Source organism: Arthrobacter sp. HS15c (assembly GCF_040812005.1).
Classification (GTDB): Bacteria; Actinomycetota; Actinomycetes; order Actinomycetales; family Micrococcaceae; genus Arthrobacter.
The window spans coordinates 57,672-115,342 of the sequence record NZ_JBFOHM010000013.1 but is presented as its reverse complement, the minus strand read 5'-3'; the positions used below and the strand labels follow the sequence as shown (position 1 = coordinate 115,342).

Here is a 57,671-nt window from a genome sequence, read left to right as displayed (position 1 = left end):
CAGCCTCTCGCTGACACCGGCCCAGCGCGCCTGGGCGGACGCCGAGGCGAAGGCGCGCCGCGCACGGTGAATGTCCTGGCATCTTGCTAGGGTATTCGTAGATATGTTCGGATAGCCGGTCCTACCCCCACAGAGCCCGGCAGTACACCAGGAGCCCGGCCTTGATCAGTTTCCTTCGCGGAACCGTAGCGCACATTGGCCTTTCCACGGCTGTGATCGACCTCAACGGCGCGGGAATGAGCGTCAACGCCACGCCGCAGACGCTCAGCCGCCTCCGGACCGGGGAAGAGGGCAAGCTCTTCACCTCCCTGATCGTCCGCGAGGATTCGCTAACCCTGTTCGGATTCGCCTCCGACGACGAACGCGAAGTCTTCGATGTCCTGCTCAGCGTCAGCGGCGTCGGTCCCCGGCTCGCACTGGCAGTCCTTGCCGTCCACGAACCTGAAGCCATCCGGGTTGCCGCCCACACGGGCGACAGCAAGACGTTCACCAAAGTGCCCGGGATCGGCCCCAAGGTGGGCGGCCGGATCGTGCTGGAACTCGCCGGCAAGCTGGTTCCGCACGGAACTGCCGGTGCAGCCAGCGTGGCCACCCCGGCCGAAGCCGCCTGGAAGCCGCAGGTGGTGGCGGCCATGACCAGCCTTGGCTGGTCGGAGAAGGACGCCACGTCCAGCATCGACAAGGCCCTGGCCGACGACCCCGAGGTCTCGTTCCGCGGCAACGTGGCCGAAATCCTGCGGACCACGCTCCGCTGGCTGGGCCAGGACGGCGCGCGGGCCGGCAACCGCGTAGGCAGCCGTGGCTGAAGCGTCGGTGGTGGCGGCAGCGGAGGAGCCCGAAGACCGCGTGATAGAGGCCGCCCTCCGGCCCAAGAACCTGGATGACTTCGTGGGCCAGCACCGCGTCCGCAAGCAGCTCTCGCTCGTACTGCAGGCCTCGCGGATGCGCGGCCGCAGCGCCGACCACGTCCTGTTTTCGGGGCCCCCGGGCCTGGGCAAGACCACGCTGGCCATGATCGTGGCAGCTGAAATGAACGCGCCGCTGCGCATCAGCAGCGGGCCCGCCATCCAGCACGCCGGCGACCTCGCCGCCATCCTGTCCTCCCTCTCCGAAGGCGAAGTCCTGTTCCTGGACGAGATCCACCGGATGTCCCGGCCGGCGGAGGAAATGCTGTACATGGCCATGGAGGACTTCCGGGTGGACATCGTGGTGGGCAAGGGCGCCGGTGCCACCGCGATTCCGCTGGACCTGCCGCCGTTCACCCTGGTGGGCGCCACCACCAGGGCCGGGTTGCTGCCCGGCCCGCTGCGCGACAGGTTCGGTTTCACCGGGCACCTTGAGTTCTACTCGGTGCCGGAACTCGAACTGGTCCTCAGGAGGTCCGCCGGGCTGCTGGACCTGAAGGTCAACTCTGCCGGCTTCAGCGAAATCGCCGGGCGGTCCCGGGGCACCCCCCGTATTGCCAACCGCCTGCTTCGCCGCGTCCGTGACTGGGCCCTCGTCCACGGCCTCGAACAGATCGATGCCCGCGCCGCCTCCGCAGCGCTGGACATGTACGAAGTGGACAAGCGGGGCCTGGATCGGCTTGACCGTGCCGTCCTCGAAGCGCTCATCACTAAATTTGGCGGCGGCCCCGTGGGCCTTTCCACCCTGGCCATCGCCGTGGGCGAAGAAACTGAGACCGTGGAAACGGTGGCGGAACCGTTCCTGGTCCGCGAAGGCCTCCTGGGCCGGACGCCGAGGGGCCGCATCGCCATGGCCCCTGCATGGACCCACCTCGGCTATGCCATCCCGTCCGGCGTGTTCAGCCAGGAGCCGCTGGACCTCTTCGAAACAGACAGCGGGGACGACGAAACCGCCGTCGACTGGGCCCCCAACAGCCAATAGCGCCGTCCTTTCAGCTTTTCCCTTTAGACTGGGTATGACGCCCGGCACGTTTGCGTCTTTGTTCCCGCAGGCGGCTCCAGCAGCTGCCGGTGGATGGCAGGCGGTTCGCCGCCCGGCCACCCGGTGCAAAGCCGACGGCGCCTTAAACCAATACGCCAGTACAGATCGGAAACATCCCTGTGGATCCCATGAACATCGTCTTGTTCGCCATGCTCGGAATTTTTATCTTCATGATGTTCCGCCGCAACAAGAAGACCAAGGAGCAGCAAGCAACGCTGCAGTCCCAGTTCGCACCTGGGGTTGAGGTCATGACGAGCTTCGGTCTTTTTGGCCGGATTGTCTCCATGGATGATGAAGAAAACAAAGTCGTACTGGAGCTCTCCCCGGGCAACCTTGCCACGGTGCACCGCCAGGCTGTCACCAAAATTGTTGAGCCTGCTGCTGTTGCTGAGGAAGAGACTGCGGTTGTCCCCGACGACGCGTCCTCGCTGACCACCCAGGACGCCGGAACGCCCACCACTCCCGCTGCCGCCGTCGAAACCCCGGACGAGACCCTCAAGCGCCTCAACGACGAGGGCAAGAAGGACAGCTAGTCCCGCCCACCGCATTCCAGCACCTCTACGGCAGCGGGCTGCCGCCGATGGGAGCGAAAGCTCGCATCGGCGGTTCCTGAAGTGAATAAAAGAAAGATCGACAATGGCACGAACTGGCCCCAAAAAATCAGGCCTCAGGGTACTCGTCTGGCTTGGCGTAGTCCTCGCAGTGCTGACGGCCGTCCTTGCTGGCGGCACTATCGCCGGACAGGCCAGCTGGGCACCCAAGCTGGCGCTGGACCTCGAAGGCGGCACCCAGATGATCCTGGCGCCCAAGGTTGAGGGCGGTTCGGACATTAACGAGGACCAGCTCAACCAGGCGGTGGCCATCATCCGCCAGCGCGTTGACGGCTCCGGCGTTGCCGAAGCGGAAATCAGCACCCAGTCAGGCCGCAACGTGGTTGTCAGCCTTCCCGGCACGCCCTCCACCCAGACACGGGCACTGATCCAGGCCTCCGCAGACATGAACTTCCGCCCGGTACTCCTCAACGGAGCCGGCGCTGCCGTGCCCACCGAATCGCTCACACCCGAGGACCAGCTGCCGAAGCCGACGGCGGAACCCGCCAACAGCAGCGACATCAACTGGATCACCGCTGAGGTGTACCGCCAGTTCGAGACCCTCGACTGCGACAACCCGGCCCAGGACAAGCAGGAGCGTTCCGACCCTGCAAAGCCGCTCGTGACCTGCGAGCCCGCAACGGCCACCACCCCGGCCATCAAGTACATTCTGGGACCGGTGGAGGTCAAGGGCAGCAACATTGTCACCTCCTCCTTCCAGCTCCAGCAGGGCGCACAGGGTGCCGTGACCAATGAATGGGCCGTCAACATCCAGTTCGACGGCGACGGAACGGCCAAGTTCAAAGAGGTCACCGAACGCCTGAACCAGTTCTACGTGGCAGCCGGCGGCGAAACAGGCACCGACCCCAAGTCGCAGTTCGCGATCGTACTGGATGACCAGGTCATCTCCGCGCCGCGTTCCCTGGCAGTCATCACCGATGGCCGCCCGCAGATCACCGGCGGCTTCACCGAGCAGTCGGCCAAGGCGCTCTCCGACCAGCTGCGCTTCGGCGCGCTGCCCATCAGCTTCGAGATCCAGAGTGAACAGCAGATCTCCGCGACACTCGGTGGCGAACAGCTCCGCATGGGCCTGCTGGCCGGCGTCATTGGCCTGCTGCTGGTGGTGGTGTACTCGCTCTTCCAGTACCGGGCGCTGGGCTTCGTGACCATCGCCTCCCTCGTGGTGGCCGGTGCGCTGACGTACCTCGCCATCGCGATCCTGGGCTGGACCGAAAACTACCGGCTCTCACTGGCCGGTGTCGCCGGCCTCATTGTGGCAATCGGCCAGACCGCGGACTCGTTCATCGTCTACTTCGAACGAATCCGCGACGAGCTGCGCGAAGGCCGCGGACTGGTGTCCGCCGTCGAAAACGGCTGGAAGCGCGCCAAGCGCACCGTCCTGGCCTCCAAGGCTGTCAACCTGCTCGCAGCCCTGGTGCTGTACTTCGTGGCAGTGGGCAACGTCCGGGGCTTCGCATTCACCCTCGGCCTGACCGCCATCGCCGACCTCATCGTCGTCTTTATGTTCACGCACCCGACGCTGCAGATGATTGCACGTACCAAGTTCTTCGGCGAAGGCCACCGGTTCTCCGGCCTCGACCCGAAGCAACTCGGGGCCGTGCCGCTGTACCGCGGCGCCGGCCGCCTGCGCACCCCCGACTCGAAGCCCGCCGTCGTCCGGGCCAAGAACACCGGTGCCGCCGCTGAGGCAGAACGCAGGATGACCATCGCGGAACGCCGCCTCGCGGAGAAGCAGGAGCAGCTCACCGGCTCCTCCAAGAGCGCAGCCAAGGAGAACAAGTAAATGTCCAGCTTTGCCACTTTCGGTAACGAGCTCTATTCCGGCAAGCGCTCGTACAACTTTGTCGGCGCCAAGAAGATCTGGTTCCTCATTGCGGCCGTTGCCGTTGCCCTGTCCATCCTCATCCCGGTGGCAAAGGGCGGCTTCAACCTCGGCATCGAGTTCCGCGGCGGCTCCGAATTCACGGTCTCCAACGTCAAGACGACGGACGCCTCCGTCGGCGAAAAAGCCGTCCAGGACATCGTCGCGGGGAGCATTCCGCGCGTGGCCAATGTGGCCGGTACCACCATGAGGATCCAGACGGACAAGCTCACGGACGAAGAAACCCTCAAGATCAAGGAGGGACTGACGGCAGCCTACGGCGTCACGGACAACGAGGTGACGTCCACGTTTGTGGGTCCCACGTGGGGTGCGGATGTGACTAAGCAGGCACTGATCGGCCTGGTGATCTTCGTGGTCCTCGCCGCCCTCCTCATGGCGCTCTACTTCCGGACCTGGAAGATGTCCCTGTCCGCGATCGCCGGCATGCTGGTGACGATGTTCATCACCGCCGGGGTATACGCCCTCAGTGACTTCGAGGTGACGCCGTCCGCCATCATCGGGTTCCTGACGGTGCTCAGCTACTCGCTGTATGACACCGTGGTGGTCTTCGACAAGATCCGCGAAAACACCGCCGATCTCGATGCCTCCACCCGCCGTACATTCGGTGAGGAAGTCAACCTCGCGGTCAACCAGACCCTCGTGCGTTCCATCAACACCATGATGGTTGCCATCCTCCCCGTGGGCGCCATCCTGTTCATCGGCGCCGGCCTCCTGGGCGCGGGCACGCTCCGCGACCTGTCGCTGGCATTGTTCGTCGGCATCCTGATCGGCACGGCCGCCACGATCTTCGTGGCAGCCCCCATGTATGCCTGGCTGCGCCAGAACGAACCCGACCTGGTGAAGCAGGCCAAGCGCGTGGAACACCGGCGGAACGAGGCGGCGTCCAAGGCCGCCGTCCCCGCCGAACCCGCGCAGGCCTGACACCCGGCGTGAACGGGCCCGCCGGCATCAGGAGACTGATGCCGGCCGGCCCGTTCGCATTTAATCGCCGGTTACATTTGTGTGCTGATCGGGGAATAGACTGGGGTAATTAAACGGGTCGTGAGGGGTGCTTCATTGGAAGAACGTTCGGCGTCGGCGCCAACGGCAGACGGAGACAACGGTCCGGGCCGCGGACCGCAGACCGGGCTGGTGCCTGCCGCACGTCCAGGGCAGGCCGTCCCCGTGGACAACTCCGGGGCCAGGCCCACCTTCCCGGGGCGCCGCGAACGCACGCGTTCCCGCCTGGCACGGCTCACCGGCCGCGGCGCGGCCAGCTATTCGCCCATCCTCGAACCGCTGCTGCGGACCGTCCGGGCCAATAACCCCAAAGAGGACTTCGACCTCATCCAGCGGGCCTTCGATGTCGCCGAACGCAGCCACCGCGGACAGAAACGCAAAAGCGGCGATCCCTACATCACCCACCCGGTCGCGGTGGCCACCATCCTTGCCGAACTCGGACTGAGCGGCACCACGCTGGCAGCTGCGCTGCTCCACGACACAGTTGAGGACACCCCCTACACGCTGTCGGACCTGAAGAGGGACTTCGGTCCCGAGGTCGCCATGCTCGTGGACGGCGTCACCAAACTGGACAAGGTCAGCTTCGGCGAAGCAGCCCAGTCCGAGACCGTGCGCAAAATGGTTGTGGCCATGGCCAAGGACATCCGCGTCCTCATGATCAAACTGGCGGACCGCCTCCACAACGCACGCACGTGGCGTTTCGTCTCCGCCGAATCCTCCGCGCGGAAGGCCCGCGAGACCCTGGAGATCTTCGCCCCGCTGGCCCACCGGTTGGGTATGAACACCATCAAGTGGGAACTGGAGGACCTGTCCTTCGCGGCGCTCTACCCGAAGGTCTACGAGGAAATCGTCCGGATGGTGGGGGACCGTACCCCGGAACGCGAAAAGAGCCTGGGTGTCATCCGCGACCAGATCACCGAGGACCTCCGCGCCGCCAGGATCAAGGCCACCATCACCGGCCGGCCCAAGCACTACTACTCGATCTACCAGAAGATGGTGGTCCGGGACAAAGACTTCGACGACATCAACGACCTGATGGGCGTCCGCGTGCTGGTGGACTCCGTCCGGGACTGCTACGCGGCACTGGGGACCATGCACTCGCGCTGGAACCCGCTGCCTGGGCGGTTCAAGGATTACATTGCGATGCCGAAGTTCAACATGTACCAGTCCCTGCACACCACGGTGATCGGTCCGGGCGGCAAGCCCGTGGAAATCCAGATCCGGACCCACGAGATGCACCGCCGCGCGGAATATGGTGTCGCCGCGCACTGGAAGTACAAGGACCAGCCCAACCGGACGGCCACCGGCCCCGGCAGCCCCCGGGACGGCGACATGGGCTGGCTCCGGTCCCTGGTGGACTGGCAGCAGGAAACCTCGGATCCGGGGGAGTTCCTGGATTCGCTCCGGTTCGAAATCAACGCCCGTGAGGTGTTTGTTTTCACGCCGAAGGGCGAAGTGATGGCCCTGCCGGCCGGATCCACCCCCGTGGATTTTGCGTACGCCGTCCACACCGAGGTGGGACACCGCACCATCGGCGCACGCGTCAACGGCAAGCTGGTCCCGCTGAACAGCGAACTGAACCATGGCGACTGGGTGGAGATTTTCACGTCGAAGGCCGAAGGCGCCGGCCCCAGCCAGGACTGGCAGCACTTCGTTAAGAGCGCCCGGGCGCGGAACAAGATCCGCCAGTGGTTCAGCAAAGAGCGCCGCGAAGAGGCAATCGACCGGGGCAAGGAACTGCTGACGCGGGCCATGCGCAAACAGAACCTGCCCCTGCAGCGGCTGATGACGCACGAGGCCCTGGCCGCGGTGGCAGAGGACTTCAAGTACGTGGACATCTCCGGCCTCTACGCCGGCGTTGGCGACGGTCACACGTCGGCCCAGTCGGTGATGGAAAAGCTCGTCGAGAGCCTCGGCGGGAGCGAAAGCACCGACGACGACATCACCGAAGTCAGCATCCCCACTCAGGTGGCCAAGACCCGCTTCTCCGATTCCGGTGTGGTGGTGCGGGGCGTCGGCGACGTCTGGGTGAAGCTGGCCCGCTGCTGCACGCCGGTGCCGCCGGACCCGATCCTCGGATTTGTCACGCGCGGCTCAGGTGTGTCGGTGCACCGGACAGACTGCACCAACATCTCGGACCTGAAGGACCAGCCGGACAGGATCGTGGACGTTGACTGGGCACCCACCCAATCAAGCGTGTTCCTCGTGGAGATCCAGGTGGAGGCCCTGGACCGCAAATCGCTGCTGTCCGACGTGACAAGGGTCCTGTCAGAGAACCACGTCAACATCCTGGCGGCCAGTGTGCACACGTCCACGGACCGGGTAGCCATCTCACGGTTCGCTTTCGAGATGGGTGACCCCAAGTACCTCAGCCACGTCCTCAGCGCCGTCAGGCGGATCGACGGCGTCTTCGACGTCTACCGGACCACCGGCAACAAACGGCGGAGCTAACAGGGCGAGCTTCTCCAGGGCGGACCTTTTGTGCGGCACGCGCGGAGTGGATTCGATGGCCAGCACCAACAGGCGCAGCCGGACATCCTTCTCCGGCCTGGACAGCAGGGCTTCCAGAGCCGGCAGTGCCCGCTGTGCATCCACATGCAGGGCAATGTCCAGCGCCGTACGCAATGGGCTGGAGACCATCAGCCCGCCCAGGCTGACGACGTCGAACGGACCCAGCCGTACCTCATGCAGGGTGCACCCGCGCGTGTTCCGCAGGCTTGAAATCCTGCGTTTGGCGTCCACGAGCAGTGCCAGCCGGTCGGGTTCGCCTGCGCAGCCGTAGATCCAGGCGGCGGTCATCCTGCCGGCCACCACCCGCTGCCGGATGGCTGCCGGCACGGCGTTGGCCGCCGCCCGCGCCCTCATCTGCGGCGACGCGGCAACGTCCGGGAGCGCATAGCCATGCTGGTGGAACTGGCTGAGCACACCGTCGCCGGCCATCGACTGGAGCTCCGGCCAGGTGAAAGGCTTTCCTGGCGAGTAGAGCTCGGGGAAGCGGGGGAGCGCTGCTGGTGCCGGGGCGGCCGCCGCGGCGGCCGAAGGGGACGGAATGGCCATTCAGCCATCCTGCCGCGTATCCCACAAACGCGTACAGGCCCGGCTGCGGTTATGTGGATAACCGGAGCCGGACCTGTGACGTGTCCGTTGGCGAAGCCCTAAGAGGGCTTCGGCCTAGGAGAGTTCGCTGGCTGAGCGCTGGATCTGGTCCAGCCATGCCTGCCGTGCGTCGAGGGCTTCCTGCGCGGCCTTGATCTTGCGCTGGTCGCCGGCCTTCTCCGCCTTGGCGAGGTCCTCCTGGAGGCCGGCAATGGCAGCCTCCAGCTGGGACAGCGCGCTGTTGGTGCGGGCCTTGGTCTCGGGGTTGGACCGCTGCCAGTTTTCCTCTTCGGCCTGGCGGACGGCGTCCTCCACCTTACGGAGGCCGGCTTCGATGCGCCCCATGTCGGCACGCGGAACCTTGCCGGCTTCCTCCCAGCGGTCGCGGACGGACTGGAGCGCCTTTTTGGCCGCAGCCAGGTCCTTGACCGGGAGGATCGCGCTGGCCTCAACGAGGAGCGCTTCCTTCACGGTGAGGTTGGCTGCGTACTCCTGGTCGATCTCTTCGTTGGCAGCCTGCCGGTTAGTGAAAAACACATCCTGGGCCGCGCGGAAGCGTGCCCACAGGGCGTCATCATCCTTGCGGCTGGCGCGCGGTGATGCCTTCCAGTCGTCCATCAGGCGGCGGTACTCGCCGGCGGCGTAGCCCCAGTCGGTGGAGCTGGACAGGGCCTCTGCTTCCGCGATGAGCTTTTCCTTGGCTGACTTGGCCGCGGAGTTGTTGCTGTCCAGCTGCGAGAAGTAGGCCCGGCGGTGGCGGTCGAAAACCGTGCGTGCTGCGCGGAAGCGCTTCCACAGGGCGTCCTCGTTGCTGCGGCCCAGGCGTACACCGCTCTTCTGGGCGGTCTTCCAGCTTTCGAAGAGCTCGTTCATCCGGGCGCTGGACGTCTTCCACTGGATCTGGGATGGATCCTGGCCGGAGATACTTTCGGCTTCAGCAACGATCTCCTCGCGGGCTGCCAGCTCGGCAGCGCGGACGGCGTCGTGCTCGGCCTTCTCGGTCTTTTCGAGTTCCTTGACCTGTTCGGAGAGCGCATCCAGGCGGCCTTCGGCGGCGCGGAGATCGCCCACCATGTTCCGCTCGGCCAGCTGTTCGCGCAGGTGGGTGACAGTCTTCTGCATGTCGGTGCTCGGGGCCTTGGAACTCACCCTCTGCTCCAGCAGGACGATCTGGGCCAGGATGTCATCGAATTTGCGGGCGAAATACGCCAGGGCTTCATCGTTGCTGACGTCAGGGTACTGTCCGACGGCGTGTTCCTCGCCGTCGATCTTCAGGAAGACGTGGCCGTCGCCTTCAACGCGGCCCCAGTGCGACGCCTCAGCCAACGACGTGGCGGGCACTACGGGCACCGGTGCCGCGGCAGGAGCGGCGGCCGCCGGCTTTGGCCGGGATGCGAAAGCGGCCGGCGAGGGCGCCGGACGCGGTGCAGCGGCGGGCTTAGGCGCTGCCTCAGGAGCAGAAACGGCAGTGGCCTCGGCAACAGGCGCGGCAGCGGTGGGGACTTCAGCCTCAGCTGCGGCATCGGGGGTTTCAGCCTCCGGCGCCGCCTCAGGGGCGGCTGCGTCGGGGGTTTCGGCCTCTGGAGATTCCTCGGCGACGGCCGGGGCTTCCTCCGCAGCTTCTGCGGCGGCGGCCGGGGCTTCCTCCGCAGCTTCTGCGGCGGCGGCCGGGGCATCTTCAGCCGGTGCCACGTCGGTGGTGGGCTCCAGGACCGGGGATTCCCCGGCCGTGGCTTCGTCAGCCGCTGCCGGTTCGGCCGCGGGGGCCGTTTCCTCGGTCAGGTCTGCTGCTGTTTCGTCGGATTTCTGACTGTCTGTCACCGCTAAAAGTCTTTCGCTTGGAGGGAAATACTCACGTACTGCACCGCGGCCGTGGAGGCCTGGCTTCCTACTTCAGAGAAACCGAGTCTATCGTGACTGGTTGCACAGGTGCGCCGTCTGATGCGCTGGAACCGGGAGTGATTCCAGCCGCCGCAATGGCATCTACTGCTTCCATTCCGGAGGTCACCTTGCCCACCACCGTATAGCCCCCGGCGGAGTCGGCGGGAATCACCGTGTCTTTATAGACAACGAAAAACTGCTTCCCGTTTCCGTAGGCGTTGTCGCCGGACCGTGCCACGGCAATCGTGCCCGCAGGGTAGGTGTTGTCCGCCGGAGTGTTTTCGAGGGGTCCCCAGGTGTAGTCCGGGTCGGCGGCAGCGGAGGCGCCGCCGCATTGCAGCAGTCCGAAGGCTTCGCCGGTGGTCAGGCGGTGGCATGCGCTGCCGTTGTAGAAGCCCTCGTCCGTGAGTGCTTTGAAGACGGCAGCAGCCTGGGGCGCCTTGGTGCCGTCGATTTCGACGCCGAGCACACTCCCGTTCAGCGTCATTTCGCCGGTGAACACCTTGCCGGCGGCCGTGTCCGCCGCCGGAATGTTGGGCCCGTTCGTTTCCTGCGCCGACGGGGAGGCGGACGGGCTGGTGAGCCCGGCCTCGGCCGCCGCGAATTCCTCTTCGGTGGGGTTGCCGGCGAATGCGGTCAGTTGGAGCACGACGGCGAGCACCACGGCAGCGGCACCGGCACCGGCGGCGATGATATTGTCCCGCCTGCGCCGTTTCTCCTGCTCCCGCCGCAGCTCGCGCTTGGCTTCCATCTGCTGGATGCGCCGTTTTGCCTCGCGGGCACTGCGTGAACTGGCCGCCAATGGTCCTCCTGGTAGTCGGGCTGCAGCCGCGCCCGATCATTCCCGGTGCGCCTGCAGTTCTTTGGCAGCATTGCGCCACCCAAGCCGCCCATTAGAGATGCAGGCGGATGACGCATAAACTGACTGCCGCACATAGTTTATGCATGAGTTGCCGGACAGCCGCCGTTCCCGGCCCGTTTCGGGTGGATTACCGGGTAAAGTCCCAGGCACCCTTTATTAAGAGGAGATCTTCCACCATGGCACGCACCGCCTCCCTGTCCGGATTCCCCGAGTGGCTTCCCGAGGAGCGGCTGGTGGAGCTGCACGTGCTGGACACCCTCCGCAAGGTCTTCGAGCTGCACGGTTTCTCTTCCATCGAGACCCGTGCGGTGGAAACTGTCGGCCAGCTGCTGCGCAAGGGTGAGATCGATAAAGAGGTCTACGGGCTCAGCCGCCTCCAGGATGACGAAGGTGACGAATCCAAGGCCGGCAAACACGATCCGCACGCCCTCGCGCTGCACTTCGACCTGACGGTGCCGTTTGCCCGGTACGTGGTGGAGAACGCCGGTTACCTGGCGTTCCCGTTCCGGCGGTACCAGATCCAGAAGGTCTGGCGCGGCGAGCGTCCGCAGGAAGGCCGTGCCCGCGAATTCACCCAGGCGGACATCGACGTCGTGGGCGACGGCGACCTGCCCTTCCGCTATGACGTGGAAATCGCCCTGGTGATCGCCGAAGCCCTCAGTGCCCTGCCCATCCCGGACTTCCGCCTGCGCATCAACAACCGCAAACTGGCTGAAGGCTATTACCGGGGCATCGGCCTGGATGACACCGCCGGCGTGCTGCGCAGCATCGACAAGCTGGAAAAGATCGGCCCCGCCAAGGTCGCGGAACTGCTGAAGTCCGAGCTCGGAGCAACCGACGAGCAGGCACAGCTGGCCTTGAAGCTTGCCGGGATCCGCACCGAGGACACCTCGTTTGTGGCCCAGGTCCGCGCGCTCGGCGTGACGAACGACCTCCTGGAAGAGGGCCTGGACGAGCTCGAACAGGTCATCGCGGCCGCAGTGCAGCGGGCTCCGGGCAAGGTTATAGCGGACCTCAGCATCGCCCGCGGCCTGGACTACTACACCGGCACCGTGGTGGAGACCGTCCTGGTGGGCCACGAACAGCTCGGCTCCATCTGCTCCGGCGGCCGCTACGACGCCCTGGCCAGCAAGGGCAACCGCAAGTTCCCCGGCGTCGGCCTTTCCATCGGCGTGACCCGGCTCGTGTCCCGCATCCTCAGCCAGGACCTGGCGAAGGCGTCCCGCTCGGTGCCCACGGCAGTATTGGTTGCCCTAACTGACGACGACAGCTGGGGCGCTGCCCAGGACATTGCGGCACAGCTCCGCGGCAGGGGCATCGCCACCGAGGTCGCGGCGAAGGCCGAGAAATTCGGCAAGCAGATCAAGTTCGCCGACCGCCGCGGCATTCCCTTTGTCTGGTTCACCGACGACGACGGCAAGCACCAGGTCAAGGACATCCGATCGGGCGTGCAGGTGGACGCCGATCCGGCCAGCTGGGCCCCGGCTGACGAAGACCTGTCCGTCCAGGTCACCACCGCGCTTCAGGCGTCCGCCCAGCCGGCCTGACACTAACGGCCCGGTACTTGCCGCGGCGACGGCGGCCGGGGCCAGCCTTCGTGGGGCACTTTGACGTGGATTTGCCGCTTTCTTGGCCGATTTCCGTGCTCAACCTGCCCAAAGTGCCCCACGACGGTATGGCTTAGGCCCGAAACGGCACTAGCGGCGGAACCTCAGCACCATGAACCGCCCTGCCGCTCCGGCTGTGAGGACGCCCGCCATGCCCAGCACCGACGCGGCCGGCAGGGTGAACGCCAGCAGCAGGCAGCCGAGGAACCCGGCGATATTCAGCCACCGGGGGCCATGGGCAGGGTGTTCGGCCAGTGTATAGGCGGCAGCGTTGGTGACCGCGTAGTAGATCAGGACGCCAAAGCTGGAGAAGCCCACCACGGTCATGACGTCCGTGGTCAGCAGCAGGAGAATCACGACGGCGGCCACCGCCAGTTCTGCGACGAACGGCACCGTATGTTTCCCGCCGACGCGTGCAAGGGGGCCAGGGAGATCCCGTTCACGGGCCATCGCCAGGGTGGTCCGGCCCACGCCGGTGATCAGCGCCAGGAGGGCGCCGAGGCAGGCAGCGGCCGCCCCGGCCTGGACAACCGGCGCGCCTGCGGCCAGGGAAGAGTTGCGGACAGCGTCCAGCAGCGGCGTGGCGGTTGCGGCCAGGCCGGCGGGGGACAGGTGATTCAACAGCAGCAGCGCCAGGACAAGGTAAATGCCGAAGGCAGCAGCGAGGGCTGCAAGGATGGCCCGGGGGATGGTCCTGGCCGGATCCTTGACCTCCTCACCGAGGGTGGCGATCCGGGCGTAGCCGGCGAACGCGAAAAACATCAGCCCGGCCGCTGGCAACACGCCGCCGAGGTTGGCGGGAACACCGGCGTCAGCACCGGCGTCGGACGCGTCCACTCCAAGGGAGGCGCCCGCCGGGTGGGGGCCGACGATGCTGGCGGCGGCAACAAACACCAGCGTGGCCAGGACCACGGCCAACAGGACCCTGGTCAGGAGGGCGGTGCGGGTGATGCCCAGCAGGTTGACCCCTGTCAGCGCCACCACCGCGGCAACCGCCACAGGAATCGCGTACTGCGGCACAACGTAATTCCCGAAGGTGAGTGCCATGGCCGCGCAGGACGCTGATTTTCCGGTGATGAAGCCCCAGCCGGCAATGAAACCCGGCCACTCGCCCAGCCGCTTCCGGCCGTAGACATAGGTACCGCCGCTTGCCGGGTACCTGGCCGCGAGTTCAGCCGAGGCAACAGCGTTGCAGTACGCCACGGCACCGGCGATCAGGACAGCAACGACCAGGAAACCTCCGGCCAGACCGGCGGCCGGGGCGAAGGCCACAAAGACGCCCGCGCCGAGCATGGAGCCGAGCCCGATCGACGTGGCGTCGAACACGCCCAGCCGCCGCTGAAGTTGCTGGTGCCCGGTCATGGGGGTGGTGGAGCCTTTCCAACGGGTAAACTCGAACGGGATTGTTCCCGGAACGATCCTATGCAACTTCCCTAAAGTTCCTGCTGTCTCTTTCAGAAAGGCGTGCTGTGCTGCGCACACATGACCTCGGATCCCTTCGCTCCGAGCACATTGGACAAACCGTAACCCTGGCCGGCTGGGTGGGCCGCCGTCGTGACCACGGTGGTGTCGCATTCGTGGACCTGCGCGATGCCTCCGGTGTGGCCCAGGTTGTGGTCCGTGAGGAAGAGGTCTTCCACGGTCTGCGCAACGAGTACGTCCTTCAGATCACCGGCACCGTCTCCCAGCGCCCCGAGGGCAATGAGAACCCCGCGCTGGCCACCGGCGAAATCGAGGTCATGGCGGACAAGGTCGTTATCCTCAACACCTCCGAGCCTTTGCCGTTCCAGATCGACGAGCACGTCGAGGTCGGTGAGGAAGCACGCCTGAAGCACCGCTACCTTGACCTGCGCCGTCCCGGCCCCGCCCGCAACCTGCGGCTGCGGTCCGAAGCCAACCGCGTGGCCCGCGAGCTGCTCCACCAGGACGGCTTCGTCGAGATCGAAACGCCCACGCTGACGCGCTCGACGCCGGAAGGCGCCCGCGACTTTGTGGTCCCCGCGCGCCTGGCCCCGGGTTCCTGGTACGCGCTGCCGCAGTCACCGCAGCTTTTCAAGCAGCTCCTGCAGGTGGGCGGTTTCGAGAAGTACTACCAGATTGCGCGCTGCTACCGCGATGAGGATTTCCGCGCCGACCGCCAGCCGGAATTCACCCAGCTGGACATCGAGGCCAGCTTCGTTGACCAGGACGACATCATTGCCCTGGGCGAAAACATCGTCAAGGCACTCTGGAAGCTGATCGACGTCGAGATCCCCACCCCCATCCAGCGCATCACCTATGCCGACGCGATGGCCCGCTACGGCTCGGACAAGCCTGACCTCCGCTTCGGCGTGGAACTGACTGAGCTCACCGAATTCTTCAAGGACACCGGCTTTGGCGTCTTCAAGGCTCCGTATGTCGGTGCCGTGGTGATGCCCGGCGGCGCTTCCCAGCCGCGGCGCACCCTTGACGGCTGGCAGGAGTTCGCCAAGCAGCGCGGCCACAAGGGCCTGGCATACGTCCTCTTCAAGGAAGACGGCGAACTGGCAGGCCCGGTCGCCAAGAACCTGACCGAAACCGAGCGTGCAGGCCTCGCCGACGCCGTGGGCGCCAAGCCGGGCGACTGCATCTTCTTCGCCGCCGGTGAGAAGTCCGCGGCCCGTGCCCTCCTGGGTGCTGCCCGCGTGGAGATCGGCCACCGCACCGGCCTGATCGATCCCAGCGCCTGGGCCTTCTGCTGGGTGGTGGACGCCCCCATGTTCGAGCCGGCCGCCGCTGCAGTGGCCTCCGGCGATGTGGCTGTTGGCGCCGGCAAGTGGACCGCAGTCCACCACGCCTTCACCTCGCCCAAGCCGGAGTTCCTGGACACGTTCGACCAGGACCCGGAATCGGCCTTGTCCTACGCGTACGACATCGTCTGCAACGGCAACGAAATCGGCGGCGGTTCCATCCGTATCCACGAGCGCGACGTCCAGGAGCGGGTCTTCGAACTGATGGGCCTGGACCGTGAAGACGCCCAGACCAAGTTCGGCTTCCTGCTCGAGGGCTTCAAGTTCGGGGCCCCGCCGCACGGCGGCATCGCCTTCGGCTGGGACCGCGTGGTGGCACTGCTGGCAGGTGTTGAGTCGATCCGCGACGTCATTGCCTTCCCGAAGACCGGCAACGGCTACGACCCGCTGACGCAGGCCCCCGCGCCGATCACGCCGCAGCAGCGCAAGGAGGCCGGCGTCGACTTCAAGCCCCAAACGAAGCCGGAAGAAGCCAAGAAAGCCGAACCGGAAGCCAAATAGGCTCTAGGCTCAACCGCAGGAGGCTCCCCGGACAACCGGGGAGCCTCCTGCCGTTGATGAAGGATGGAGCACCGTGGCCGACACCGCCCCGATGGACCTTGAACGTGTGATGGACGCCGCCTGGCCGGCTCCCGACCGGGACGAAACAGGCGGATGGGTTCTTCGCGCCGCAGACGGCGTGACCCAGCGGGCCAACTCGATCTGGCCGCGCGCCGGGAGGGACGGCGAACCCCACGAAAGGCCTGTCCTGCTGCGGGAGGCCAGGGCCTGGTACCGAAGCCGCCGGTTGCCGGTGATCTTCCAGGTTTTTGACAATGCCTGCAACGAGGCCTTGAATGCCTTCCTGGATGCCGAAGGCTTCACCCGGCAGTCCGAAACCCTGATCCTGGCGCGCAACGGCGAAGCCGGCGCCGGGGAAGTAGTGCCCGACCCCGGCGTCGAACTTTCATCAGAGCCTTCCGCGGAATGGCTGCGGCTCTGGTGGAGCGTGGACGGCCGCGGCGGCGAGGATTCCCTTGCCACCGCCCGCGGAATCCTTGAGGGCTGCCCGTCGCTGTACGCCCTGGTGAGGGACGACGACGGCGTCCCCGCCGCCGTCGGGCGCCTCGCCATTCCTCCGGGCCGGTCGGGCGGGCCGGCCGGCTGGGGCGGCCTGTACTGCATGGCAACACGCCCGGACGCACGGCGCCGCGGCTACGCCACGCGTATCCTCCAGGGCCTGCTCGGGGCCGGTCAGTCACAGCGGCTGGACAGCTACTGGCTGCTGGTCACCGCCGCCAACCTCGGGGCGCAGGCACTCTACGCCAACGCCGGATTCACGGAAACCGGCCGCTACGTCTACCGGCAGGAACGGCCCAAACGGCACCTGACCGGCTGTTAACCTAACTACTCCGGCGGGTCGGCCACCTGGATCCGGACAGCGCAGGCATCCGCTGCCGCTTTCTTCAGGACCGCGGCCCGGGGATCGGCCACGTCGAGGTAGGCCAGCCGGGGCAGGCGCGCGTAGTCCCTCAGGACAGGCTCCTCCAGCACCAGGTCCACCAGGGTGCGGTCCCCGCCTGGAACGACGTACTCGAAGGACTGGCCGCTGAACACCTGCCGGGCCTGCCCGGCGACGGCCTGGACCAGCTCATCCGCCTGGTTGGAACGGCGGCGGGCAAACCGCTGCTGCGACTGGCCCCCCGCAGCGGTCCGGGACTGCACGTACCTGGTGCCCGCCTTGGACACGACGATGACTCCCTCGCTGGCCACGGCGATGCCATAACCTCCCCGCCGGACCAGGAGAAGGCCGAGCCGGCGCGGCTGGGAGGCGATGGACGCCAGCCGCTCCAATGGGCCGGCGCCCCGTCCTGGCCGGCCGTCGTCGGGCCAGGGCGGCTGCAGGAACGCGGTGGTGCCGTCGGCCGCCAGGAGCCGCACGCCGTCGTCGTCATCGCTGAGCCGGAAGCCGCCGTGGGCGGCGCTGAACCGCTCCACCCAGCCCGCGAGGCGGACGCCGGGCACAAAAGCAGTCCTGACGGAGCTGGGACGGCCGGCCCCGGCGGCGGGGTGTGCGCTCATGTGGGACCCCTTGGGCTGGCGGAACGAAGCGGTGAACTAGAAGTAGCCTATCTGTGTGGATGATCTCTTCGCCCAAGGGCCAGGCAACGACGACGACGGCGAAGGCGACAGCGGCGCGGCGGCCGCCGCCGGAAGCGGAGCGGACGGCAACGGCCGGCCCCGCAGCCCCCTGGCGGTCAGGATGCGGCCGAAAACGCTGGACGACGTGGTGGGCCAGCAGCACCTGCTGGGGCAGGGCTCGCCGCTGCGCCAACTGGCCGCCGGTGCTGATGCAGGCGGCCCCGCCGGGCCGGCGTCGGTCATCCTCTGGGGACCTCCCGGGACCGGAAAAACCACGCTGGCCCACGTGATCGCCAAGGGGCGTGGCCGTAAGTTCGTGGAACTGTCCGCCATCACGGCAGGCGTGAAGGATGTCCGCCGCGTGATGGACGAGGCCCTGACCGCCCGGGACCTGTACAAAACCACCACCGTGCTGTTCCTGGACGAGATCCACCGGTTTAACAAGGCGCAGCAGGATGCGCTGCTGCCCGGGGTGGAAAACCGCTGGGTTGTCCTGGTGGCGGCCACCACCGAGAATCCGTCCTTTTCCGTGGTTTCTCCGCTGCTGTCGAGGTCGCTGCTGCTGACGTTGAGGCCCCTCACCGACGACGACATCGAGGGACTCGTTCAGCGCGCCGTCACAGATGTCCAGGGACTGAACGGGAAGGTTGAACTCAGTGACGAGGCGTTGGCCCACCTGGTCAGGCTTTCCGGGGGTGACGCCCGGCGTGCACTTACTGCCCTCGAAGCCGCCGCCGGGGTGGCGTTCGGCGACGCCGACGACGCGGGCGACGGTCCGGTGACCGTTGAGCTGAAGCATACGGAGCGGGCCCTCGATGTCGCCGCGGTCCGCTACGACCGGGCCGGCGACCAGCATTACGACGTCGCCAGCGCCTTCATCAAGTCCGTCCGGGGTTCCGACGTGGACGCAGCCCTGCACTACCTGGCGCGGATGCTTGAGGCAGGGGAGGACCCCAGGTTTGTTGCCCGGCGCATCGTGATTTCCGCCGCCGAAGACGTTGGCATGGCCGACCCCACGGCGCTGCAGACTGCCGTCGCCGCTGCGCAGGCAGTCCAGCTGATCGGCATGCCCGAAGGCAGGATCGTGCTGGCCGAAGCCGTGGTCCACCTGGCCACCGCGCCCAAGTCCAACGCGGCGTACATGGGCCTGAACAAGGCCGTGGCGGACGTCCGCGCCGGCCTCGGCAACGGGATTCCGGCCCATCTGCGCGACGCCCACTATCCGGGGTCGAAGCAGCTGGGCCATGGACTCGGCTACAAGTACGCCCACGACGCCCCGCACTCCGTGGCGACGCAGCAATACCCGCCGGACGACCTCGTGGGCAAGGACTACTACCTGCCCACGGCCAACGGTACGGAACGCGACATTGCCATCAGGCTGGAGCGGCTGCGCAAGATCATCAGGGGCAGCTGAGCCTTCCCGGCAATAGTTTTTGCGCACCCACCGCATCCCCCAGTCCGGCCAGGGCAACGTGCTCCAGCCTGGCACCTGAGGCCAGCAGCGCCTCAACAATCTGGGCAGGTCCCGGCCTCGCCAGCAGGTAACCCTGCCCCGTGCTGCGGGTTCCGAAGCCGTCGACGGCGATCCGGACGCCGAGTGCCTTGAGCCTGTTCAGGACGGACATGCCGCCGTCCCGGCTGGCTGCCAGGGCAGCCTCCGTTATTTCGAGTACGAGCCGTCCGGCCTGCGTGGCGGGTCTACGAGGACCAGTTCGACGGCGGCAAGGGTGCGGTCATCGGGTGTCGCTGCCGGTAGGAGAGGCTTCCAGTCCAACGGTTTCCCCGGTCAGCAGGTCCGCCACGGGCTGGTACTCAAGGCGCAGCTGCCGGGCGGCGACAGCCGTTGCCAGGTCGCTCTTCTGGGCAGCGCGGTAGGCCGTGTGGTCGTGTCCGCGCGGGTCGAACAGCTGGTAACGCGCCTTCCCGCCGTGCTTGGCCATGTACATCGCAAAGTCAGCCTGGCGCAGGAGCTCCGCTGCGTCCGGCGTGTCCTGCCTGCGCTGGGCAGCACCAAGGCTGGCCGTCAGGGTCAGGCGGTCGTCAGCGACGAAGAACGGTGCCCGCAGGGCCTCGTGGATCCGTTCGGCAACGTCGCCTGTGACGGAGTGTCCGTCATCCTCCATCACCACGATCGCGAACTCGTCCCCGCCCAGGCGGGCCACGAGGTCCTCGGCCCGCACGCAGGCCTGAAGCCGTGCGGCGAGCTGGATGAGGAGGGCATCGCCCCGCTCGTGGCCCAGCGAGTCGTTGACTCCCTTGAAATCGTCGACGTCGATAAAGAGCAGGCCTTCAAGCCTGGCGCCATTGCCCTTGTCGCCGCCAGGTTCCGGGTCGAATGATGCGGTGAGGCGCTCCATGAGTGCGGCGCGGTTGGGCAGGCCGGTGAGTGAATCGTGGGTGGCACGGTGGGTCAGTTCGAGGTGGCTGTCGTGCACAGCGGCGGCCATCGCGTTGAAGGCCTCGGCCAGCTCGCCAAGTTCGTCCCGCCGGTGCACGGAGATCCGGTGCGTGTACTGCCCGGCCTGCAGTTTCAGGGCGCCGTGCCGGAGGCTGGCCACCGGCCGCAGCAGGTCTTTGACCATCCTGCGGCGGAAGTAGAACGTCGCCGCAACGGCGATGGCGAACAGCCCGGTCCGGGCAGCGACGAGGATGAGTTCCAGGTCCGCGGTATAGGCCAGCGCCTTGTCCATGGCCGCCAGGGAGGACCGTTGGACGCCGGCCAGCAGGGTGCGGACCCGGGCACTGTCGGCCGCGAACCCGGGAGACTCCGCGGCGCGGGTTCCGTGTGTTCCATCCACCTGAACGGACCACAGGCCATGGGATGCGAGGGATTCCTGCCACGCCTGCCGCACGTCCCCGACGGCGGGCCTGGATTCCGCCGGCAGGAGGTCCGTGGCGGCGGCGTCGAACAGGGCGGAAATTTCATGCTGCTGGGCCATGAACGCCGCGTGGTCGGCGGCCGGGTCCGACAGCAGCCGGTGCCCCAGCTGTTCGTGGTCATCCAGCGCCGTGCGCAGCGACTCGATCCGTTCCGCCTCAAGCAGCAGCCGGCTGTCAGCGGCCTGGACGTGGCCAACCACACCCCGGACGCCCACGATGGTCACCGCCGCGCCCACCAGGAGCGCAATGAGCATCAGGATGAACGCCCGGGACCATTCACGCCGCAGGCTCCACGTCCGGGGCGTCCGCGTGAACGCGGCCCCGGGCACGGGCCGGCGATCCGCACTCTGCACATCCACATGCTGTTGTCCTATGGGTCAGGGAGCCAACGTGTCCCTGTCCCCACGCCAGAGTTGGCCCGGCCAAGAGTCCGGTGATAATAGGAGCAGGCTAACAGGGCGGCAGCCCCGGCGGCCGCTGCGCCGCTCCCGCGTGGTAGGATAGTTCGTTGTCTGGCAAGGCACGGACGCACAATCCACCAAATTCACTTTGATGCGGTTATGCCCTGTGCCCAGTAGCAAAAGGCAGCGGTTGGCCGATGCTCTCCATCGTGGAGGCCAGTAACACTGACACACCGCAGATATTGGAAGGACACAAGTGGCTAACAACACTCGTGCTCGCCGTACCGCACGCCTCTCGCGTGCACTCGGCATCGCTCTGACCCCCAAGGCCGCCAAGTACATGGAGCGCCGCCCGTACGGCCCCGGTGAGCATGGCCGTGCCCGCAAGAAGCAGGACTCCGACTACGCCGTACGCCTGCGCGAAAAGCAGCGTCTGCGCGCCCAGTACGGCATCCGCGAAGCCCAGATGACCCGTGCCTTCGAAGAAGCGCGCCGCACCAAGGGCCTGACCGGTGAAAACCTGATCGAACTGCTCGAAATGCGTCTTGACGCGCTCGTGCTGCGTGCCGGCTTCGCCCGCACCATCGCCCAGGCCCGCCAGCTCGTTGTGCACCGCCACATCCTGGTTGACGGCATCCGCGTTGACCGTCCGTCGTTCCGCGTTGGCGAAGGCCAGCTGGTCCACGTTCACAGCCGCAGCGAAACCATGGTTCCGCTCCAGGTGGCAGCAGCCGGCGCACACCGCGACGTCCTGCCCCAGGTTCCCGCCTACCTGGACGTCAAGCTTGACGCCCTGCAGGCACGCCTGGTCCGTCGCCCGAAGCGCTCCGAGGTCCCCGTGACCTGCGAAGAGCAGCTCGTCGTCGAATTCTACGCACGCTAAATCCCAGCAGCGTATACAAAGAAGCCCGTGGCAAGCGCCGCGGGCTTCTTTGTATGTAAGGTACTTGGGGGGCTTCTGCGTTTCGCACCGAAAATGCACACGCGGATGGAACAGATCCACACAGTTTCGAGGAGATGAACGTCTATGTCTGGTGGCGATATTGCCGGCCTGATCGCTGCCGGGGTGTTCGCGCTCCTGGTGCTGCTGCTCGCAGTGCCGATCCTGAAACTGGGACGGGTTTTTGACGAAGTGCGCACCTCCATCCGCGCCATCAGCGACGGCGCCACGCCCCTGATGGACGAAGTGACGGCCACGGTGTCCACCACCAACCAGCAGCTGAAGAAAGTTGACGGCATCGCCTCCAACGTTTCGGATGCCTCGGCCAACCTCTCCGCGCTGTCGTCCCTCATGGCAGCGACCGTCGGTTCACCGCTGATCAAGGTGGCAGCCTTCAGCTACGGCGTACGCTCCGCCTTCGCCAACCGCAAGAAGCCCGCCGCCGGCCGTCGCAGCCGCTAAGCCACGGAGAACTGAAAATGAAACGACTTGTCTGGATGGGGATCGGCGTGGCCATCGGAGTCATCGCATTCCGCAAAGTGACCGAAGCCCAGGCCAACCTCGGGCCGGTTGGCCTGAACCGTGCGGTGGGCCGGCTCGCCGACGGTGTCTACGACTTCGCGGACGCTGTACGGGCGGGAATGCGTGAGCGTGAAACCGACCTGCGCGCCGCGCTCGGCGTCGAGTCCCAGGAGCTTGTCCGGCGCTGACGCCCCGGAAGCCGCGCGAGAATTAAACCAGCAGTCCCGTATGCCGGGGCTGCCCACTGAATCAAAACTGTCACGTACAACAGACGCGTGAACCAAGAAGGGTAAGTAAACAGCTCATGAAGTCGCAGGAGATCACCAAGCGCTGGATCGACTTTTTCGTCAGCAAAGGCCACACAGCGGTGCCTTCCGCCTCACTGGTCTCCAGCGACCCCTCCCTGCTGTTCACCGTGGCCGGCATGGTCCCGTTCATCCCTTACCTGACGGCCCGCGAGGAAGCACCGTACTCCCGTGCCACCAGCGTGCAGAAGTGCATCCGCACCGGCGACATCGAGGAAGTGGGCAAGACTGCACGCCACGGCACTTTCTTCCAGATGTGCGGCAACTTCTCCTTCGGCGACTACTTCAAGGAAGACGCCATCAGGTTCGCCTGGGAGCTGCTCACCACCAGCGTGGCCGACGGCGGCTACGGCCTGCCGCCGGAACTGCTCTGGGTGACCGTCTATGAAGAGGACGACGAAGCCAAGGAGCTGTGGCTGAAGAACACCGGCGTCCCGGCCGAACGCATCCAGCGCATGGGCAAGGCCGACAACTACTGGCACACCGGCCAGCCGGGCCCCGCCGGCCCCTGCTCCGAGATCTACTACGACCGCGGCCCCGCCTACGGCGTGGACGGCGGACCGATCGCCGACGAGAACCGGTACGTCGAAATCTGGAACCTGGTGTTTATGCAGTACCAGATCGACAACGTCCGCTCCAAGGACGATTTCGACATCGTGGGCGAACTGCCCAAGAAGAACATCGACACCGGCCTGGGCATGGAGCGCCTTGCCATGATCCTTCAGGGTGTCGAGAACATGTACGAGACCGACCAGGTCCGCCCCGTCATCGACAAGGCAGCGCAGCTGTCCGGCAAGGAATACACCTCCGCCGAAACGCCGGATGACCCGCACCACACCGACGACGTCCGGATGCGCGTTGTGGGCGACCACATCCGGTCAGCCCTGATGCTGATCGCCGACGGCGTGACCCCGTCCAACGAAGGCCGCGGCTACGTGCTGCGCCGCCTCATCCGCCGTGCCGTCCGTTCCATGCGCCTGCTCGGCGTCGAAAAGGCCTGCCTGCCGGACCTGCTGCCCGAGTCCCGCGACGCCATGAAAGGCGTCTACCCGGTGGTGGAGACCGACTTCGCCCGGATCAGCCGGATCGCGTACGCCGAGGAAAAAGCATTCCTGCGCACCATCGCGTCCGGCACCGCCCGGCTTGAAGATGCCGTGACCGAATCAAAGTCCGCCGGCAAGCCGCTGTCCGGCGCCGATGCGTTCGCACTCCACGACACCTACGGATTCCCCATCGACCTCACGCTGGAGATGGCTGAAGAGGCCGGACTCCGGGTGGACGAGCCCGAATTCCGCAGGCTGATGCTCGAACAGCGCCAGCGTGCCCAGGCCGACGCCAAGGGCAAGAAGGGCGGCCACGCCGACCTCAGCGCCTTCCAGGAGCTCCTGGCCCAGGGCGAGACCGTCTTCACCGGCTACACCGACCTCGACGGCGAGTCCCGCGTCCGCGGCATCCTCAGCGGCGGCCGGGCAGTGGGCCAGGCTTCGACCGGGGACGAGATTGAGCTCATCCTGGCCGAGACGCCGTTCTACGCCGAGGCAGGCGGCCAGGCAGCTGACACCGGCCTGATCACCGGCGACGGCTTCGTCGTCGAGGTCCTCGATGTCCAGCGCCCGCTGAAGGGACTCAGCGTGCACAAGGCGATCGTCCGGGAAGGCGAGATCCCCGCCGACGCCCTGGTGCGCGCCGCCGTCGACCGGGAACGCCGCCACGCCGCGGAACAGGCCCACACCGGCACGCACATCGTCCACGCCGCCCTGCACCAGATCCTCGGCCCGGAAGCCACCCAGCGCGGCTCCTACAACAAGGCTGGCTACCTCCGCTTCGACTTCGCCTGGGGCGAGGGCCTCAGCACCGCCACCCGCTCGGAAATCGAGGAAGTGTCCAACCTCGCCATCCGCAACAACTTCCGGGTGGACACAAAGGTCATGGGTCTCGCCGAGGCCAAGGCGCTGGGCGCCATGGCGCTCTTCGGCGAAAACTACGGCAGTGAAGTCCGCGTTGTGGAGATCGACGGCGCATGGTCCCGTGAACTGTGCGGCGGCACCCATGTTTCCAACACGTCCCTCATTGGCAGCCTCTCGCTGCTGGGGGAGCAGTCGGTGGGTTCGGGAAACCGCCGCGTTGAAGCGTTCGTGGGCATGGACGCGTTCCGCCACCTGGCCGCAGAGCGTGCCCTGGTGACGGAACTGACCGAAATGCTGAAGGTTCCCTCCGGCCAGCTGGCTGACCGGATCGCGGTCACCCTCACGAAACTCAAGACTGCCGAAAAGGAACTGGAACGCCTCCGCAAGGAGCAGCTCGCTGCCGCTGCGGGCCAGATTGCCGGTACGGCGAAGGATGCCGCCGGAGTCAGCGTTATCGCGCACGACGCCGGACAGGTCAGCGGTGCCGACGACCTCCGTGGCCTCGCCCTGGACCTTCGGAACCGGCTGGGTTCCGCCGCGTCCACCGTGGCTGTTGCCGGTGTCAGCAACGACCGGCCCATGATCCTGGTGGCCACCAACGAGGCCGCCCGCGACGCAGGAGTCAAGGCCGGAGCCCTGGTTCGGCTCGCTGCCGGGATCCTCGGCGGCGGCGGTGGCGGCAAGGACGACGTGGCCCAGGGCGGCGGAACGGACGCCAGCAAGGTCGCACCGGCACTGGCAGCCGTTGTGGACGCCATTTCCCGGCGATAAGCACTCCATGACCAGTCCAGCAGCAGCCAGCGCCTACCCCCAGGGAATCAAACTGGGGGTGGACGTCGGCACCGTCCGGGTGGGCGTCGCCCTCTGTGACCGCGACGGGATCCTCGCCACGCCCTACAAGACCCTTGACCGCAACCCGAAGAAGAACTCGGATGTCCGCGTCATAGCAGGGCTGGTCCAGGAACTGGGGGCGGTCCAGGTCATTGTGGGGCTTCCCCGCACCATGAAGGGGGAGGAGCACGCTTCCGCACGGATGGCGACGGACTATGCGGAGCTGCTGGCCGGTGAGCTGGAAAGCCGGGGGCTGGACGTCCCCGTGTGCCTCGTCGACGAACGCCTCAGCAGCGTCACGGCCCACCGCAACCTGCACGAAGCTGGCATGAGCAGCCGGAACCACCGTAAAGTGGTGGATCAGGTTGCGGCGGCAGGAATCCTCCAGCACGCCATAGACATGCAAAAAGCCAGGGGAACGGATGTTGGTGGCCGCGTGAACGCGCCGGCCCGTCCGTGGCTTTCCGGGGACAGCGCAGCGGATACGCCTGCGCCTGCTGCCCCGGAGGACAAGACTCGATCTTCAGATAACGGAAGGCTACAGTGAGCCCGGCCAACATTGATGACACTTCCGGCACCCCCGGCGACGGCGGGGCCAGGCAGCTGACCCGCAAGGAAATCCGCGCGTTGGAGAAGTCACTGCACACGGAAAGCAACAACGTTGTTCCGGAGCAGGCCTACGAAACCGGGTTCGACTACCTGGATGAGGGCAATGGGCACAAGCCGGCCGCCACGGCACCACCCGAGCCCGATGCCCCTCCCGTGGTCCCGGCAGTTCCGGAGGCACGGCCGGCCTCCAACTCGGAACATTCAGTATCGCCCGCGACCGAGGCATCGCCTGTGATCCCCGCCGCGCCGGAGAGCGCACCCGCCGTGCCGGCGACCCCGGACACCCCGCCCAGCGTCCAGCAGGCGGAGTTCGCGCCGCCGGCGGTGGAGCACGGCGAGGTCCTGCCCGGGGACACACATCACGACGGGCATTACCCCTACGCTGATGACGCCCACCACACGGATGAACAGCACCATGACGAGGACGGCCATCCTGAGGCCGTGCACTATGACGCCGTGCACTCAGACGCCTTGCACTACGAGGACGCGCATTATGGGAACGCCCATCTCACCGAGGCGCACCATGATGCGGATTACCATCCGGATGACCACCACGACGCCGGCCTGCTCGGCGGCGCCTCGGCGGTCACCGTAGTGCCCGGGCCGTCGAAGAAGGTGCGCCGCCGGCGCCGCCTCCTCGCCCTTTTCCTGACCCTGGTTGTTTTCGTGACCGCAGTCGCGATCGGCGCACAGTTCCTTAAGCCGCTGCTCGGAAACGATAAACCGACCGATTTTCCCGGCCCCGGCACCGGCGAGGTCCAGGTTTCTGTTGAGCCCGGCGAGGGTACCCGGTCCATGGCCGCCAAGCTGGAAAGCGAAAAGGTCGTAGCCAACGCAGATACATTCCTCCAGGCATTCACTGCGTCGGGCGGAACACTGTCGCCGGGCGACTACACCTTCAAGATGGAGATGAAAAACTCCGACGCCGTCAACGTCCTCCTCGGCCAGGACAAGAGCAAGGTCATCTACTTTGCCTTGAGCGCCGGCCTGAGGATCGGGGAGTCGCTGCAGGCAATCTCCGAGGGATCCGGAATCCCGCTGAGTCAGCTGACAGAGCTCAGTAACACGCCCGGGCAGTTCGGCCTGCCGGCCAACGCCAAGAACCTCGAAGGCTTCCTGGCCCCGGGGGAGTACCGGTTCCCGCTGGGCACCCCTGTCAAGGACATCCTGCAGTCGCTGGTCAAGGTCACGGTGGACGAACTCGTGGCGCAGGGCATTACTGATCCCGCCAAGCAGTACGAAGCCGTGATCGTCGCCAGCATTGTCCAGGCGGAAGGCGGCCAGGCCGAGTACGGGGACGTCGCCGGCGCCATCTACAACCGCCTCAAGCCCAATGACCAGACCAACGGCTACCTGCAGGTGGACTCGGCGGTGACGTACGGACTGGGCACGAAGAGCTTCAACTTCACGGATGAACAGCGCCAGGACAAGTCAAACCCCTACAACACCTATGCCAACCCCGGCCTGCCTCCGGGCCCCATTGGTTCGCCCGGCAAGACGGCCATCGATGCCGCCGCCCGGCCCAAAACCAACGACTACCTCTACTGGGTGACCATCAACCTGGACACCAAGGAGACCAAGTTCTCCAAGACCCTGGCGGAGCACAACGTGTACGTGGACCAGTACAACACCTGGTGCGAAGCCCACGCGGGCCGTTGCGCATGAGCCTGCGGGCCGCCGTCCTGGGTCACCCGATCAGCCATTCGAAGTCGCCGGCCCTGCACTCAGCGGCGTACGCAAAGCTGGGCATCGGGATTGACTACACGGCCGTGGACCTCACGGAGCGGACGCTGCCCGGCTTTATGCAGGAGCTCAGCCGGCAGCAGGGGTGGCGGGGGCTCTCCGTGACCATGCCGTTGAAAACGGCGATGCTGCAGGAAGTGGACGAAGTCCGCGGTGTTGCGAAGGTCCTGGGCGTGGTCAACACGGTGGCTTTCGAAGACGCCGGTGACACAGTCCGGCGCGTCGCGTACAACACGGATGTCGCCGGCATCGTCAACGCTGTCCGGAACGCCGGTGTTGTGCCTGCTCCCACTGCCGTAATCCTTGGTGGCGGCGGCACCGCGGCATCGGCCGTGGCCGCCCTCGAACTGCTCGGCACGGAGTCGGTGCAGCTGTTTGTCCGCGACACGTCACGGGTGCAGGAGGCGCGTGCCGCCGCCGCCGGAGTGGGCGTGGACCTGGCCGTGCGGCACCTGTCCGAGGCGGCAGTGCCGACGGCGGCTGCCGACGTCGTGGTTTCAACGTTGCCGCCCCGCGCGGCCGACGGACTCGCAGGAGAACTGGCGGCCGGTGGCGCCCGGACCGCCGGCGTCCTGCTGGACGTGGCGTACGATCCCTGGCCCAGCATGCTGGCCTCCGCGTGGCAGGCCGGCGGCGGTGCAGTGGTCCCGGGGCTCGAGATGCTGCTCTACCAGGCAGTGGAACAGGTGCGGCTTTTCTCCCGTCTTGGTGAGGAAGTTAACGCAGCTGTCATAGATGTGATGTGTGACGCAGTCGGGCTTCCCCGACGGGCGTACTGACCGCCATACGTGGCAGGATGGAAATTATGTTGCGTTGGTTGACTGCCGGTGAATCCCATGGTCCGGCCCTGATGGGAATTATTGAAGGCGTCCCCGCCGGTGTGGAACTCACCAGCGGGCAGATCGCCGATTCGTTGGCCCGCCGCCGCCTTGGCTACGGCCGCGGCGCACGCATGAAGTTTGAACAGGACGTGGTGACCATCCTCGGCGGCGTCCGGCACGGACTGACCCAGGGCGGACCGGTGGCCATCCAGGTGGGCAACACCGAATGGCCCAAATGGGAACAGATCATGTCCGCGGACCCCGTTGACCCGGAAATCCTCGCCGACCAGGCACGCAACGCCCCGCTCACCCGCCCCCGCCCCGGACACGCGGACTTCACCGGCATGCAGAAGTACGGTTTCGACGAGGCCCGCCCTGTGCTCGAACGCGCCAGCGCCCGGGAAACCGCCACCCGTGTTGCCATGGGCACCGTGGCCGCCCAGTTCCTCAAGCACCTCGGCATCGAGCTTGTCAGCCACACCGTCTCCATTGCCAGCGTCACCGTGCCCGAAGGACGCCCCCTCCCCGTTCCGGCCAACGTCATTGCCCTGGACGCGGACCCGCTGCGCTGCTTCGACCGCGAGACGTCTGACGCCATGGTCGCCGAAGTGGATGCTGCCCACAAAGAAGGCGAAACCCTCGGCGGCGTGGTGGAAGTGCTCGCCTACGGCCTCCCGCCTGGACTGGGCAGCTACGTCCACTGGGACCGCAGGCTCGACTCCCGCCTGGCCGCCGCCCTCATGGGCATCCAGGCCATCAAGGGTGTGGAGGTCGGCGACGGGTTCCTCACCGCCGCGCGCCGGGGCTCCGCCGCGCACGACGAGATCGTCAAGGACGCAGACGGCAAAATCATCCGGACGTCCAACCGTGCAGGCGGCATCGAAGGCGGCATGAGCATCGGCGACGTGCTGCGCGTCCGTGCCGCGATGAAGCCGATCGCCACGGTGCCCCGTGCCCTGAAAACCATCGACGTCAGCACCGGCGAGGCCGCCAAGGCCCATCACCAGCGTTCGGACGTGTGTGCCGTGCCCGCCGCCGGCGTTGTGGCCGAAGCCATGGTGGCGCTGGTCCTTGCCGAGGCCGTCACCGAAAAGTTCGGCGGCGATTCCGTGGCCGAAACGAAGCGAAACATCAAGGGTTACCTGGACAACATCCCGGCGTCCCTGGACTCGATCGGCCAGTAGTGCCGCATCGCAGCAAAACAGGTGCGCCGGAAAACCGGCCCATTGTCCTGATTGGTCCCATGGCCGTGGGTAAGTCCGCCATCGGGTACCAGCTCTCGCAGCAGCTGGGCGCGCCGTTCATCGACACCGATGTGGTGATCGTCGGGAACCACGGTTCCATCGCCGACATCTTTGCCGGGCGGGGCGAACGCGCCTTCCGGGAGATCGAGGCCCGGACCGTGGCCAGCGTCGTGGAACAGGCCGCAGGCACGGCCACGGTGATATCGCTGGGCGGCGGTGCCGTCCTGGACTCCGGAACGCAGCAGCTCCTGGACAGCTGCACCGTGGTGTACCTCGAATGCGACGCCGACACGGTGGCCAGCCGCATTGCCCGCAATTCCGGCCGTCCGCTGCTGGCCGGCGATGCCATGGGACGGTGGGTCACGATGTTCGCCGCCAGGAAACCGGTCTACGAACGGCTGGCCGACGTGGTCCTGGACGTCCGTGAGGGCACCGTGTCAGAGATCGGACGCCGGCTCGAAGTTGCGCTGCGGGAATTCGCAGCTGCCAAACAGGAAGTTGAAAAGTGAGCGACGAATCAACAGTCATCAAGGTCACCGGAGAGTCGGCGGCCCAGAACTACGACGTCGTTGTCGGCCGGGGCCTGCTCGGCAGCCTTCCCGGACTCCTGGGTGAGCGGGTGCGGCGCGTGCTGGTCATCCACCCCCGGGCACTGCGGCTCACCGGCGACACTGTGCGGGACGAACTCGCCGCCGCGGGCTTCACCTCCCTGACGGCCGAGATCCCGGACGCCGAGGAAGGCAAGCACATCCAGGTGGCGGCGTTCTGCTGGCAGGTCCTGGGACAAAACGACTTCACCCGATCCGATGCCATCGTCGCCGTCGGCGGAGGCGCCGTCACCGACCTCGCCGGCTTTGTGGCCGCGACCTGGCTCAGGGGCGTCAAAGTCATCCACATGCCCACCAGCCTGCTGGGAATGGTGGACGCCTCCGTGGGCGGCAAAACCGGCATCAACACCGCCGAAGGCAAGAACCTGGTGGGTTCCTTCCACCCGCCCGCCGGTGTGCTGGTGGACCTGGACACCCTGAACACGCTGCCGCGCAACGAACTCATCTCCGGCATGGCCGAAGTGGTTAAGTGCGGCTTCATCGCTGATCCGGCCATCCTTGACCTCGTTGAAAAGGACCCCGAAGCCGTAGTGGATCCGCAGTCCGCCGTGCTGCGCGAGCTTATCGAACGCGCCATCGCCGTGAAGGCAAAAGTAGTCTCCGAAGACCTCAAGGAATCCGGACTCCGCGAAATCCTCAATTACGGCCACACCCTCGGCCACGCCATCGAACTCGTGGAACGCTACTCCTGGAGGCACGGTGCCGCAGTGTCGGTAGGCATGATGTTCGCCGCCGAACTGGCCCGCAGCGTGGGACGCCTCAGCGACACCGACGCCGACCGCCACCGCAGCATCCTGGAAACCCTCGGCCTGCCCGTCACCTACCGCCGGGACCGCTGGCAGGGACTCCTGGACGGCATGCGCCGGGACAAGAAGTCACGCGGGGACCTCCTGCGGTTCGTTGTCCTGGATGGTGTGGCCAAGCCCGGCATCCTCGATGTGCCGGACACGTCACTGCTTTTCGCCGCCTACCAGGAAATTGCGTCCTGATGCAGGGCGACCTGGAAGGGACCAGCGACTGGCCCGAGGCCGGCTTCCCCGGGATCCGCATCAACCCCGAATCCCTGCTCCCGCAGATCGTGAACGAGGATGCCTGCCGGGAAGCCCTGGCAGTGTCCACTGACCCGGCGGACCACATCTTTGTGCTCCTGGTCGAAGGACACGCCCCGGAAGCGGCCGAACTGCTGGCCGAGGCGCGCTTCAAAGACCCCGAATCGTTCCGGCTGAGGGCCTTCGAAGCCGAAGTGCTGCGCGTCTCCAACCGACTCGACCGCGCGGTGGAGCTGTTCAGGCAGCTCCTCGCCGAAGTCCAGGGAACCCCCCGCGAAGCACTGGTCCTGCAGTTCCTCGGCAAGACGCAGTACAGCGCCGGCCAGACCTCCGCAGCCGTTGAATCGTTTGCCCGCGCCCTGGACCTCCGCGTTGCCGAGTCCGCCGACGCCGCCCTCATCTATTCCTCCACGGTGGCCCTCCAGCGCGCCCGCGACGTCCTCGATCTGGCCTGCTGACACCAGCCCAGCAGTGGCCGGACACACACTGACGGAAGCCGCACCGGATTTACCGGTAGAATGGTTCTTGGATTTTTGACAAACACGCGCTGGCGGGCCGATCGGCATGCCTGCCCGGCATAGAAACGTCTGACCGCCCAGGCAGATAGAAACCAGAGGAAATCAGTGGCAACCACTAACGACATCAAGAACGGAACGGTCCTTAAGCTTGAGGGCCAGCTCTGGAACATCATCGAATTCCAGCACGTCAAGCCTGGCAAGGGCGGTGCGTTCGTACGGACCAAGATGCGCAACGTGATGTCCGGCAAGGTTGTGGACAAGACCTTCAACGCCGGCCTCAAGATCGAGACCGCCACGGTTGACCGTCGCGACTACCAGTACCTGTACCAGGACGGCGCTGACTTCGTCTTCATGGACACCACCGACTACGACCAGATCACCGTTTCGGGTGCCACCGTAGGCGACGCCACCAACTTCATGCTGGAAAACCAGATGGTCAACATCGCCATCCACGAGGGCACCCCGCTCTACATTGAACTTCCCGCCAGCGTTGTCCTGGAAATCACCTACACCGAGCCGGGCCTCCAGGGCGACCGCTCCTCAGCAGGCACCAAGCCGGCCACCCTCGAAACGGGCTACGAGATCCAGGTTCCGCTGTTCGTCGAGAACAACACCAAGGTCAAGGTCGACACCCGCGACGGCAGCTACCTTGGCCGGGTCAGCGAGTAGTGAGCGCACGCGGTAAGGCCCGTAACAGGGCACTGGACGTTCTCTTCGAAGCTGAGCAGCGATCGGTCTCCGCTTTTGACGTCCTGCGGGCGCGGCGGGAAAAGACTGACCAGATCGTCAATCCGTACACGCTGGAAATCGTCGAAGGCGTGGTCTCGCAGCAGACCGCCATTGACGAGTTCCTGGAAACCTATTCGCAGGGCTGGACCCTGGAGCGCATGCCCTCCGTGGACCGGATCATCCTGCGGATCGGCACCTGGGAACTGCTCTACAACGACGACGTACCCGACGGCGTGGCCGTCAGCGAGGCTGTGGCGCTGGCCAAGGTCCTCTCAACTGACGAGTCGCCGTCGTTCATTAACGGACTCCTCGGACGCCTGCAGCAGCTGAAGCCTTCGCTGCTCGCCTAGTCCGTAGCCTTATTCACAAAAGGGGCCGGCCTCCGCCATCTTGCGGAGGCCGGCCCCTTTGCTGTGCCGTCAGCTTGCGACGGCGGCCCGCAGCGCCAGGATCCGGTGCAGCTGTTCGCGTTCCTCAGCCTGGTGCAGCGCCACGTCCCTGCCGCTCAGGATGCGCTGCCGGGTGAAAGCCAGGTTCGTGGCCGCCTTCAGGAAAGCCTTCATCTGCGGCCGGCGGTTGTAGCCGGCAGCCCAGCGCAGGGCAGTGCGCCTGCCAGCGGGCGTGGCCAGCAGATCCACTTCGGCAGGCGTGAACCAGCCCGCCGCCGCATACTCCAGCAGCCGCTGGCGGGTGAGCCGGTTTTCCGCGACGCGCAACAGGATGACCACCCCAATGAACAGCACAAAAATGGGCACCTGGATGAGGATGTAGTCCGCCAGGAAGCCCTGGCCCATGCTGTTCCACCGGTTGTGCAGGAACATCGCGGGAAGCAGGCCCACCACGAACGCCCCGATGGAGGCGCCCGCGTGCCACCGCCGTGCCGCGAAGCCCATGATGAGCCCGGTCGTCCCGGTGAAAATGGCGTGGGCGAAGGGTGACATCACGCCGCGCAGGAGGAAGATCTGCGCGAGGTCGGTGGCGGGGCTCGCGGACTCCGCAATGGCCCGTCCGAAATAGAGGATGTTCTCCGTGAACGCGAAACCGCCGGCAATCGTGAAGGCGAACACCACCCCGTCCACGGGCCCGTCAAAGTGCCGGCGCGCCATCAGCAGAAGCAGCAGCAGGCCCAGCGACTTGGCGAATTCCTCCACGATCGGCGCCTGGACAGTTGCCATGTACGTCTGGAAATCGGCCTCGGCAGAAAACTGGAAGGTGAGCGCAAAAAACGGCTGGACCAGGAGCGTGACGGCGATAGATACCGCGGCACCCCAGGTAAAGGCGAAGAACAGCAGCCGCTTGGGTTCCGGCTCCCAGCGGTCGATCACGTGGACCGCCAGCAGCACCGCGGACAGCGGGACCAGCGAAGCGACGAAACCCACAGTGAAGCCGGCGGTACCCGTATTGGCCAGGAGGAACGGAACCACCAGAAACAGGCTGAGGAATGCCAGCGCGCCGCCGCCGATCATCAGGCCAAGCAGCCCTGCGCGGGTCCCGGGAGCGGCCGGGGCCTGGGCGCCGCCGGGGTGCGGCAGCACCACGGAATGCACCGGGCCGCCTGAATTGCCGGGCACAGGACGGTAGTACTGAGGCTGCACGTGACCCATCCAGCTGGGGTTCGCCTGGCCGGGAAGTGGTCCTTGCGGCCCGGATGGACCTGGCTGGTCGGGTGGGGGATGGGGATGCATCGACATAAAGGAAAGCCTATGGTGCCGCCATCCCGGCTCCAAGGCATGCGCACTGCGGCAGGTACCGGTGTGACCATAAACGCTCTGCTCCGGCAGGGGAGGGGGCCGGCCCGTGTGGTAATTTTGAAACGCAAATAATCCTTTTTTAATTCCGTCCTGTGAGGCGGGGAAAGGGGAGACGAGCGTTGACTTCTGTCACAAGCGCACCGGTTCCGGCCAGGGTTGTCCTCAACCAGGCGGACATTGACCGCGCCCTCACTCGTATCGCCCACGAGATCCTCGAAGCCAACAAAGGCTCCAAGGACCTGGTCCTGCTGGGCATTCCGCGCCGGGGGTACCCGCTGGCACTCCGGCTGGCCCGCAAGATCGCAGCCGCGGATCCCACCGTGGATGCCGCCGCGATCGTCGGACAGCTGGACGTGACCATGTTCCGCGACGACCTCTCCCACCAGCCCACCAGGCCGCCGTACCCCACCCAACTCCCGCGAACAGGGATCGACAACAAGGTCGTGGTCCTCATCGATGACGTGCTGTACTCCGGCCGCACCATCCGTGCCGCGCTGGACGCCATCATCGACCTCGGCCGCCCGCGGATCGTCCGGCTCGCCGTGCTGATCGACCGTGGCCACCGCGAACTCCCCATCAGGGCAGACCACGTCGGAAAGAACCTGCCAACCTCCTCGGCTGAGAAGGTCCGGGTCCGCCTCGAGGAAACCGACACCGCACCCGACGGATCGACAGTCAACGAAGTGGTTATCGAGGGCGGCGCGTGAAACACCTCCTCTCCACCGAAGACCTCAGCCTGGCCAACGCCATCCGCATCCTCGACACCGCCGAGGAAATGGCCGCCGTGGGGGACCGCGAGGTCAAGAAGCTCCCGGCCCTGCGCGGACGCACCGTGGTGAACCTCTTCTTCGAGGACTCCACCCGCACCCGGATCTCCTTCGAAGCAGCCGCCAAACGCCTGTCCGCCGACGTCATCAACTTCGCCGCGAAGGGCTCCTCCGTCTCCAAGGGCGAATCCCTCAAGGACACCGCCCAGACACTGGCCGCCATGGGAGCGGACGCCGTTGTGATCCGCCACTGGGCTTCCGGGGCGCCCCACCGGCTTGCTGCGACCGACTGGATCGACGCCGCAGTCATCAACGCCGGCGACGGTACCCACGAACACCCCACCCAGGCGCTGCTGGACGCGTTCACCATGCGCCGGCACTGGGCGAAGCTGGCCGGGACGGGATCGATCGGTGCGGACCTCAAAGGCATGCGGGTCGCCATCGCCGGAGACGTCCTGCACTCCCGGGTGGCCCGCTCCAACGTCTGGCTGCTCCGCACCCTCGGCGCGGAAGTCACCCTCGTCGCGCCGCCCACCCTGCTGCCCATCGGCGTCGAACAATGGCCGTGCAAGGTCAGCTACAACATGGACGAAACACTGGAAAAGGGAGTGGACGCAGTCATGATGCTGCGCGTGCAGGGTGAGCGGATGAACGCCTCGTTCTTCCCCTCCACCCGCGAATACTCCCGCCGCTGGGGCTTCGACGACAACCGGCTCCGTGCCCTGGACAGCCTGGGGCTGAAGGACACCATCATCATGCACCCCGGCCCCATGAACCGGGGCCTGGAAATTTCCGCAGCCGCCGCGGATTCGCCCCGCTCCACCGTGCTCTCGCAGGTGAAGAACGGCGTCTCCGTCCGTATGGCCGCGCTGTACCTGCTGCTCTCCGGAGATACCCGCGAACCAGCCGCCACCCCCACTAAGGAGAGCAACTGATGGCAGAGAACAACGGAACCTACCTGATCAGCGGCGCATCTGTCCTGGGCGCCGGCGCCGAGGACCTGCTCATCCGTGGCGGCGTCATCGCCGCCCGCGGAACCGGCGCAGCCACCCACGCTGACGCCGAAGGCGCCACAGTCATCGACGCGGCCGGCCTCGTGGCACTTCCCGGCATGGTGGACGTGCACACGCACCTGCGCGAACCCGGCCGGGAAGACGCCGAAACTGTTGAAACCGGCACCCGCGCCGCGGCCCTGGGCGGCTACACCGCCGTGCACGCCATGGCCAACAGCACCCCCGTCGCGGACACCGCCGGCGTGGTGGAACAGGTCTACAGCCTGGGCCGCGCCGCCGGGTGGGTGGATGTCCGCCCTGTCGGTGCAGTCACCGTCGGCCTGGCGGGGGAGCAGCTGGCCGAGCTTGGCGCCATGGCAGACTCCCGCGCCCGCGTCCGGATGTTCTCCGACGACGGCATCTGCGTCCACGACCCGGTGCTGATGCGCCGGGCCCTGGAATACGTCAAGGCGTTCGACGGCGTGGTGGCCCAGCACGCGCAGGAACCGCGCCTCACCGCCGGTGCGCAGATGAACGAGGGTGAAGTTTCCGCCGTCCTGGGGCTCACCGGCTGGCCCGCCGTCGCCGAGGAAAGCATCATTGCCCGGGACGTCCTGCTGGCCCAGCACGTGAACTCACGCCTGCACGTCTGCCACGTCTCCACCGCCGGCTCCGTGGAGATCATCCGCTGGGCCAAGGAACGCGGCATCAACGTCACCGCCGAGGTCACCCCGCACCACCTCCTGCTCACCGACAACCTGGTCCGCAGCTACAACCCCGTCTACAAGGTCAACCCGCCGCTGCGGACCGACGCCGACGTGCAGGCACTGCGCGCAGGCCTGGCCGACGGCACCATCGACGTGGTGGGCACCGACCACGCGCCGCACCCCAGCGAGCACAAGGAATGCGAGTGGGCGCAGGCCGCGATGGGCATGACCGGACTGGAAACGGCATTGTCGGTGGTCCAGCACACCATGATCGAAACCGGGCTCATGACCTGGGCCGACTTCGCCCGGGTCACCTCCACGGCCGCTGCACAGATTGGCCGGCTGTCCGACCAGGGCCGCCCCCTCGAAGCCGGCGAACCGGCCAACATCATCCTGGTGGACCCGGCTGCCCGCTGGACCGTTGACCCGGACAAGATGGCAACCATGGGCCGCAATTCGCCGTTTGCCGGCCTGGAGCTGCCGGGCAAGGTGGTGGCCACCTTCTACAAGGGCCACCCCACCGTGCTGGACGGCAAGCTCAACACGCCGTACCGCGAATCGGCGGGCGTCTCCTGATGGACACCAAGCTCCTCACCGGCCTGATCACCGTGGTGATCATCGCCGTCGTCCTCCTGATGATCCGGGCGGGCTGGCGGAACCGCCTCAAGCGGCAGGCCGACGTCGAACAGCTGCCCGAGGTGCCCGAGGCACCCGGGGCTGCCCTCAACACGGCCGAAGGCCAGTACGTCGCCTCAACCACCGCGGGGGACTGGCTGGACCGGATCGCCGTGCACGGGCTCGGCATCCGGACCAACGCGACCCTCGCCGTTTACCCCCACGGTGTCCTTTTTGACCGGTCCGGGGCTCCGGCGGTCTACATCCCGGCGGCGGACCTCACCGCCGTGAGGCAGGACAGCGGGATGGCCGGCAAGTTTGTCGAAAAGGACGGCCTGCTGGTGCTCCGCTGGAAGCTCGGCACCCACGAGCTGGACACCGGCTTCCGCACCCGCCGCGCGGCGGACAAAACCACCATCTTCGAATCCCTTCAGCAATTGATCTCCGCGGCCCCCCAGGCTGATCCCCAGAGTGGAAAGTAAAACAGTGACAGAAACAGAAGTGACAGCAGACGCAGTGGATGCCACGACAGCAGCGATTTCCACCCCAGCCGCCCTGGTCCTTGAAGATGGCCGCATCTTCCGCGGAACCAGCTACGGCGCAACCGGCACCGCCCTGGGCGAGGCAGTATTCGCCACCGGCATGACCGGCTACCAGGAAACCATTACGGATCCCTCCTACGCCCGCCAGCTGGTGGTGCAGACCGCACCGCACATCGGCAACACCGGCGTCAACAGCGAAGACGCTGAATCCCGCCGCATCTGGGTGGCCGGCTACATCGTCCGCGACGCCGCCCGCCGCCCCTCGAACTGGCGCTCCCAACGCAGCCTGGACGAGGAACTCGTCGAGCAGGGCATCGTGGGCATCCAGGGCGTGGACACCCGCGCCATCACCCGGCACCTGCGCGAACACAAGACCATGCGCGCCGGCATCTTCTCCGGCGACGCCGCCCAGGCCACGGACAAGGAACTCCTGGACTCTGTCCTGGCCAGCGCCCCCATGGAAGGCGCGCGGCTGGCTGAGGAAGTCAGCGTCGATACGGCCTACGTGGTGGAACCGAAGGACCACCGCTGGGACGGCGAGCCGCGCTTCAGCATTGCCGCCATCGACCTCGGCATCAAGGCCATGACCCCCGTCCGCTTCGCCGAGCGCGGCGTCCGCGTCCATGTCCTGCCGGCAACCTCCACCCTCGAGGACGTCAAGGCCGTCAGCCCCGACGGATTCTTTATGTCCAACGGCCCCGGCGACCCCGCCACCGCCGACGCCCAGGTCAAGCTGCTGCGCTCCGTCCTGGACGAGAAGCTGCCGTACTTCGGCATCTGCTTCGGCAACCAGATCCTGGGCCGCGCCCTGGGCTTCGGGACCTACAAGCTCCGCTACGGCCACCGCGGGATCAACCAGCCCGTGATGGACCGCCGCACGGGCAAGGTGGAGATCACCTCGCAGAACCACGGTTTCGCCGTGGACGCACCGCTCGACGGCGCCACCCAGGCCCCCGAGGAACGCTACGGACGCGTTGAGGTCAGCCACATCAGCCTGAACGACGACGTCGTGGAGGGCCTCGCGTGCCTGGACATCCCCGCGTTCTCGGTCCAGTACCACCCCGAAGCGGCGGCAGGCCCGCACGACGCCGCCTACCTGTTCGACCGTTTCATCGACCTGATGGCGGACACCAAATCAGCCGCAGACGGCGCGAAGAACACCACCGACTCCAAGACTGAGGACAAGAAGTAATGCCCAAGAGAACTGACCTTAAGAGCGTCCTGGTCATCGGTTCCGGCCCGATCGTCATCGGCCAGGCTGCCGAATTCGACTACTCCGGCACCCAGGCACTGCGTGTCCTCAAGGAGGAGGGCCTCCGCGTCATCCTCGTGAACTCCAACCCGGCCACCATCATGACGGACCCCGAGTTCGCCGACGCCACCTACATCGAGCCCATCACCCCCGAGGTGGTGGAGAAGATCATCGCCAAGGAACGCCCGGACGCCGTCCTGCCCACCCTGGGTGGCCAGACCGCACTGAACACCGCCATCGCGCTGGACAAGAACGGTGTGCTGGAGAAGTACAACGTGGAGCTCATCGGCGCGAACATCGCGGCCATCGAGCTCGGTGAGGACCGCGAAAAGTTCAAGGGCGTTGTGGAACGCTGCGGCGCCGAATCCGCCCGCAGCCACATCATCCACACCATGGACGAGGCCCTCACCGCGGCCGAAGACCTGGGCTACCCGATGGTGGTCCGTCCGTCCTTCACCATGGGCGGGCTCGGCTCCGGCCTGGCGTACACCGAGGATGACCTCCGCCGCATCGTGGGCCAGGGCCTGCAGTACAGCCCCACCAGTGAGGTGCTGCTCGAAGAGAGCATCCTCGGCTGGAAGGAATACGAGCTCGAGATGATGCGGGACAAGAACGACAACGTCGTTGTGGTCTGCTCCATCGAAAACTTCGACCCCGTAGGCGTCCACACCGGTGACTCCATCACCGTGGCGCCGGCGCTGACCCTGACCGACCGCGAATACCAGCGCCTGCGCGACATCTCCATCGCCGTGATCCGCGAAGTGGGCGTCGACACCGGCGGCTGCAACATCCAGTTCGCCATCGAACCGGACACCGGACGCGTGGTGGTCATCGAGATGAACCCGCGCGTGTCCCGCTCCTCCGCCCTGGCCTCGAAGGCCACCGGGTTCGCCATCGCCAAGATCGCCACCAAGCTCTCCCTCGGCTACACCCTGGACGAGATCCCGAACGACATCACGCAGAAGACGCCGGCGTCGTTCGAACCCACCCTGGACTACGTGGTGGTGAAGGTTCCCCGCTTCGCATTCGAGAAGTTCCCTGCCGCCGACGACACCCTGACCACCACCATGAAGTCGGTGGGCGAAGCCATGGCCATGGGCCGCAACTTCACCGAGGCGCTGCAGAAGGCGCTCCGCTCCTTGGAGCAGAAGGGTTCGCAGCTGGACTTCAGCTCCGTCCCGGAATGGGAAGTCCCGGAACTCATCGAAAAGGCCAAGCGCCCCACCACGGAGCGCCTGCACCAGGTCCAGCGGGCCATGCTCGGCGGCGCCACCGTCGAAGAGCTCTACGCGGCCACCAAGATCGATCCGTGGTTCCTGGACCAGCTCCAGCTGCTGAACGAGATCTCCCGCGAGATCCGCCAGGCCGGTGCCCTGACCGTCGAGATGCTCCAGCGCGCCAAGCGCCACGGCTTCTCCGACGAGCAGATCGGCGCCCTCACGCACAACTCCGAGGCAGTGGTCCGTGGTGTCCGCCAGGCCCTGGGCATCCGCCCGGTCTACAAGACGGTGGACACCTGCGCCGCAGAGTTCGCCGCCTACACGCCGTACCACTACTCGTCCTACGACGAGGAGGACGAGGTGGCGCTGCACTCCAAGCCGTCCATCCTGATCCTCGGCTCGGGCCCCAACCGCATCGGCCAGGGCATCGAGTTCGACTACTCCTGCGTTCACGCCTCCATGGCACTCCGCAAGGCCGGCTACGAGACCGTGATGGTCAACTGCAACCCGGAAACCGTCTCCACCGACTACGACGTCTCCACCCGCCTGTACTTCGAGCCGCTGACCCTTGAGGACGTCCTCGAGGTCATCGCGGCCGAAGAGCGCACCGGCGGCGTCATGGGCGTGTTCGTGCAGCTTGGCGGCCAGACCCCGCTGAAGCTCGCGCAGCAGCTGGCCGACGCCGGCGTGCCCATCCTGGGCACGTCCCCGGAGGCGATCGACCTCGCCGAGCACCGCGGCGAATTCTCCCGCGTGCTGGACAACGCCGGCCTGATCTCCCCGAAGAACGGCACCGCCGTGTCCTTCGAGGACGCCAAGAAGATCGCCGACGAGATCGGCTACCCCGTCCTGGTCCGCCCGTCCTACGTGCTGGGCGGCCGCGGCATGGAGATCGTCTACGACGAGGCCAACCTCTCCCGCTACATCGCCAACGCCACCGAGATCACCCCGGACCATCCGGTCCTGATCGACCGGTTCCTGGAAGACGCCGTCGAAATCGACGTCGACGCACTGTTCGACGGAACCGACATGTACCTGGGCGGCATCATGGAGCACATCGAAGAAGCCGGGATCCACTCCGGCGACTCCGCCTGCGTGCTGCCGCCCATCACCCTGGGCAACAACGTCCTGGAACGCGTCCGCACCGCCACCCGTGCCATCGCCGAAGGCGTGGGCGTGCGCGGACTGATCAACATCCAGTTCGCCCTCGCCTCCGACGTCCTCTACGTCCTGGAAGCGAACCCGCGTGCCTCCCGCACCGTGCCGTTCGTGTCCAAGGCCACCGGCGTCCAGATGGCGAAGGCCGCCGCCCTGATCGGCACCGGCGTCACCATCAACCAGCTCCGCAGCGCCTACAAGATGCTGCCGGAAACCGGCGACGGTTCCACGCTGCCGCTGGACGCCCCGGTGTCCGTCAAGGAAGCCGTGCTGCCGTTCAGCCGGTTCCGTACCCCTGAAGGCAAGGTCGTCGACTCCCTGCTCGGCCCGGAAATGCGTTCAACCGGTGAAGTGATGGGCATCGACAAGCACTTCGACACCGCGTTCGCCAAAAGCCAGGCCGCCGCCAACAACGCGCTGCCCACCCAAGGCAAGATCTTTGTCTCCGTAGCCAACCGGGACAAGCGCTCGGTCATCATGGGCGTCAAGCGGCTCTCCGACCTCGGCTTCGAGATCGTCTCCACCGGCGGCACGGCAGATGTCCTGCGCCGCAACGGCATCCAGGCCACCCCGGTGCGCAAGGTCGCCGAAGGCAGCAGCGCCGAAGGCGAAGGCACCATCGCGGACCTCGTCATCGCCGGCGACATCGACATGGTGTTCAACACACCCTCCGGCGGCGAAGCCCGCAGCGACGGCTACGAACTACGCGCGGCGGCCACGTCCATCGGCATTCCCTGCATCACCACGGTGGCTGAATTCAACGCCGCCGTGCAGGCGATCGAAGCCATGCGCACGTACGAGTGGTCCGTCACCAGCCTGCAGGAACACGCCGCAGCCCTGGCAGCCTCGCAGGAAGCTGCGCGCCAGAATGCCTGACGCCGGTTCCGCACTGCCCGCCGCCGGCCGGGAGTCCTTTGGCTCCCGGCTGGGGGCGGCCATGGCCGCCCGCGGACCGCTGTGCGTGGGCATTGACCCGCACCCGGCGCTGCTGAAGAGCTGGGGACTGGACGACGACGCCGACGGCCTCAGGCGTTTCTCGCTGACGGTCCTGGAGGCGGTCGGTTCGCTCGCTGCCGCGGTCAAGCCGCAGGTGGCGCTTTACGAGCGGCACGGCTCGGCCGGCATGGCGGTCCTTGAGGAACTCCTGGCTGCCGCCCGGGACGAGGCCGTGCTGACCATCGCGGACGCTAAGCGCGGCGACATCGGATCCACTATGGCCGCGTACGCAGACGCCTGGCTGCGGGACGGGTCGGCGCTGGCTGCCGACTCGGTGACGCTCAGCCCGTACCTCGGGTTTGAGTCGCTCCGCCCGGCCCTGGACCTCGCAGCTGAATACGGCCGCGGCGTGTTTGTCCTGGCCCTGACGTCCAACCCGGAGGGGGCATCCGTCCAGCACATCGGCGGTGCCGACTCCGTGGCCCGGCGGATCACGGAAGCTGCAGCTGCGGAGAACCGCCGCTACGAGGGCCCGCTGGGGTCCGTCGGACTTGTTATCGGCGCCACCGTTGGTTCGGCGCTGACTGACCTCCAGCTGGACCTGCAGGCGGTCCGCGGTCCCATCCTTGCCCCGGGGCTGGGGGCACAGGGCGCCACACCGGCTGACCTGCGCAGGACATTCGGTCAGGCATACCCGCAGGTGCTGGGAACGTCCAGCCGCGACATCCTTTCCGCCGGCCCCGGCATCCAGGGACTGCAGGACGCCGCCCTGCGGACGCTGGACGGGCTTCGCGAAGCCTGACCTGGCCTAGCGCGGGTCCATTGATTCGCGGGGCACCAGAGGGTAGGTTTCAGGACAAGTCCAATGGCGGCCGCCTTGGATGCATCCGACGAAACCGGGGGTGTCCACCATGAGCCTGCGACCGTTATCCGCGTCGGAACGCGCAGACGCGCTGCAGAAGGCAGCTGCTGCCAGGGCTGCCAGGGCGGCGGCCAAAGAGCGGCTCAAAAACGGCCAGACGTCGGCCGCCGACATCATCAGGTCGGCGGCCGCGGACGACGCCCTGGCCCGGATGCGTGTAGCAGAGCTTCTTGAAGCACTTCCCGGCATCGGCAAGGTCAGGGCTGCGGCCATTATGGAGCAGCTGGGAATCGCTGCTTCCCGCCGGGTCCGGGGGCTGGGCATCCACCAGCGCCAGGCGCTGGTAGATTTTATAGACGAGAAGTAGGGCGTGCCACGGTTCGCCCCATCCGAACCGAAGCCGTAAAGGAATACGTGAGCAAGAAACCGGGACTGACAGTCCTCGCAGGTCCGACGGCTGTTGGCAAAGGCACCGTGTCCACCTACATCCGGGACAACTACCCCGAAGTCTGGCTTTCCGTTTCGGCCACCACCCGCGCCCCGCGGCCCGGTGAGCAGGACGGCGTCCACTACTTCTTCAAGTCCAGGGAAGATTTCGAGTCGCTCGTGGAGGCCGGCGAGTTCCTGGAGTGGGCTGTTGTCCACGGCCAGAACACCTACGGCACACTGAAGAGCACCGTGAACCAGGCCATCGCCGACGGCAAGTCAGTCCTGCTGGAGATTGACCTGCAGGGTGCCCGGCAGGTCAAGGCGGCGGTCCCGGACGCGCAGTTTGTCTTCCTTGCGCCGCCGAGCTGGGACGAAATGGTGCGCCGGCTGGTAGGCCGCGGCACCGAAACTGCCCAGGAACAGCAGCAGAGGCTGGAAACCGCTAAACTAGAACTTGCCGCTGAACCGGAGTTTGACCACACCGTCATCAATGATGACGTTCGCCGGGCAGCGGACGAGCTAGTTTCACTCATGGGGCTGACACCGCACCCGCACTAGTTGCCGGTAGCAGTCGGCCCGTTAGAATTTGGAGAATTCGTGTCCACGAACCTTGAAGGCATCATCAACCCGCCGATCGATTCGCTGCTTGAGGCAGCTGATTCCAAGTACGGCCTGGTGATCTTCGGTGCCAAGCGTGCACGTCAGATCAACGCTTACTACGCCCAGCTGCATGAGGGCCTGTTCGAGTACGTCGGCCCGCTGGTCGACACCAAGCTGAACGAGAAGTCGCTGTCCATCGCCCTGCGCGAGATCAACGAAGGCAAGCTCGTTTCCACGCCGATCGAAGCGGCAGAGTAAGTTCTGCAGACTGCCTGTTGACGGAGGTCACGTGCGCATAGTCCTCGGAGTCGGGGGAGGGATTGCCGCCTACAAGGTGGCATCGCTCCTCCGGCTTTTTACTGAAGCCGGCCATGACGTCACGGTCATCCCCACTGAAGCGGCTACCCGCTTTGTTGGAGTTGCAACCTGGGAGGCCCTGTCCGGGCATCCCGTCAGCAACAGCGTTTTTGACGACGTCCACCAGGTCAACCATGTCCGCCTCGGCCATGAAGCAGACCTGATCGTGGTGGCACCTGCCACCGCGGACCTGCTGGCCCGTGCCGCGACCGGGCAGGCCAACGACCTCCTGACGAACACCCTGCTGATGGCCAGCGGGCCGGTGCTGTTTGCGCCTGCCATGCACACGGAGATGTGGCAGCACGCTGCCACCCGCGCCAATGTGGAAACCCTGCGCGGCCGGGGAGTTGCCGTCCTGGAACCCGCCAGCGGACGGCTCACCGGCTCCGACTCCGGACCCGGGCGCCTGCCCGAGCCGGAAGCCATCTTCGACGCCGCCATCGCCCTGACCCAGGGCAGCTCCGACTATCAGCTCCCGCTGGCCGGGAAGACTGTCACCATCAGTGCGGGCGGGACCCGGGAACCCCTGGATCCGGTGCGGTTCCTGGGCAACCGCTCATCCGGCAAGCAGGGCGTCGCCCTGGCCGTTGCCGCCCGCAACGCCGGAGCCACCGTCCGGCTCCTGGCCGCCCACATGGAAGTACCCCCGCCTGCCGGTGTCGAGGTGGTGGCGGTGGAGACTGCCCTGCAGCTGCGGGAAGCCGCGCTGGCGGCGGCCGCGGATTCCGACGTCGTCATCATGGCCGCGGCCGTGGCCGACTTCCGTCCCGCTGAGATTTCCGGCACAAAAATCAAGAAGCGCGACGACGCCGCCGACCCCGTCATCTCCCTGGTCCGGAATCCGGACATCCTGCATGAACTGGTGGAACTGCGCGATGCCGCCGAAAACCAGCTCCGCCGCAGCCAGCTCATTGTCGGTTTTGCTGCGGAGACCGGTGACGGCGAGGGCGACGTCCTGGCCTACGCCGAAGCCAAGCTCAGGCGCAAGGGCTGCGACCTTCTGGTGGTCAACCATGTGGGCACGGACAAGGTCTTCGGCCAGGACACCAACGCCGTAGTCATCCTGTCCCGCTCCGGCTCCGAACCCCAAGAGGCATCCGGAACCAAGACCGAAGTATCGGCCGCCGTAATTAATCGGATCGGCTATGAGCTGAACCACGTTTCGCCCCGCGCCTGACGGCAGGACAAGCGACGTTCCTTAGTACGGGGACACACGCTGCCGGACGTCCGATTCCCAACCAGTAAGGTAGTTGAGTGACTTTACCGCTGCACATTCCCCACACCCACGGGGCCACGCCCTCCGCCCTCCGGCTCTTCACCTCGGAGTCCGTGACTGAAGGCCACCCTGACAAGATCTGCGACCAGATCAGCGACGCCATCCTCGATGCCCTGCTGGCCGCGGACCCGGAGTCCCGCGTCGCCGTCGAAACCATGGCCACCACAGGCCTGGTCCACGTGGCCGGCGAGGTCACCACGGACGCCTACGTTGAGATCCCGCAGATCGTCCGGGAGACCATCCTGGGAATCGGCTACGACTCGTCCGCCAACGGATTCGACGGCGCCCGTTGCGGCGTATCCGTCTCCATCGGGCAGCAGTCCAACGACATCGCCGGCGGCGTGTTCAACTCGCTGGAAGCCCGCGAAGGCCGCCAGGAGGACGACTACGATCTCCAGGGTGCCGGTGACCAGGGCCTGATGTTCGGGTACGCGAGCGACGAGACCCCGTCCTACATGCCGACGCCGATCTGGCTCGCGCACCGCCTGTCCGAGCGCCTCACCGAAGTGCGCAAGTCCGGCGAGCTCTCCTACCTCCGCCCCGACGGCAAGACCCAGGTCACCATCGGCTACGACAAAGACGTCCCCGTTTCCGTGGAGACAGTGGTCATCTCCAGCCAGCACGCCGAAGGAACCAGCCTGGACCGGCTCCGGGCCGACCTCGCATCTTTCGTGATCAACCCGGTGCTGGCCGCGGCCAACCTGGACATCTCCCGGACCGCCAACATCCTGAACCCCGCCGGGGAGTTCGTCATCGGCGGCCCGGTCGGCGACGCGGGCCTGACCGGACGCAAGATCATCGTTGACACCTACGGCGGCATGGCCCGCCACGGCGGCGGCGCCTTCTCCGGCAAGGACCCGTCCAAGGTGGACCGCTCGGCGGCCTACGCCATGCGCTGGGTGGCCAAGAACGTGGTGGCAGCAGGCCTGGCCAAGCGCGCCGAAATCCAGATTGCCTACGCCATCGGCCAGGCACGCCCCGTGGGCACCTACGTGGAGACCTTCGGCACGGAAACGGTGGACCCGGCACGGATCAGCGCCGCCATCGCGGAGATCTTCGACCTCCGCCCGCGGGCCATCATCGACGCCCTGGACCTCAAGCGCCCCATCTACGCCAAGACGGCGGCGCACGGGCACTTCGGCCGTGACGATCCCGACTTCACCTGGGAGCGCCTGGACCGCGTGGACGATCTCAAGGCCTTCTTCAACGCCTAGCCTTCAGCAACGTCCAGTCCAGCCACCTGGTCCCGGCCGAAAATGTCGGGGCCAGGTGGTTTGCTGGTTCGAAAGGGGGTAGCAGCCATGGCAAAAGATGAGACTGTCCAGGCAGAGCCTGGCCTTCCCGGTGCCGTGCAACTGTCCCTGCTCCAGGGATTCCCGGCGCGCAAGCCACAGGCCGGCCCCCCGCTGGCAACACACCTCCCGGTGGCCAGGGTGCTCGTCGAATCGCCGCTGCCGCACCTGGACCGCCCGTTTGACTACAGCGTGCCGGCCGACCTCGACGCCGCCGCCCGGGCCGGCGTGCGGGTGAAAATTAAGTTCAACGGCCAGGAACTGGCCGGCTTCATCATGGAACGCACCGCCGAATCCGACGCCGGCCATACCCTGGTCCCGTTGCACAAGGTCATCTCGCCCCTGCCCGTCCTCACCCCGGCCGTCCGGGATCTGGCCTCCGCCGTTGCCGCCCGCTATGCCGGAACCATCAGCGATGTGCTCCGCGCCGCAGTTCCGCCCCGCGTTGCCAGGCTGGAGAAGGAGTTCCTGGCCCGGCCTGCTCCGGACGCCGCCGCTGACACCCAGGCCAACCCGGCCGACTCCGCTCCCACCGGCGGGTGGGATGTCTACCGCAACGGCCAATCTTTTATCCGGCACCTGGGGGAGGGCGGTTCTCCTCGTGCGGTGTTCAGCCCGCTCCAGGGCTTCGGTCCGGCGGCCTGGCCCCGGCTGGTCGCGCAGGCGGTCGCTGCCGTCCGCGCCTCCGGCCGTGGCGCCGTGGTGGTGGTTCCGGACTACCGCGACCTGGACCGGCTGGAAAAAGCGCTGGAAGAGGTCCTGCCGGCCAGCGACATCGCCCGGCTGACCGCCGATGACGGCCCCACTCCGCGGTACCGGAACTTCCTGCGTGTCCTCGACGGCTCGGCGCGGGTGGCCATCGGCACCAGGTCCGCAGCGTTCGCACCGGTCCGGGATCTGGGGCTCGTGGCCTGTTGGGACGACGGCAACGATCTTCACATCGAGCAACGGGCCCCGTACGCCCACGCCCGCGACGTGCTGCTGCTCCGCGCCGGCCAGGAGGGCACGGCCTGCCTGATGGCCGGCCACACCCGCAGCACCGAACTGCAGCGTCTGGTGGAAACCGGCTGGGCCACGCCCATCGACGCCGAACGCCCTGCCCTGCGTTCCACCGTTCCGAGGGTGCTGAACACCGCGGACAGCTTTGAACAGGAACGGGACCCGCTGGCGCGGATCGCGCGGCTGCCCGGGGCTGCCTGGCGTGCGGCCAAGGAGGGCCTGGAACGCGGGCCGGTCCTGGTCCAGGTGGCCCGGGCCGGCTACGCGCCGTCGCTGGTGTGCGAGACCTGCCGCGAGCCGGCACGCTGCGGATCCTGCCAGGGCCCGCTGGCCGTCGCCGGTGCCAGCGGCAGCGCCGCCCTTCCCCAATGCCGCTGGTGCTCCACCCCTGCCCCGGACTGGGAGTGCAGCCACTGCGGCGGCCGCCGGCTCCGGAAAGGTGCCACCGGGGTCATGCGGACGGCCGAGGAGCTGGGCCGGGCGTTCCCCGGCAAGGCGGTGGTCACCTCCTCCGGGGACCACGTCAAAACTGAAGTCGGCAGCGCCAAGGCCCTGGTGGTCGCCACCGTGGGTGCCGAGCCGGTGGCCGACGGCGGGTACGCTGCGGCGCTGCTGCTCGACGGCGACTCGCTGCTCCGCCGCGAAAACCTCCGGGCGGGGGAGGACACCGTCCGGCGCTGGTTCAACGCCGCCGCCCTGGTCCGGCCGGCCTCCGAAGGCGGCCTCGTGGTGATCACAGCTGCTGATACTGCGGCGGTCGGCGCACTGCTGCGCTGGGATCCCGCCGGCTACGCCCAGCGCGAGCTGGCGCTGCGGGTGGAGCTCCAGCTGCCCCCCGCCGTGCGGATCGCATCCGTCACCGGCCCGCGCGCCGCCGTCGTGCATTTCACCGAGGGTGTCGACAAACAGCTGACGGCAGCCGGTGTGGACCTGCGGACGGCGGGTCCGGCGCCGGTGCTGCTGGTAGGCGCAGCCACACCCCAGCGCGTTGGCGAGGACGTCCGCACGCTGCTGTTCTTCCCCTACGGGCAGGCGGCGACAGTGACCAGGGTGCTCCGGGCCGCCCGCGCCGCTGCCGCCGCCAAGCGAAGCGAGGAACCGGTACAGCTGCGCCTGGACGGCGTGGACGTCCTCTAGGCCGGTTAGGCCGGATGTCCCGGACGTTTCCGGCCGGAGCGCATGGCCACGATGTCGTGGGCTGCGTCAACCAGCTGCCTGGCTGATTCATCCCAGCTGAACTCCGCAGCGCGCGCCACTGACTGGCGTGACACGTCCTGCCAGTGCCCGTCGTCCCGGAGTTTCTTCGCGGCAGCGGCGAACTCCGCGGCAGAACCGGGATCGACGTAGGATGCGGCGTGGCCGCCCACTTCGCGGAAGATGGGAATGTCGCTGGCGATGACCGGCGTGCCCAGCGCCATGGCCTCCACAAGCGGCAGACCATAGCCCTCCGCCCGGGAAAGGCTTACCAGGGCGGTGGCGCGCCGGAGCAACGTGGCGTACTCGTCGTCGGTCACTCCGTTGTGGAACACTACCTTGGCGCCCGGCGGGACCATGATCTCCAGCTCGGCCCGGCGTTGCGGGGTGATCCTGCTCAGCAGGTGCAGGGTGAAGTCCGGCAGGTCGGCCATGCCGGCCACCATGGTCTCCACGTTTTTGTAGGGCATAAAAGAGCCCATATAGACGAGCGAATGCTCGGCCCCGGCGGCGGCGTCGCGCGGTTCCTGGTCCGGCTGCGGCGCGTTGCTGATGATCCGCACCGGCCGGCTGGTGAGCCGGTACTTGGCCATCAGCGCTTCCGTGGTGCTGCTGATGGTTGCCACGATGTCTGCCCGGTTGAGCAGGAGCCGCTGCGGCCAGAACGCCTTGTGGTAGAGGCGCCATAGCACCCGCACCGGTGCGGGAAGGAAGCCGGGAGGTGCCGGGTGCTCGTAGTAGATGAGGTCGTGCAGGGTCAGGACCAGTCCGTAGTTGCGGCCCCAGGTTCCCATGGTCTGCATGGGGCAGACCACCACGTCAGCGCCGAGCGGGTTGATCTTCCGCGCCACAAACAGCTCGATGGGGGAGAGCGGGCTGTTGATCAGGGTGTACGGCACGTCAGGGAGCAGGGCAAGCTGCCGGGGATCGCTGATGAGCATGGATACGTCGGCGATCTTTGCCGTTGCCGCTATCAGGCTGGCTCCGTAACGGCTGATTCCGTCGTGGTGGTCGGTCCGGGTAAAGCGGGCATCGACGACAATTTTCACGCGGGATGGTCCTTAAGGAAGGTGAGGATGAAGCCGGCGGCAGGCGCCGGCGTTTCGTAATGGATCAGGTGCCCGACGCCGGGGATCACCTTGAGCGTCCCGTCCGGCAGCAGGGCGGCGAGGCGGTGCTGGTCGGGCATCATCGCGATCTCGTCCTTTTCGCCGGCGATGAGCAGGACCGGCAGGGCCAGCTGGCCGGCCACCTCGGCCACATTTCCGCTGACGGAGGCCGTGAACGATTCCAGCAGGCTGTCCCTGTCGGCGAAGGCGCTGAAATAGGAATGGTGCTGGCCGTGGATAAACCGGCGCAGTTCCTTGTCCGGGGTTTTGGCCATGGCCTCGCTCATGACGCGGACGATCAGCGGGTTGCGAAGCAGGGCAAGGCCGGGCCCCTGGGGGAGCCGGGCCGCGAGCCGGTAGTACAGCACGGCGAGTTTGGTCATGATCCCCTTCGGCCCTTCCAGCGCCGGTGCGGCGATCGGGTTAATGAGGATCAGCGGCGAGACCGCGCCGGGGTGGGCTGCCACGAAGTGCGCGGCAACGATCGACCCGAACGAATGGCCCAGCAGGACGGTGTCTGGGCCCAGGCCCAGGGCAGCCATGAAGCCGGTGATGAACCTGCCGTAGTGCTCCACGGAATGTGGCCCCGAAGCGAAGGCATCGGAGCTGCCGAAGCCGGGAAGGTCCGGCATGATGAGCCGCATCCCGGGCAGCTGGTCCGCAACCCTGAGCAGTCCGTGGTGATCGCCGCGGAAGCCGTGGATCACCAGGATGGTCCGGGTCTCCGGCGTCACCTGGACCGGTTCGTAGGTCCAGTACGCCACCGTGCCGCCGTCGAGCTCGATGCGGGCAGCCCGGGTCCTGGCCTCGAGTTCCCGGCTGAAGTAGGACGGCGTGGCGGGAGGCCGCGGGTCAGCTGTTTTCATTGCCTCGGTCCTAGTTGACGTTGTCGGGATGGGACCCGGTGCGGTGGCCCCGGTCAAGTTCGGCCAGCGCAACCATGTCGCGGTCCGAAAGTTCAAAGCGGAAGACGTCCAGGTTCTCCCGGATCCGGGCCTCGGAACTGGCCTTGGGGATGGCAATGTTGCCCAGCTGGATGTGCCAGCGCAGGATGACCTGTGCCGCGCTCACGCCGTGTTCGGCAGCGCACGCCAGGACCACCGGATCCGCGAGTACCTGTCCGCGCCCCAGGGGGCTCCAGGCTTCCGTCCGGATTCCCAGTGCGGCGTGCTTCTCCCGCAGCTCAGCCTGCTGGAGCCATGGGTGCAGCTCGATCTGGTTGACGGCCGGCACCACCTCCGCCGTCTGCAGCAGTTGGTCCAGGTGGGCGGGCTGGAAGTTGCAGACACCGATGGCCCGGACTTTCCCTTCCCGGTACAGGGTTTCCAGGGCCCGGTAGGTGTCCGTGAACAGCCCGCGCCGGGCGCAGGGCCAGTGGATCAGGTACATGTCCACGTAGTCCAGGCCGAGGTTCACCATGGAGTTGTCGAACGCACGCAGCGTGGAGTCATAGCCCTGGTCATCGTTCCAGACCTTGGTGGTGATGAAGACGTCCCCGCGGGCCAACGCGGGCGACGCTTCGCCGGAGCCGCCGCTTCCGGTTCCCATTCCGCCGTCATACCCAAAAAGTGAACTGATTCCGCGGGCCACTCCGGTTTCGTTCCCGTACATGGCCGCAGTGTCGAAATGGCGATAGCCGGCGCCGAGCGCGGTGGAAACCAGGGCGGACGCCTCGGCCACCGGAACCTTGTACAGCCCATATCCCAACTGGTCGATCAGCACGCCGTTGTTCAGGCTGAGCCGGGGTGAGGTTTTCATAGCAACGACTCTACCCATTCTGTACACAGACTCCCTCAGGCGGCGCCGTCAAAACCCACCAGGCGGCGCGCGGATGCCTCATCAAGAATCAGGTCCGTAGCCAGCCCCGCCGTCAGTGCCCCGCGGAGCCCGTTGATCTTGGACGCCCCGGACACTACACAGATGCGGCGCCTGACCTGTTTCAGTTCCGCGAGCGCAGGTCCGGTGGAGCGTTCGTTCAGGACAATGCCGTCAGAGGACCCGTCGCCGCGGAAGAAGACGGTGGCGACGTCGCCCACAACGTCCGATCCCGCCAGGATCCTCAGGTCACTTTCGTCCAGGTAGCCGCCGGCGTAGACATGGCTGGGATAGTCCGCGTCCACCGAGCCCACACCGAAGATCGCAATGCTCATCCGCGACTGCAGTTCCAGGATCCGTTGCACGCTGCGCTCATTCCACATGGCTGTCTTGGTCGCGGCGTGGTCAAAAAACGCCGGCACCGGGAACTGCTCAACGCGGGCCCCGTAGGCGCTGCCGAAGCGGCGCATGATGTCGCTTGCATAGGTGATGCCCGTGGTGTGCATGTTTCCGGCGCCGTTGAGCTGGACAATGACGCAGTCGTGGGTGATCTTGCGGGTCAGGTGCCGGCTGACGGCGCTCAGCGTGGACCCCCAGGCCACCCCGATGATGGCGTTCGAATCCACCAGCGGCCCGATGGTGCGCGCGGCCTGCATGGCCACCCGGTCCAGCGTTTCCGCCTCATTCAGGGTTTCCAGGACCGGGACAACGTGCGCGTCAACGTTGTATGTGTCGCGGATCAGGCCCTCCAGTTCCGGGCCGGTGTCGAGCGGATTCCGGATCTGGATCTGCACCAGGCCGGAATCCCGGGCCGAGGACAGGAGGCGGGACACCGTGGAACGGGAGGTGCGGAGCTCCCGGGCGATGGCGTCCATGGTGAGGTCCTGCAGGTAGTACATCTGTGCGGCGCGCAGGGCGTCGGAGTGGCGGGAGGGTGACATAAGGGTCCATTCTGCACGTTTGTGCATAGAGGTTGACTCCATTTTCCATTACTTCAAACAATAGTTGGAGACCTGCGGGACGCCGGGCGGCGTCCGCACAAACCAAACCCCAAGGGAGCTGTTTTGGGAACCAAGGATTTTTTCGGCCACAGCGGAGCTGCGTCTTCTCCGGCCAGCGGACCGCGTTCAGCTGTGCAGGCCCTGAAGCAGCGGCCGCAGGCCAGGGTGCTGATCATCGGCGGCGGCATCAACGGCGTTGGCACGTTCCGCGACCTTGCCCTGCAGGGAGTTGACGTTGCCCTGGTGGAGCGTGGCGACTACTGCCAGGGTGCCAGCGGCGCCTCGTCGCACATGATCCACGGCGGTATCCGATACCTGGAAAACGGCGAGTTCCGCCTCGTCCGGGAATCAGTGGTGGAACGGAACCGGCTGCTGCGCATCGCACCCCACTACGTGAAGCCGCTCCAGACCACGATTCCGATCTTCAGCACCTTCTCAGGCGTGCTCTCCGCACCGCTGCGCTTCCTGACCCACAAGCAGCAGGGCAAGCCCAAGGAACGCGGCGCATTCCTCATCAAGCTTGGCCTCAGCCTCTACGATTCGTTTTCCCGTGACGGCGGCTCCGTTCCCCGCCACCAGTTCCGCGGCCGCAAGCGCGCACTGGCCGAACTGCCGCACCTGAACCCCGGCATCAAATATGCGGCCACCTACTTCGACGCGTCCGTCCACAACCCGGAGCGCCTCACCCTGGACGTGCTGCAGGACGGCGAAAAAGCCGGGCTGGGCAGTGCAGGCCACACCACCGTCACGGCGCGGGCCAGCAACTACCTCTCGCTCCAGTCGATGAAACCGGGGGCGGCGGCAACGGGAACCGGCGCCCTTGCCACGGGCAGCACCGTCCAGCTTCGCGACGAACTTACCGGCGAGGTGTTTGACTTCACCGCCGACGTCATCGTGAACACCACCGGTGCCTGGGTGGACCTCACCAACGAAGCAATGGGCGCCGCCTCCCGCTTCATGGGCGGCACCAAGGGCTCACACATCGTCCTGGACCACCCCGCCCTCCTTGAGGCGTGCCGCGGCCGCGAAATCTTCTTCGAACACACCGACGGCCGGATCGTCCTGATCTACCCGATGGGGGACAGGGTCCTGGTGGGAACCACCGACGTGGACGCCGACATGGGCCAGGACGCAGTGTGCACCGACGGCGAAATCGACTACTTCCTCGACCTCATCGGCCATGTCTTCCCGGACATCCCCGTCGACAGCGGGCAGATCGTCTACACGTTCTCCGGGGTCCGTCCGCTGCCCCGGCACGACGCAACACAGCCCGGATTTGTCTCCCGGGACTACCGGATCGAACGCCGGGAAGGCGAGGCCGGCGCCGTCGTTCTCTCCCTGGTCGGTGGCAAGTGGACGACGTTCCGTGCGCTGGCCGAGCATATGACCAACGATGTGCTCGCCGAGCTGGGGATGGAACGGAAGGTTTCGACGGCGAAGCTCGCCATCGGCGGCGGAGCCGCCTTCCCCGAGGACGAAGCCGGAATCCAGGCTTGGATCAAGGCCCACATGTCCGCCGGCCGCAACGCCGACCGGACCGCGGTCCTGCTGACGCGCTACGGCACCCGGGCCGCAGAAGTCATGCGCTACCTCGACGCCGGCCCTGACCGCCTCCTGCACTCCACGCACGAGCTCAGCGTCCGCGAGCTGGAGTTTATGGCCGCCAATGAGCAGGTGGGGCACCTTGCCGATGTGCTCATCCGCCGGACATCCCTGGCCTTCCGCGGCCTGGTCACGGGCGAATTGCTGCACGAGGTGGCGGACGTGCTGGCCGGTCCGCTGGGCTGGGATGCCGCAACCACGGCCGCAGAGATCCGTGCGGCCCAGGATGTGCTGGAGCGTTTCCACCGCGTACAGATCCACAGCCTGGTCGCCTAAGCGGCACGGCTGACGGCCGGGGTGCCACAGTGCCCCGGCTCCGCGGTCCTTCAAACCCGCGAAGGACCGACAACAGAAAATAGAGGAGTCAAAGATGTCTCTTGGAATTGTTTTCCTTTCCGAAGTCTTCGGAACGGCCATGCTCACCCTGCTGGGTTGCGGCGTCGTGGCCAACGTTGCCCTGAAAGGCACCAAAGGCAACAGCGGCGGGTTCCTGATGGTGACCTGGGGGTGGGGCATCGCCGTCTTTGCGGGTGTTTTTGTTGCCGCCAAGTCCGGTGCGCACCTCAATCCCGCCGTCACGCTGGGCCTGCTGGTCAACGGCAAGGCGGAGTACGCCCCCGGCGTCCCGATTGATGCTGCGTCCACGCTGACGTATTTCGGCGGCGAAATGCTGGGGGCCTTCCTCGGCGCAGTAGTCTGCTGGGCCGCCTACAAGCAGCACTTCGACGCCGAACCGGAGTCCGCAAGCAAGCTGGGCGTGTTCTCCACCGGCCCCGCGATCCGCTCCACGCCGTGGAACCTGGTCACCGAGATCATCGGCACTTTTGTCCTGGTCTTCGTGATCCTGACCCTTGGCGGAACGCCCTCGGGCCTGGGACCGCTGGCCGTAGCCCTGCTCGTGGTGGGCATCGGCGTTTCACTGGGCGGACCCACGGGCTACGCCATCAACCCGGCCCGTGACCTGGGTCCGCGCATCGCCCACGCGCTGCTTCCCATCAAGGGAAAAGGAACCAGCGACTGGGCCTACTCGTGGATTCCCGTAGCAGGACCCCTTGTGGGCGGCGCCCTGGCCGGTATTGTCGCAAAGATCGCACCCATCATCATTACCGCCGCCGCCTGACCTCCCCGTTACACTCAGCACACAGACAAGGACGTCATCATGAACCAGTACGTAATCGCCATCGACCAGGGCACCACCAGCTCCCGGGCCATCATCTTCGACCACAGCGGCAACATCGTTTCGTCGGGCCAGATGGAGCACGAACAGATCTTCCCGCAGGCAGGCTGGGTGGAACATAACGCCGCCGAGATCTGGAACAACACCCGGGAGGTCATTGCCTCCGCGCTCTCCAAGGCAAACCTGACCCGTCACGATATCGCCGCCGTCGGAATCACCAACCAGCGCGAAACGGCTGTGGTGTGGGACAAGACCACCGGCGAGCCCGTGTACAACGCCATTGTGTGGCAGGACACCCGCACGCAGGACATCGTTGACGAGCTCTCCAAGGACGGCGGGCCGGAACGGTTCAAGCAGAAGGTGGGCCTTCCGCTTGCGACGTACTTCTCCGGCACCAAGATCAAATGGATCCTGGACAACGTCGAGGGCGCACGGGCCAAGGCGGAAGCCGGTGACCTGGTCTTCGGCAACACCGATGCCTGGGTCCTCTGGAACCTGACCGGCGGCGTTGACGGCGGGGTGCACGTCACGGACGTCACCAACGCCTCGCGGACCCTGTTCATGGACCTGGAGACACTGAGCTGGGACGAGGAGATCCTGGGGATTTTCGGTGTCCCGCTGAGCATGATGCCGGCTATCAAGTCCTCCTCCGAGGTGTACGGCACCGTCCACACGTCACAGCTGCTGCGGGAAGTCCCGGTATCAGGCATCCTGGGCGACCAGCAGGCTGCCACGTTCGGCCAGGCCGCGTTCCAGGCCGGCGAAGCCAAGAACACCTACGGCACCGGTTGCTTCCTCATCTTCAATACCGGTGAGGAGATCGTGCACTCCAAGAACGGCCTGCTGACCACCGTCGGCTACAAACTGGGGGATGCCGCACCCCACTATGCGCTGGAAGGCTCCATCGCAGTCACCGGTTCCCTGATCCAGTGGCTGCGGGACAACCTTGGCATGATCAGCAGCGCCCCGGAGGTGGAGACCTTGGCCGCCTCGGTCAAGGACAACGGCGGCGTCTACATCGTGCCCGCATTCTCCGGACTGTTTGCCCCGTATTGGCGCTCGGACGCCCGCGGCGCCATCGTGGGCCTGACCCGGTTCGTCAACAGGAATCACATCGCCCGCGCAGCCCTGGAGGCC

51 protein-coding genes and 1 pseudogene (2 of these 52 cut by a window edge) are annotated in these 57,671 nt (G+C 66.6%); 40 read left to right on the top strand and 12 right to left on the bottom strand.

All coding sequences use genetic code 11. The features are described from left to right. From ruvC to ABV518_RS20405, 7 genes are all read left to right on the top strand, one after another. A protein-coding gene (gene ruvC, locus ABV518_RS20435) for a crossover junction endodeoxyribonuclease RuvC (RefSeq protein WP_131133111.1) crosses the window boundary here: on the top strand, positions 1-70 show its 3' end. The gene continues 509 nt to the left of window position 1, outside the view; the window shows 70 of its 579 coding nt (coding positions 510-579); its start codon lies beyond the left edge, outside the window; the stop codon is at positions 68-70. Positions 71-161: 91 nt separating this feature from the next. Continuing rightward, entirely contained in the window at positions 162-806 is a 645-nt protein-coding gene (gene ruvA, locus ABV518_RS20430) for a Holliday junction branch migration protein RuvA (RefSeq protein WP_131133110.1), read from the top strand. Then, positions 799-1,887, top strand: a complete 1,089-nt coding sequence (gene ruvB, locus ABV518_RS20425) for a Holliday junction branch migration DNA helicase RuvB (RefSeq protein ID WP_367770853.1) — start codon at positions 799-801, stop codon at positions 1,885-1,887. Before ruvA ends, ruvB begins: the two co-directional genes overlap by 8 nt. A gap of 188 nt (positions 1,888-2,075) precedes the next feature. Beyond that, complete coding sequence (gene yajC, locus ABV518_RS20420; RefSeq protein ID WP_131133108.1) at positions 2,076-2,480, top strand: preprotein translocase subunit YajC; 405 nt, start codon at positions 2,076-2,078, stop codon at positions 2,478-2,480. A 103-nt stretch (positions 2,481-2,583) separates the two neighbouring features. Continuing rightward, complete coding sequence (gene secD, locus ABV518_RS20415; protein ID WP_367770849.1) at positions 2,584-4,341, top strand: protein translocase subunit SecD; 1,758 nt, start codon at positions 2,584-2,586, stop codon at positions 4,339-4,341. Further along, positions 4,342-5,361: a protein translocase subunit SecF gene (secF, locus tag ABV518_RS20410; protein ID WP_367770846.1), complete on the top strand. Its 1,020-nt coding sequence runs from the start codon at positions 4,342-4,344 to the stop codon at positions 5,359-5,361. Between the two features lie 135 nt (positions 5,362-5,496). Continuing rightward, positions 5,497-7,890, top strand: coding sequence for a bifunctional (p)ppGpp synthetase/guanosine-3',5'-bis(diphosphate) 3'-pyrophosphohydrolase (locus ABV518_RS20405; RefSeq protein WP_367770843.1), 2,394 nt, complete (start codon positions 5,497-5,499; stop codon positions 7,888-7,890). Here ABV518_RS20405 and ABV518_RS20400 read toward each other — a convergent pair. The 3 genes from ABV518_RS20400 to ABV518_RS20390 form a co-directional block, all read right to left on the bottom strand. Further along, on the bottom strand, positions 7,771-8,496 hold the full coding sequence (locus ABV518_RS20400; protein WP_367770840.1) for a type IV toxin-antitoxin system AbiEi family antitoxin: 726 nt from the start codon (positions 8,494-8,496) through the stop codon (positions 7,771-7,773). The genes ABV518_RS20405 and ABV518_RS20400 overlap by 120 nt on opposite strands. Before the next feature lie 114 nt (positions 8,497-8,610). Then, on the bottom strand, positions 8,611-10,227 hold the full coding sequence (locus tag ABV518_RS20395; protein ID WP_367771082.1) for a DUF349 domain-containing protein: 1,617 nt from the start codon (positions 10,225-10,227) through the stop codon (positions 8,611-8,613). Between the two features lie 196 nt (positions 10,228-10,423). Further along, positions 10,424-11,218 (bottom strand): peptidylprolyl isomerase, encoded by a 795-nt coding sequence (locus tag ABV518_RS20390; RefSeq protein ID WP_367770838.1) that lies wholly within the window; start codon positions 11,216-11,218, stop codon positions 10,424-10,426. 236 nt (positions 11,219-11,454) lie between these two features. Between ABV518_RS20390 and hisS the strand changes: the two genes are divergently transcribed. Then, a complete protein-coding gene (gene hisS / locus ABV518_RS20385) occupies positions 11,455-12,825 on the top strand; it encodes a histidine--tRNA ligase (protein ID WP_367770835.1) in 1,371 nt (456 codons plus the stop codon). Positions 12,826-12,975: 150 nt separating this feature from the next. Here hisS and ABV518_RS20380 read toward each other — a convergent pair whose 3' ends face one another. Next, positions 12,976-14,247: an APC family permease gene (locus ABV518_RS20380; RefSeq protein ID WP_367770832.1), complete on the bottom strand. Its 1,272-nt coding sequence runs from the start codon at positions 14,245-14,247 to the stop codon at positions 12,976-12,978. A gap of 107 nt (positions 14,248-14,354) precedes the next feature. Here ABV518_RS20380 and aspS point away from each other — a divergent pair, with 107 nt between their 5' ends. Next, positions 14,355-16,154, top strand: a complete 1,800-nt coding sequence (gene aspS / locus ABV518_RS20375) for an aspartate--tRNA ligase (RefSeq protein ID WP_367770830.1) — start codon at positions 14,355-14,357, stop codon at positions 16,152-16,154. Between the two features lie 91 nt (positions 16,155-16,245). Next, complete coding sequence (locus tag ABV518_RS20370; RefSeq protein WP_367771079.1) at positions 16,246-17,034, top strand: GNAT family N-acetyltransferase; 789 nt, start codon at positions 16,246-16,248, stop codon at positions 17,032-17,034. 5 nt (positions 17,035-17,039) lie between these two features. Here the strand turns inward: ABV518_RS20370 and ABV518_RS20365 are convergent, their stop codons facing one another. Next, complete coding sequence (locus ABV518_RS20365) at positions 17,040-17,714, bottom strand: acVLRF1 family peptidyl-tRNA hydrolase (protein ID WP_367770827.1); 675 nt, start codon at positions 17,712-17,714, stop codon at positions 17,040-17,042. Positions 17,715-17,769: 55 nt separating this feature from the next. Here ABV518_RS20365 and ABV518_RS20360 point away from each other — a divergent pair, with 55 nt between their 5' ends. Then, on the top strand, positions 17,770-19,188 hold the full coding sequence (locus tag ABV518_RS20360; protein ID WP_367770824.1) for a replication-associated recombination protein A: 1,419 nt from the start codon (positions 17,770-17,772) through the stop codon (positions 19,186-19,188). Here ABV518_RS20360 and ABV518_RS20355 read toward each other — a convergent pair. Both ABV518_RS20355 and ABV518_RS20350 read right to left on the bottom strand, forming a co-directional pair. Next, positions 19,175-19,450, bottom strand: a pseudogene (locus tag ABV518_RS20355) (hypothetical protein); the annotation flags it as partial. The gene ABV518_RS20360 and the pseudogene ABV518_RS20355 overlap by 14 nt on opposite strands. Before the next feature lie 57 nt (positions 19,451-19,507). Beyond that, entirely contained in the window at positions 19,508-21,007 is a 1,500-nt protein-coding gene (locus ABV518_RS20350; RefSeq protein WP_367770821.1) for a diguanylate cyclase, read from the bottom strand. Between the two features lie 304 nt (positions 21,008-21,311). On the opposite strand from ABV518_RS20350, the gene rpsD reads away from it, so the two are divergent. The 13 genes from rpsD (at position 21,312) to nusB (ending at position 33,231) form a co-directional block, all read left to right on the top strand. After that, positions 21,312-21,938 carry a 30S ribosomal protein S4 gene (rpsD, locus tag ABV518_RS20345; RefSeq protein WP_111905420.1) on the top strand — a complete coding sequence of 209 codons (627 nt, stop codon included), beginning with the start codon at positions 21,312-21,314 and terminating at the stop codon, positions 21,936-21,938. Between the two features lie 144 nt (positions 21,939-22,082). Then, on the top strand, positions 22,083-22,457 hold the full coding sequence (locus ABV518_RS20340; protein WP_066291665.1) for a DUF948 domain-containing protein: 375 nt from the start codon (positions 22,083-22,085) through the stop codon (positions 22,455-22,457). A gap of 17 nt (positions 22,458-22,474) precedes the next feature. Continuing rightward, positions 22,475-22,705, top strand: coding sequence for a hypothetical protein (locus ABV518_RS20335; RefSeq protein WP_207307738.1), 231 nt, complete (start codon positions 22,475-22,477; stop codon positions 22,703-22,705). A gap of 116 nt (positions 22,706-22,821) precedes the next feature. After that, entirely contained in the window at positions 22,822-25,500 is a 2,679-nt protein-coding gene (alaS, locus tag ABV518_RS20330; RefSeq protein ID WP_367770816.1) for an alanine--tRNA ligase, read from the top strand. A gap of 7 nt (positions 25,501-25,507) precedes the next feature. Beyond that, entirely contained in the window at positions 25,508-26,107 is a 600-nt protein-coding gene (gene ruvX / locus ABV518_RS20325) for a Holliday junction resolvase RuvX (RefSeq protein WP_367770813.1), read from the top strand. Beyond that, positions 26,104-27,834 (top strand): endolytic transglycosylase MltG, encoded by a 1,731-nt coding sequence (gene mltG, locus ABV518_RS20320; RefSeq protein WP_367770811.1) that lies wholly within the window; start codon positions 26,104-26,106, stop codon positions 27,832-27,834. Before ruvX ends, mltG begins: the two co-directional genes overlap by 4 nt. After that, positions 27,831-28,691, top strand: coding sequence for a shikimate dehydrogenase (locus ABV518_RS20315; RefSeq protein ID WP_367770808.1), 861 nt, complete (start codon positions 27,831-27,833; stop codon positions 28,689-28,691). The genes mltG and ABV518_RS20315 overlap by 4 nt, the downstream gene beginning before the upstream one ends. A gap of 26 nt (positions 28,692-28,717) precedes the next feature. After that, positions 28,718-29,917, top strand: a complete 1,200-nt coding sequence (aroC, locus tag ABV518_RS20310) for a chorismate synthase (RefSeq protein WP_310163708.1) — start codon at positions 28,718-28,720, stop codon at positions 29,915-29,917. Then, the gene (locus ABV518_RS20305) at positions 29,917-30,486 is read left to right on the top strand and encodes a shikimate kinase (RefSeq protein ID WP_367770804.1); all 570 of its coding nucleotides are present in this window, start codon (positions 29,917-29,919) and stop codon (positions 30,484-30,486) included. The genes aroC and ABV518_RS20305 overlap by 1 nt, the downstream gene beginning before the upstream one ends. Then, entirely contained in the window at positions 30,483-31,574 is a 1,092-nt protein-coding gene (aroB, locus tag ABV518_RS20300; RefSeq protein ID WP_131133088.1) for a 3-dehydroquinate synthase, read from the top strand. The genes ABV518_RS20305 and aroB overlap by 4 nt, the downstream gene beginning before the upstream one ends. Then, positions 31,574-32,092: a tetratricopeptide repeat protein gene (locus ABV518_RS20295; protein ID WP_367770800.1), complete on the top strand. Its 519-nt coding sequence runs from the start codon at positions 31,574-31,576 to the stop codon at positions 32,090-32,092. The genes aroB and ABV518_RS20295 overlap by 1 nt, the downstream gene beginning before the upstream one ends. Before the next feature lie 165 nt (positions 32,093-32,257). Continuing rightward, on the top strand, positions 32,258-32,821 hold the full coding sequence (gene efp / locus ABV518_RS20290) for an elongation factor P (RefSeq protein ID WP_310163716.1): 564 nt from the start codon (positions 32,258-32,260) through the stop codon (positions 32,819-32,821). After that, positions 32,821-33,231, top strand: a complete 411-nt coding sequence (nusB, locus tag ABV518_RS20285) for a transcription antitermination factor NusB (protein WP_367770797.1) — start codon at positions 32,821-32,823, stop codon at positions 33,229-33,231. Before efp ends, nusB begins: the two co-directional genes overlap by 1 nt. A 69-nt stretch (positions 33,232-33,300) precedes the next feature. On the opposite strand, the gene ABV518_RS20280 is transcribed toward nusB, so the two are convergent. Next, positions 33,301-34,572, bottom strand: coding sequence for a PrsW family intramembrane metalloprotease (locus tag ABV518_RS20280; protein ID WP_367770794.1), 1,272 nt, complete (start codon positions 34,570-34,572; stop codon positions 33,301-33,303). A 179-nt stretch (positions 34,573-34,751) separates the two neighbouring features. Between ABV518_RS20280 and pyrR the strand changes: the two genes are divergently transcribed. The 13 genes from pyrR (at position 34,752) to ABV518_RS20215 (ending at position 49,773) form a co-directional block, all read left to right on the top strand. Beyond that, complete coding sequence (pyrR, locus tag ABV518_RS20275) at positions 34,752-35,339, top strand: bifunctional pyr operon transcriptional regulator/uracil phosphoribosyltransferase PyrR (protein ID WP_367770791.1); 588 nt, start codon at positions 34,752-34,754, stop codon at positions 35,337-35,339. Next, positions 35,336-36,334, top strand: coding sequence for an aspartate carbamoyltransferase catalytic subunit (locus ABV518_RS20270; RefSeq protein ID WP_367770788.1), 999 nt, complete (start codon positions 35,336-35,338; stop codon positions 36,332-36,334). The genes pyrR and ABV518_RS20270 overlap by 4 nt, the downstream gene beginning before the upstream one ends. Further along, a complete protein-coding gene (locus tag ABV518_RS20265) occupies positions 36,334-37,674 on the top strand; it encodes a dihydroorotase (protein ID WP_367770785.1) in 1,341 nt (446 codons plus the stop codon). The genes ABV518_RS20270 and ABV518_RS20265 overlap by 1 nt, the downstream gene beginning before the upstream one ends. Beyond that, positions 37,674-38,195: a hypothetical protein gene (locus ABV518_RS20260; RefSeq protein ID WP_367770781.1), complete on the top strand. Its 522-nt coding sequence runs from the start codon at positions 37,674-37,676 to the stop codon at positions 38,193-38,195. The genes ABV518_RS20265 and ABV518_RS20260 overlap by 1 nt, the downstream gene beginning before the upstream one ends. Before the next feature lie 34 nt (positions 38,196-38,229). After that, positions 38,230-39,447: a glutamine-hydrolyzing carbamoyl-phosphate synthase small subunit gene (gene carA, locus ABV518_RS20255; protein WP_367771077.1), complete on the top strand. Its 1,218-nt coding sequence runs from the start codon at positions 38,230-38,232 to the stop codon at positions 39,445-39,447. Next, entirely contained in the window at positions 39,447-42,761 is a 3,315-nt protein-coding gene (carB, locus tag ABV518_RS20250; protein WP_131133079.1) for a carbamoyl-phosphate synthase large subunit, read from the top strand. The genes carA and carB overlap by 1 nt, the downstream gene beginning before the upstream one ends. Further along, a complete protein-coding gene (gene pyrF, locus ABV518_RS20245) occupies positions 42,754-43,623 on the top strand; it encodes an orotidine-5'-phosphate decarboxylase (protein ID WP_367770777.1) in 870 nt (289 codons plus the stop codon). The genes carB and pyrF overlap by 8 nt, the downstream gene beginning before the upstream one ends. Before the next feature lie 109 nt (positions 43,624-43,732). Beyond that, positions 43,733-44,050, top strand: a complete 318-nt coding sequence (mihF, locus tag ABV518_RS20240; protein WP_207307737.1) for an integration host factor, actinobacterial type — start codon at positions 43,733-43,735, stop codon at positions 44,048-44,050. 47 nt (positions 44,051-44,097) lie between these two features. Then, positions 44,098-44,670 carry a guanylate kinase gene (gene gmk, locus ABV518_RS20235; RefSeq protein WP_367770773.1) on the top strand — a complete coding sequence of 191 codons (573 nt, stop codon included), beginning with the start codon at positions 44,098-44,100 and terminating at the stop codon, positions 44,668-44,670. Between the two features lie 39 nt (positions 44,671-44,709). Further along, positions 44,710-44,970 carry a DNA-directed RNA polymerase subunit omega gene (gene rpoZ / locus ABV518_RS20230; RefSeq protein ID WP_003800778.1) on the top strand — a complete coding sequence of 87 codons (261 nt, stop codon included), beginning with the start codon at positions 44,710-44,712 and terminating at the stop codon, positions 44,968-44,970. Positions 44,971-45,001: 31 nt separating this feature from the next. Then, positions 45,002-46,246 (top strand): bifunctional phosphopantothenoylcysteine decarboxylase/phosphopantothenate--cysteine ligase CoaBC, encoded by a 1,245-nt coding sequence (gene coaBC / locus ABV518_RS20225; protein ID WP_367770767.1) that lies wholly within the window; start codon positions 45,002-45,004, stop codon positions 46,244-46,246. Between the two features lie 77 nt (positions 46,247-46,323). Then, positions 46,324-47,559 carry a methionine adenosyltransferase gene (gene metK / locus ABV518_RS20220; protein WP_131133075.1) on the top strand — a complete coding sequence of 412 codons (1,236 nt, stop codon included), beginning with the start codon at positions 46,324-46,326 and terminating at the stop codon, positions 47,557-47,559. Between the two features lie 87 nt (positions 47,560-47,646). Continuing rightward, on the top strand, positions 47,647-49,773 hold the full coding sequence (locus tag ABV518_RS20215; RefSeq protein ID WP_367770764.1) for a primosomal protein N': 2,127 nt from the start codon (positions 47,647-47,649) through the stop codon (positions 49,771-49,773). A 5-nt stretch (positions 49,774-49,778) separates the two neighbouring features. Here ABV518_RS20215 and ABV518_RS20210 read toward each other — a convergent pair whose 3' ends face one another. Genes ABV518_RS20210 through ABV518_RS20195 form a run of 4 tightly spaced genes read right to left on the bottom strand, consistent with a single transcriptional unit; the run spans position 49,779 to position 53,695 of the window. After that, entirely contained in the window at positions 49,779-50,879 is a 1,101-nt protein-coding gene (locus ABV518_RS20210) for a glycosyltransferase family 4 protein (protein ID WP_367770761.1), read from the bottom strand. Then, positions 50,876-51,805, bottom strand: coding sequence for an alpha/beta fold hydrolase (locus ABV518_RS20205; RefSeq protein WP_367770758.1), 930 nt, complete (start codon positions 51,803-51,805; stop codon positions 50,876-50,878). The genes ABV518_RS20210 and ABV518_RS20205 overlap by 4 nt, the downstream gene beginning before the upstream one ends. 10 nt (positions 51,806-51,815) lie before the next feature. Continuing rightward, entirely contained in the window at positions 51,816-52,697 is an 882-nt protein-coding gene (locus ABV518_RS20200; RefSeq protein WP_367770755.1) for an aldo/keto reductase, read from the bottom strand. Between the two features lie 35 nt (positions 52,698-52,732). Beyond that, entirely contained in the window at positions 52,733-53,695 is a 963-nt protein-coding gene (locus tag ABV518_RS20195; RefSeq protein WP_367770752.1) for a sugar-binding transcriptional regulator, read from the bottom strand. 123 nt (positions 53,696-53,818) lie between these two features. Here ABV518_RS20195 and ABV518_RS20190 point away from each other — a divergent pair, with 123 nt between their 5' ends. From ABV518_RS20190 to glpK, 3 genes are all read left to right on the top strand, one after another. Then, positions 53,819-55,633 carry a glycerol-3-phosphate dehydrogenase/oxidase gene (locus ABV518_RS20190; RefSeq protein ID WP_367770749.1) on the top strand — a complete coding sequence of 605 codons (1,815 nt, stop codon included), beginning with the start codon at positions 53,819-53,821 and terminating at the stop codon, positions 55,631-55,633. Between the two features lie 94 nt (positions 55,634-55,727). Then, positions 55,728-56,477 (top strand): MIP/aquaporin family protein, encoded by a 750-nt coding sequence (locus ABV518_RS20185; protein ID WP_367770746.1) that lies wholly within the window; start codon positions 55,728-55,730, stop codon positions 56,475-56,477. A 39-nt stretch (positions 56,478-56,516) separates the two neighbouring features. Further along, positions 56,517-57,671, top strand: partial view of a glycerol kinase GlpK gene (gene glpK / locus ABV518_RS20180; protein ID WP_367770743.1) — the 5' portion only. The gene runs 360 nt beyond the window's last position; 1,155 of the gene's 1,515 nt are visible here — the first part of the coding sequence; its start codon is at positions 56,517-56,519; its stop codon lies off the right edge, out of view.

What these genes read in the sequence shown, in the direction of transcription:
- ABV518_RS20265 (WP_367770785.1), top strand. Translation starts at nt 36,334, where the DNA reads ATGGCAGAGAACAACGGAACCTACCTGATCAGCGGCGCATCTGTCCTG.
- ruvX (WP_367770813.1), top strand. Translation starts at nt 25,508, where the DNA reads ATGACCAGTCCAGCAGCAGCCAGCGCCTACCCCCAGGGAATCAAACTG.
- ABV518_RS20195 (WP_367770752.1), bottom strand. Translation starts at nt 53,695, where the DNA reads ATGTCACCCTCCCGCCACTCCGACGCCCTGCGCGCCGCACAGATGTAC.
- ABV518_RS20365 (WP_367770827.1), bottom strand. Translation starts at nt 17,714, where the DNA reads ATGAGCGCACACCCCGCCGCCGGGGCCGGCCGTCCCAGCTCCGTCAGG.
- aroC (WP_310163708.1), top strand. Translation starts at nt 28,718, where the DNA reads ATGTTGCGTTGGTTGACTGCCGGTGAATCCCATGGTCCGGCCCTGATG.
- alaS (WP_367770816.1), top strand. Translation starts at nt 22,822, where the DNA reads ATGAAGTCGCAGGAGATCACCAAGCGCTGGATCGACTTTTTCGTCAGC.
- ABV518_RS20315 (WP_367770808.1), top strand. Translation starts at nt 27,831, where the DNA reads ATGAGCCTGCGGGCCGCCGTCCTGGGTCACCCGATCAGCCATTCGAAG.
- ABV518_RS20280 (WP_367770794.1), bottom strand. Translation starts at nt 34,572, where the DNA reads ATGTCGATGCATCCCCATCCCCCACCCGACCAGCCAGGTCCATCCGGG.
- ABV518_RS20260 (WP_367770781.1), top strand. Translation starts at nt 37,674, where the DNA reads ATGGACACCAAGCTCCTCACCGGCCTGATCACCGTGGTGATCATCGCC.
- yajC (WP_131133108.1), top strand. Translation starts at nt 2,076, where the DNA reads ATGAACATCGTCTTGTTCGCCATGCTCGGAATTTTTATCTTCATGATG.
- ABV518_RS20215 (WP_367770764.1), top strand. Translation starts at nt 47,647, where the DNA reads ATGGCAAAAGATGAGACTGTCCAGGCAGAGCCTGGCCTTCCCGGTGCC.
- ABV518_RS20380 (WP_367770832.1), bottom strand. Translation starts at nt 14,247, where the DNA reads ATGACCGGGCACCAGCAACTTCAGCGGCGGCTGGGCGTGTTCGACGCC.
- ABV518_RS20400 (WP_367770840.1), bottom strand. Translation starts at nt 8,496, where the DNA reads ATGGCCATTCCGTCCCCTTCGGCCGCCGCGGCGGCCGCCCCGGCACCA.
- mihF (WP_207307737.1), top strand. Translation starts at nt 43,733, where the DNA reads ATGAGCCTGCGACCGTTATCCGCGTCGGAACGCGCAGACGCGCTGCAG.
- ABV518_RS20295 (WP_367770800.1), top strand. Translation starts at nt 31,574, where the DNA reads ATGCAGGGCGACCTGGAAGGGACCAGCGACTGGCCCGAGGCCGGCTTC.
- ABV518_RS20185 (WP_367770746.1), top strand. Translation starts at nt 55,728, where the DNA reads ATGTCTCTTGGAATTGTTTTCCTTTCCGAAGTCTTCGGAACGGCCATG.
- secD (WP_367770849.1), top strand. Translation starts at nt 2,584, where the DNA reads ATGGCACGAACTGGCCCCAAAAAATCAGGCCTCAGGGTACTCGTCTGG.
- carB (WP_131133079.1), top strand. Translation starts at nt 39,447, where the DNA reads ATGCCCAAGAGAACTGACCTTAAGAGCGTCCTGGTCATCGGTTCCGGC.
- ABV518_RS20335 (WP_207307738.1), top strand. Translation starts at nt 22,475, where the DNA reads ATGAAACGACTTGTCTGGATGGGGATCGGCGTGGCCATCGGAGTCATC.
- ABV518_RS20340 (WP_066291665.1), top strand. Translation starts at nt 22,083, where the DNA reads ATGTCTGGTGGCGATATTGCCGGCCTGATCGCTGCCGGGGTGTTCGCG.
- ABV518_RS20200 (WP_367770755.1), bottom strand. Translation starts at nt 52,697, where the DNA reads ATGAAAACCTCACCCCGGCTCAGCCTGAACAACGGCGTGCTGATCGAC.
- pyrF (WP_367770777.1), top strand. Translation starts at nt 42,754, where the DNA reads ATGCCTGACGCCGGTTCCGCACTGCCCGCCGCCGGCCGGGAGTCCTTT.
- ABV518_RS20370 (WP_367771079.1), top strand. Translation starts at nt 16,246, where the DNA reads ATGGACCTTGAACGTGTGATGGACGCCGCCTGGCCGGCTCCCGACCGG.
- secF (WP_367770846.1), top strand. Translation starts at nt 4,342, where the DNA reads ATGTCCAGCTTTGCCACTTTCGGTAACGAGCTCTATTCCGGCAAGCGC.
- hisS (WP_367770835.1), top strand. Translation starts at nt 11,455, where the DNA reads ATGGCACGCACCGCCTCCCTGTCCGGATTCCCCGAGTGGCTTCCCGAG.
- ABV518_RS20205 (WP_367770758.1), bottom strand. Translation starts at nt 51,805, where the DNA reads ATGAAAACAGCTGACCCGCGGCCTCCCGCCACGCCGTCCTACTTCAGC.